General features: G+C 69.1%; 46 protein-coding genes (2 of these 46 cut by a window edge). 31 read left to right on the plus strand and 15 right to left on the minus strand.

What is annotated here, in order from left to right:
- On the minus strand, nt 1-550 hold the 5' portion of the coding sequence (locus tag RCO27_RS10095; RefSeq protein ID WP_309002551.1) for a neutral zinc metallopeptidase. It extends 377 nt beyond the left edge of the window; only the first 550 of its 927 coding nucleotides appear in the window; it begins with the start codon at nt 548-550; its stop codon lies off the left edge, out of view.
- A gap of 101 nt (nt 551-651) precedes the next feature.
- On the opposite strand from RCO27_RS10095, the gene RCO27_RS10100 reads away from it, so the two are divergent.
- Nucleotides 652-1,791 carry a patatin-like phospholipase family protein gene (locus RCO27_RS10100; protein ID WP_309002552.1) on the plus strand — a complete coding sequence of 380 codons (1,140 nt, stop codon included), beginning with the start codon at nt 652-654 and terminating at the stop codon, nt 1,789-1,791.
- A gap of 17 nt (nt 1,792-1,808) precedes the next feature.
- Nucleotides 1,809-2,594 carry a 3-hydroxybutyrate dehydrogenase gene (locus RCO27_RS10105; protein WP_309002553.1) on the plus strand — a complete coding sequence of 262 codons (786 nt, stop codon included), beginning with the start codon at nt 1,809-1,811 and terminating at the stop codon, nt 2,592-2,594.
- 3 nt (nt 2,595-2,597) lie between these two features.
- On the opposite strand, the gene RCO27_RS10110 is transcribed toward RCO27_RS10105, so the two are convergent.
- Both RCO27_RS10110 and RCO27_RS10115 read right to left on the minus strand, forming a co-directional pair.
- Nucleotides 2,598-4,115 (minus strand): hypothetical protein, encoded by a 1,518-nt coding sequence (locus RCO27_RS10110; protein ID WP_309002554.1) that lies wholly within the window; start codon nt 4,113-4,115, stop codon nt 2,598-2,600.
- Nucleotides 4,116-4,170: 55 nt separating this feature from the next.
- Nucleotides 4,171-4,638 carry a hypothetical protein gene (locus tag RCO27_RS10115; RefSeq protein WP_309002555.1) on the minus strand — a complete coding sequence of 156 codons (468 nt, stop codon included), beginning with the start codon at nt 4,636-4,638 and terminating at the stop codon, nt 4,171-4,173.
- A gap of 129 nt (nt 4,639-4,767) precedes the next feature.
- Between RCO27_RS10115 and RCO27_RS10120 the strand changes: the two genes are divergently transcribed.
- Nucleotides 4,768-5,385: a DUF4893 domain-containing protein gene (locus RCO27_RS10120; RefSeq protein ID WP_309002556.1), complete on the plus strand. Its 618-nt coding sequence runs from the start codon at nt 4,768-4,770 to the stop codon at nt 5,383-5,385.
- A gap of 56 nt (nt 5,386-5,441) precedes the next feature.
- Complete coding sequence (locus tag RCO27_RS10125) at nt 5,442-6,719, plus strand: amidohydrolase (RefSeq protein WP_309002557.1); 1,278 nt, start codon at nt 5,442-5,444, stop codon at nt 6,717-6,719.
- A 23-nt stretch (nt 6,720-6,742) separates the two neighbouring features.
- On the opposite strand, the gene msrA is transcribed toward RCO27_RS10125, so the two are convergent.
- The 6 genes from msrA to RCO27_RS10155 all read right to left on the minus strand — a co-directional run bounded on the left by msrA (nt 6,743) and on the right by RCO27_RS10155 (nt 14,443).
- The gene (gene msrA / locus RCO27_RS10130; RefSeq protein WP_309002558.1) at nt 6,743-7,369 is read right to left on the minus strand and encodes a peptide-methionine (S)-S-oxide reductase MsrA; all 627 of its coding nucleotides are present in this window, start codon (nt 7,367-7,369) and stop codon (nt 6,743-6,745) included.
- A gap of 77 nt (nt 7,370-7,446) precedes the next feature.
- The gene (locus RCO27_RS10135; RefSeq protein ID WP_309002559.1) at nt 7,447-8,112 is read right to left on the minus strand and encodes an EF-hand domain-containing protein; all 666 of its coding nucleotides are present in this window, start codon (nt 8,110-8,112) and stop codon (nt 7,447-7,449) included.
- A 62-nt stretch (nt 8,113-8,174) separates the two neighbouring features.
- The gene (locus tag RCO27_RS10140) at nt 8,175-9,107 is read right to left on the minus strand and encodes an aldo/keto reductase (RefSeq protein WP_309002560.1); all 933 of its coding nucleotides are present in this window, start codon (nt 9,105-9,107) and stop codon (nt 8,175-8,177) included.
- 97 nt (nt 9,108-9,204) lie between these two features.
- The gene (locus RCO27_RS10145; protein ID WP_309002561.1) at nt 9,205-12,135 is read right to left on the minus strand and encodes a type 2 lanthipeptide synthetase LanM family protein; all 2,931 of its coding nucleotides are present in this window, start codon (nt 12,133-12,135) and stop codon (nt 9,205-9,207) included.
- 1 nt (nt 12,136) lies between these two features.
- Nucleotides 12,137-12,319: a DUF6229 family protein gene (locus tag RCO27_RS10150; RefSeq protein WP_309002562.1), complete on the minus strand. Its 183-nt coding sequence runs from the start codon at nt 12,317-12,319 to the stop codon at nt 12,137-12,139.
- Nucleotides 12,320-12,544: 225 nt separating this feature from the next.
- Nucleotides 12,545-14,443, minus strand: coding sequence for a calcium-binding protein (locus RCO27_RS10155; RefSeq protein ID WP_309002563.1), 1,899 nt, complete (start codon nt 14,441-14,443; stop codon nt 12,545-12,547).
- A 246-nt stretch (nt 14,444-14,689) separates the two neighbouring features.
- Here RCO27_RS10155 and yghU point away from each other — a divergent pair, with 246 nt between their 5' ends.
- The 4 genes from yghU (at nt 14,690) to RCO27_RS10175 (ending at nt 19,357) form a co-directional block, all read left to right on the plus strand.
- Nucleotides 14,690-15,598 (plus strand): glutathione-dependent disulfide-bond oxidoreductase, encoded by a 909-nt coding sequence (gene yghU, locus RCO27_RS10160; RefSeq protein ID WP_309002564.1) that lies wholly within the window; start codon nt 14,690-14,692, stop codon nt 15,596-15,598.
- Between the two features lie 54 nt (nt 15,599-15,652).
- Nucleotides 15,653-17,047 (plus strand): MATE family efflux transporter, encoded by a 1,395-nt coding sequence (locus tag RCO27_RS10165; protein ID WP_309002565.1) that lies wholly within the window; start codon nt 15,653-15,655, stop codon nt 17,045-17,047.
- Between the two features lie 82 nt (nt 17,048-17,129).
- Complete coding sequence (locus RCO27_RS10170; RefSeq protein WP_309002566.1) at nt 17,130-19,175, plus strand: carbon starvation CstA family protein; 2,046 nt, start codon at nt 17,130-17,132, stop codon at nt 19,173-19,175.
- Nucleotides 19,172-19,357, plus strand: a complete 186-nt coding sequence (locus tag RCO27_RS10175) for a YbdD/YjiX family protein (RefSeq protein WP_309002567.1) — start codon at nt 19,172-19,174, stop codon at nt 19,355-19,357. Before RCO27_RS10170 ends, RCO27_RS10175 begins: the two co-directional genes overlap by 4 nt.
- Nucleotides 19,358-19,379: 22 nt before the next feature.
- Here the strand turns inward: RCO27_RS10175 and RCO27_RS10180 are convergent, their stop codons facing one another.
- Complete coding sequence (locus RCO27_RS10180; RefSeq protein WP_309002568.1) at nt 19,380-20,033, minus strand: XRE family transcriptional regulator; 654 nt, start codon at nt 20,031-20,033, stop codon at nt 19,380-19,382.
- 136 nt (nt 20,034-20,169) lie between these two features.
- Here RCO27_RS10180 and RCO27_RS10185 point away from each other — a divergent pair, with 136 nt between their 5' ends.
- The 8 genes from RCO27_RS10185 to RCO27_RS10220 all read left to right on the plus strand — a co-directional run bounded on the left by RCO27_RS10185 (nt 20,170) and on the right by RCO27_RS10220 (nt 31,903).
- Nucleotides 20,170-22,161: a serine hydrolase domain-containing protein gene (locus tag RCO27_RS10185; RefSeq protein WP_309002569.1), complete on the plus strand. Its 1,992-nt coding sequence runs from the start codon at nt 20,170-20,172 to the stop codon at nt 22,159-22,161.
- The gene (locus tag RCO27_RS10190; RefSeq protein ID WP_309002570.1) at nt 22,161-23,171 is read left to right on the plus strand and encodes a dipeptide epimerase; all 1,011 of its coding nucleotides are present in this window, start codon (nt 22,161-22,163) and stop codon (nt 23,169-23,171) included. The genes RCO27_RS10185 and RCO27_RS10190 overlap by 1 nt, the downstream gene beginning before the upstream one ends.
- The gene (locus RCO27_RS10195; RefSeq protein WP_309002571.1) at nt 23,168-24,502 is read left to right on the plus strand and encodes a peptide MFS transporter; all 1,335 of its coding nucleotides are present in this window, start codon (nt 23,168-23,170) and stop codon (nt 24,500-24,502) included. Before RCO27_RS10190 ends, RCO27_RS10195 begins: the two co-directional genes overlap by 4 nt.
- Before the next feature lie 61 nt (nt 24,503-24,563).
- Nucleotides 24,564-25,712 carry a membrane dipeptidase gene (locus RCO27_RS10200; RefSeq protein ID WP_309002572.1) on the plus strand — a complete coding sequence of 383 codons (1,149 nt, stop codon included), beginning with the start codon at nt 24,564-24,566 and terminating at the stop codon, nt 25,710-25,712.
- 20 nt (nt 25,713-25,732) lie between these two features.
- The gene (locus RCO27_RS10205) at nt 25,733-28,075 is read left to right on the plus strand and encodes a TonB-dependent receptor (protein WP_309002573.1); all 2,343 of its coding nucleotides are present in this window, start codon (nt 25,733-25,735) and stop codon (nt 28,073-28,075) included.
- Between the two features lie 117 nt (nt 28,076-28,192).
- Nucleotides 28,193-29,194, plus strand: coding sequence for a DUF1611 domain-containing protein (locus RCO27_RS10210; protein WP_309003196.1), 1,002 nt, complete (start codon nt 28,193-28,195; stop codon nt 29,192-29,194).
- On the plus strand, nt 29,194-30,324 hold the full coding sequence (locus tag RCO27_RS10215) for a hypothetical protein (RefSeq protein WP_309002574.1): 1,131 nt from the start codon (nt 29,194-29,196) through the stop codon (nt 30,322-30,324). Before RCO27_RS10210 ends, RCO27_RS10215 begins: the two co-directional genes overlap by 1 nt.
- Nucleotides 30,311-31,903: a serine hydrolase gene (locus RCO27_RS10220; RefSeq protein ID WP_309002575.1), complete on the plus strand. Its 1,593-nt coding sequence runs from the start codon at nt 30,311-30,313 to the stop codon at nt 31,901-31,903. The genes RCO27_RS10215 and RCO27_RS10220 overlap by 14 nt, the downstream gene beginning before the upstream one ends.
- 10 nt (nt 31,904-31,913) lie before the next feature.
- Here RCO27_RS10220 and RCO27_RS10225 read toward each other — a convergent pair whose 3' ends face one another.
- Nucleotides 31,914-34,352 (minus strand): CehA/McbA family metallohydrolase, encoded by a 2,439-nt coding sequence (locus RCO27_RS10225; protein WP_309002576.1) that lies wholly within the window; start codon nt 34,350-34,352, stop codon nt 31,914-31,916.
- Between RCO27_RS10225 and RCO27_RS10230 the strand changes: the two genes are divergently transcribed.
- The 5 genes from RCO27_RS10230 to RCO27_RS10250 all read left to right on the plus strand — a co-directional run bounded on the left by RCO27_RS10230 (nt 34,351) and on the right by RCO27_RS10250 (nt 41,716).
- Complete coding sequence (locus tag RCO27_RS10230) at nt 34,351-34,863, plus strand: DUF2147 domain-containing protein (RefSeq protein ID WP_309002577.1); 513 nt, start codon at nt 34,351-34,353, stop codon at nt 34,861-34,863. The genes RCO27_RS10225 and RCO27_RS10230 overlap by 2 nt on opposite strands.
- 103 nt (nt 34,864-34,966) lie before the next feature.
- A complete protein-coding gene (locus RCO27_RS10235) occupies nt 34,967-36,355 on the plus strand; it encodes a TIGR03013 family XrtA/PEP-CTERM system glycosyltransferase (protein ID WP_309002578.1) in 1,389 nt (462 codons plus the stop codon).
- On the plus strand, nt 36,355-38,454 hold the full coding sequence (gene prsK, locus RCO27_RS10240) for an XrtA/PEP-CTERM system histidine kinase PrsK (RefSeq protein ID WP_309002579.1): 2,100 nt from the start codon (nt 36,355-36,357) through the stop codon (nt 38,452-38,454). Before RCO27_RS10235 ends, prsK begins: the two co-directional genes overlap by 1 nt.
- A complete protein-coding gene (gene prsR, locus RCO27_RS10245; RefSeq protein WP_309002580.1) occupies nt 38,451-39,815 on the plus strand; it encodes a PEP-CTERM-box response regulator transcription factor in 1,365 nt (454 codons plus the stop codon). Before prsK ends, prsR begins: the two co-directional genes overlap by 4 nt.
- Entirely contained in the window at nt 39,812-41,716 is a 1,905-nt protein-coding gene (locus RCO27_RS10250; protein WP_309002581.1) for a tetratricopeptide repeat protein, read from the plus strand. The genes prsR and RCO27_RS10250 overlap by 4 nt, the downstream gene beginning before the upstream one ends.
- 135 nt (nt 41,717-41,851) lie before the next feature.
- On the opposite strand, the gene RCO27_RS10255 is transcribed toward RCO27_RS10250, so the two are convergent.
- Together RCO27_RS10255 and RCO27_RS10260 are read right to left on the minus strand one after the other, a co-directional pair.
- Nucleotides 41,852-44,689: a pitrilysin family protein gene (locus RCO27_RS10255; RefSeq protein ID WP_309002582.1), complete on the minus strand. Its 2,838-nt coding sequence runs from the start codon at nt 44,687-44,689 to the stop codon at nt 41,852-41,854.
- Between the two features lie 59 nt (nt 44,690-44,748).
- Nucleotides 44,749-46,551, minus strand: a complete 1,803-nt coding sequence (locus RCO27_RS10260) for an ATP-binding cassette domain-containing protein (protein WP_309002583.1) — start codon at nt 46,549-46,551, stop codon at nt 44,749-44,751.
- Nucleotides 46,552-46,677: 126 nt separating this feature from the next.
- On the opposite strand from RCO27_RS10260, the gene RCO27_RS10265 reads away from it, so the two are divergent.
- From RCO27_RS10265 to RCO27_RS10275, 3 genes are all read left to right on the plus strand, one after another.
- Nucleotides 46,678-48,867 (plus strand): TonB-dependent hemoglobin/transferrin/lactoferrin family receptor, encoded by a 2,190-nt coding sequence (locus RCO27_RS10265; protein WP_309002584.1) that lies wholly within the window; start codon nt 46,678-46,680, stop codon nt 48,865-48,867.
- A gap of 12 nt (nt 48,868-48,879) precedes the next feature.
- Nucleotides 48,880-49,803: a hypothetical protein gene (locus RCO27_RS10270; RefSeq protein WP_309002585.1), complete on the plus strand. Its 924-nt coding sequence runs from the start codon at nt 48,880-48,882 to the stop codon at nt 49,801-49,803.
- Nucleotides 49,804-49,921: 118 nt separating this feature from the next.
- Complete coding sequence (locus tag RCO27_RS10275; RefSeq protein ID WP_309002586.1) at nt 49,922-50,890, plus strand: DUF6607 family protein; 969 nt, start codon at nt 49,922-49,924, stop codon at nt 50,888-50,890.
- Between the two features lie 2 nt (nt 50,891-50,892).
- On the opposite strand, the gene RCO27_RS10280 is transcribed toward RCO27_RS10275, so the two are convergent.
- Entirely contained in the window at nt 50,893-51,507 is a 615-nt protein-coding gene (locus RCO27_RS10280; protein WP_309002587.1) for a DedA family protein, read from the minus strand.
- Nucleotides 51,508-51,639: 132 nt separating this feature from the next.
- Between RCO27_RS10280 and RCO27_RS10285 the strand changes: the two genes are divergently transcribed.
- The 7 genes from RCO27_RS10285 to RCO27_RS10315 all read left to right on the plus strand — a co-directional run bounded on the left by RCO27_RS10285 (nt 51,640) and on the right by RCO27_RS10315 (nt 57,449).
- A complete protein-coding gene (locus RCO27_RS10285) occupies nt 51,640-53,517 on the plus strand; it encodes an ABC-F family ATP-binding cassette domain-containing protein (protein WP_309002588.1) in 1,878 nt (625 codons plus the stop codon).
- Between the two features lie 54 nt (nt 53,518-53,571).
- Entirely contained in the window at nt 53,572-53,973 is a 402-nt protein-coding gene (locus RCO27_RS10290) for a helix-turn-helix transcriptional regulator (RefSeq protein WP_309002589.1), read from the plus strand.
- A 145-nt stretch (nt 53,974-54,118) separates the two neighbouring features.
- Nucleotides 54,119-54,931 carry a methyltransferase domain-containing protein gene (locus RCO27_RS10295; protein ID WP_309002590.1) on the plus strand — a complete coding sequence of 271 codons (813 nt, stop codon included), beginning with the start codon at nt 54,119-54,121 and terminating at the stop codon, nt 54,929-54,931.
- A gap of 84 nt (nt 54,932-55,015) precedes the next feature.
- The gene (locus RCO27_RS10300; RefSeq protein WP_309002591.1) at nt 55,016-55,609 is read left to right on the plus strand and encodes a hypothetical protein; all 594 of its coding nucleotides are present in this window, start codon (nt 55,016-55,018) and stop codon (nt 55,607-55,609) included.
- A 98-nt stretch (nt 55,610-55,707) separates the two neighbouring features.
- Nucleotides 55,708-56,088: a VOC family protein gene (locus RCO27_RS10305; protein WP_309002592.1), complete on the plus strand. Its 381-nt coding sequence runs from the start codon at nt 55,708-55,710 to the stop codon at nt 56,086-56,088.
- 14 nt (nt 56,089-56,102) lie between these two features.
- Nucleotides 56,103-56,510, plus strand: coding sequence for a VOC family protein (locus RCO27_RS10310; RefSeq protein WP_309002593.1), 408 nt, complete (start codon nt 56,103-56,105; stop codon nt 56,508-56,510).
- A 78-nt stretch (nt 56,511-56,588) separates the two neighbouring features.
- Nucleotides 56,589-57,449, plus strand: a complete 861-nt coding sequence (locus RCO27_RS10315; protein WP_309002594.1) for an NmrA family NAD(P)-binding protein — start codon at nt 56,589-56,591, stop codon at nt 57,447-57,449.
- 58 nt (nt 57,450-57,507) lie between these two features.
- Here RCO27_RS10315 and RCO27_RS10320 read toward each other — a convergent pair whose 3' ends face one another.
- On the minus strand, nt 57,508-57,671 hold the 3' portion of the coding sequence (locus RCO27_RS10320) for a hypothetical protein (RefSeq protein WP_309002595.1). The gene runs 22 nt beyond the window's last position; only the last 164 of its 186 coding nucleotides appear in the window; its start codon lies off the right edge, out of view; it ends in the stop codon at nt 57,508-57,510.

Genomic DNA, 57,671 nt, shown 5'->3' on the forward strand with positions numbered 1-57,671 from the left:
GGGCGAAGTCGCCGGGGGCGCGGAAGCGCTGGGCGAGCTCGCGGAAGAATTCGGTGTCGAGATAGATGCCCTGGTCGGCCGGACAGTAGAACGGCCCCATCGCCGAGTCGGCCGCGCCGCAGCCCGAGCGTCCGGCGCGTGAATAGACCACCATCTTGGGCGGCTGATATTGCCGGCCGTTCTCCCGGAAAATCTCGGTCCAGCGGTCCTCGGTCGAGCCGAGCACCTGACAGGCGAAGCGGGTCGCCGGATCGGACTGGCAGACATTGCCGCCGGCCTGCGCGCCCTGCTGCTGTTGCTGGGTCGGCTGCGGACCGACCGCGCGCTGGCCGCCGGTGCCGAAGATGTCGCCAAGGCCGCCGCCGAAGATCAGGAAGATCGCGACGAGGACGATGATGCCGCCGATGCCGAACCGGCTCGCCACGAGGCTGATCAGCATTCCGGCGCCGGCGCCCAGACCGCCGCCGCCACCGCCGAACCCGCCGCCGCCGAAATTCTGGCCGCGCTGGCTTTCCACATTGTCGCTGGTCCTGCGGTCCCCGAAACGCATGGCACCCTCCTCATCCGGCGGACCGTGAAATCTGCGCACCCGGCCGGCGCAAGTCCGATACGGCTTGCATAACCCTTTGCGCCGGGCAAGGGAACGCCGCGATGGCCGATGTCGAGTCCCGTCGCCGCGCCAAGACGCCCGAGCGGCTGCCGCTCCCGGACACGGTGGCGCTCGTCCTGCAGGGTGGCGGGGCGCTCGGCGCCTATCAGGGCGGCGTGTTCGAAGGCCTCCAGGACAAGGGCATCGAGATCGACTGGATCGCCGGCATCTCGATCGGCGCGGTCAATGCCGCGATCATCGCCGGCAACCCGCCCCGCAACCGCCTCGTCAGGCTCCGCGCCTTCTGGGAGGAGGTGACCGCCGCCCTGCCGACGCTGCCACTCGCCGGCGGCGAGGAATGGCGGGAGCTCGTCCACATCCTCTCGGCCGGCTACGTCGCCGCGCAGGGCGTGCCGGGCTTCTTCACGCCCCGACTGCTCAACCCGATGTTCGCGCCGTCGAAGAGCACCGGCGCGCTGAGCTTCTACGACAGCGCGCCGCTGGCGAGGACGCTCGATTCCTACGTCGACTGGGAGCTCTTGAACGAAGGACCGATCCGGCTCTCGGTCGGCGCGGTCAATGTCGAGACCGGCAATTTCCGCTATTTCGACACCCGCCGGGAGCGGCTCGACGCGCGCCACATCATGGCGTCGGGCGCTTTGCCGCCCGGCCTGCCGCCGATCGAGATCGACGGCGCCTGGTGGTGGGACGGCGGCATCGTCTCGAACACTCCGCTCGCCCATGTCCTCGACAACCAGCGCGAGGACCTGCTCGTCTTCCAGGTCGATCTCTTCCCGGCCCGCGGCGCACTGCCGGCGACGATCATGGACGTCTATTCCCGCGAGAAGGACATCCGCTATTCAAGCCGCACCCGCCAGGTCACCGACCAGCGCATCCGCCTGCGCAAGGAGCGCGAGGCGATCCGCAAGGTGCTCGCCAAGCTGCCGCCCGAACTCGCCAGCGATCCCGACGTCGCCCACCTGACGAAGCTCGCCGCCGAGCATGCGGTCAACGTCGTCCACCTCATCTACCGCCGCCACGGCTGGGAGGGGTCGGCGAGCGACTTCGAATTCTCCCGCGCCACCATGGACCATCACTGGCAGGAGGGCGTTGCCGCCATCGCCGAGACGATGCGCCACGACAGCCTCCTTGCCCGCAACATCGTCAGCGGCCACACCGCCGCCTTCGACCTCGCCCAATAGAAAGGACCCCCGCTCCGATGTTCCTCAAGGGAAAGACCGCGCTGGTCACCGGCTCGACCTCCGGCATCGGCCTCGCTTACGCGAAGGCGCTGGCCGGCGAAGGCGCCAATGTGATGATCAACGGCTTCGGCGATACCGCGGCGATCGAGGCGGAGCGCAGCGGTATCGAAAGCCAGTACGGCGTCAAGGCCGCCTATAGTGGCGCCGATCTCACCAAGGTCAGCGAAATCGAAACGATGATGAAACAGGCGGCCGACACGTTCGGCACGGTCGACATCCTCATCAACAATGCCGGCATGCAGCATGTCGCCCCGGTCGACCAGTTCCCGGTCGACAAATGGGACCTGATCCTCGCCCTCAACCTTTCCGCCGCCTTTCACGCGACCCGGCTCGCGGTGCCCGGGATGCGCGCGAAGAAATGGGGCCGCATCATCTCGACCGCCTCGGCGCACAGCCTTGTCGCCAGCCCCAACAAGTCCGCCTATGTTGCCGCCAAGCACGGCATTGCCGGCTTCACCAAGACGGTGGCGCTGGAGACCGCGACCGACGGCATCACCGTCAACTGCATCAGCCCCGGCTATGTCTGGACGCCGCTCGTCGAGAACCAGATCCCGGACACGATGAAGGCGCGGAACATGACCCGCGAGCAGGTGATGAACGATGTCCTGCTCGCCGCCCAGCCGACCAAGCAGTTCGTCCAGCCCGACCAGGTCGCCGCGCTCGCCGTCTTCCTGTGCCGCGACGAGGCCGCGTCCATCACCGGCGCGAACCTCTCGATGGACGGCGGCTGGACGGCGGGATAGGCTTCAAAACGTGCTCCAGGAAGTTCGGGCGAGCGGAAGCTGCAGAATCCGGCCGACCCGTTCAAGCTCGATGGCGACTGCGGGCCGCGACCGCAGCACCCGCAATTGCGCAAGCAGCCAAGCCTCTTTCGGAGGCCCGCTTCCCGGCAACCAGTCCTGAAGGACCCGTACCGCCTGCGACGGATCGCTGGAGCGCAGTCGACGCAGCAGCACGGCCTCGGCAGCTGCCATATCGCCCAGGCAAAGATGAGCCAGCATCATTGCGCCTTCATTGGCGGTTGCAATATCGCGCATCCGCTCGATCCAGGGCCGCGCGTCGGCCGCACGATCGAGACCGGTGAGTGCGCAGACCACATGGCTCCAGACCCGCATCTTGCCGTAGTTGTTCACGAATTGCAGCATTTCCCCGTCGATCCGCTGCGCTTGGGCGAGCGCCTCTTCGACCCGATCTGCCTCCCATAGCATCTCGGCCAAACTGACGTTCGGACCAACAAGTTGGATCCGTTCCGCCACCGGAAGAGCGGCCAGCTGCGCCATCAGCCCGAAGGCAACATCGGAACGCCCGAGATCAATCAGGGCCCGGGCCGCCTCGGTCACCAACCACATCCCGTCCTCACTCGCGGCGATCGTTTCGGCGACGTCGGAGAGATAAGGCTGGAGCAGGGCGAGCGCTTCCGCATCGCGATCGAGATCGCGCAAATGCTGCACGCGATCCAGGACCACGCGGTGATTCTGCGGCGCAGCAGCAACAGCTTCGGCGGTTTCATCTTCCCGATGTCCAATTGCACGGCGCAACAGGGCAAGGCGATCCTCGCCGGGCGAAAGGATATCATCATATCGCTTGAGGAGAATCATCGATAAAACGCTCGATGGGGTCGAGAGGCCGGCAGCGAATTCGGTGGCGCTGGCGTGGTCAGCTCGATTCAACCGGTCCTCGACGAGGATCGAGCGCAGGGAGTCTGCCATGCGCGTATCGCTGTTGCCGGGCCAGCCGATCCTGAACAGCGCTTCGGCGAGGCGCGCGCGGGAGCGCATGTCCCCTCGCTCCCACATATCCTGAAGCAAGGAGCGCCAACCGTCGCGCGGCATCAGCTCGCGCAACGTTGACCATTCGCTGGCCCGCACATTCCGGCTGGCGTGATCCATGATTTCCGCAAGCAGCGGATGATTGTTGAACCGGCCCGCGGCCGCCAGGACGGCGAGATATTCCACGGCAGTCCGCGGCCGTGCGGCCAGAGTACGGTCGATGATTTGGTGAATCTCGGCGTTCCGTCCCAGCGTGCCCAGCGCGGCGAGACGTATGCTGTCGACGGCCACCCGCAACTCGGCATTCTCTGGAACTTCGGTTACCGTCCGCGAGAAATAATCAAGTGTTTCCTGTGCATAGGCTCGATCCGTGAGCAGGCGGTGCATGTCGACGGCGCGACGGGTGCCAGTGGAAAGCTCGACATCTGACTCCGCCCGCTCCAGGACTTGAGTCGCCAAAGCCGCTGCGGGTGTGAAAAAGACGGCGCTTGCCACCAAGGCTGCGAACCATGCCGAACGTATCATGCAGGAGCCTCCAGGCTCGAAATGGCTACTGGCTGTACAGCTCGGAAATGTGGAGCTGCGCTTCCTGGTAGCTCGAATTGCCGTAGGTGCCGATCCAGATCTCGTAGCGGCCCGACGACGGCTTGTCGAAGCGCAGCGACGGGTTCAGCCCCTCGTTGCCGCCGTCGTCGTCGCAATACCATTGGCCGTCCGGGCCGTTGACGACGAGCGTGGTGTCGGCGCTCGAGTTGACCGACAGGATCAGCGGCAGGTTCCCCGCCTCGAAATTGAGTCGCACGTCGGGCGCGTTCGAGATGAAGCCGCGGCAATTGCTGCTGAGGTTCTGGACGTCGAGCGCGCCGCCCGAGCGCACTGCGATGACCTGCGGATCGGGCGTGAAGCCGGTCCTCAGGTTCACCGTCCCGAAGTTCGGCTGTGCATTGAAATCCTGCGCTGCGGCCGGCAGTGCCGCGAGCGCCAGCGCAGCGCCCACGAAACATCGTGCAAAAGACATCGAGCCCCCTTCCCCCGGCCGATTTCCCGTCCGGCCGCCACCCCGACACGTGCCTGAAATCGCGACACCGTGCAATGCGAGCGCGAAGCGGCTTGCCGCCGCCGGATGGATGGCCCAAGATTCGACCCGATGTTCCTGCCCCTCATCGCGACGGCCGCGCTGGCGGCACTCCAGGCGGCCGAATGCCCCGATCCGGCGAGCGCCCCGGGCGCGACCTGGCGCGGGCGCGCGACCGAGGAGGACCGGCACCGCCTGCACGACTGGCGCGACGCCTGGACCGACGGGCTTGCCGCCGCCCGCGCCCAAGGCCATCAGGCGGAGATCGCCGCCGAGGGCGCCCTGCTCGATCCCGACGCGGCGCAGACCGAGCCGGCGCCGCCGCCCGGCGACTATGCCTGCCGCACCTTCAAGCTCGGCAGCCGCGCGCCCGGCGGCCTCGCCTATGTCGCCTATCCCGCCTACACCTGCCGGATCACCGCCGATGCGAGCGGCAATGCGCTGGGCTTCACCAAGATCGACGGATCGCAGCGGCCGATCGGCCTCATCTATCCCGACAACGACCTGCGCCTCGTCTTCCTCGGCACGATGCAGCTTGGCGACGAGGCGCGCGCCTACCAATATGGCATCGACGGGGAGCGCGACATGATCGGCTTCGTCGAGCGCGTCGGCGCCAATCGCTGGCGCCTTGTCCTGCCTCGCCCGAACTACGAATCCCAGATCGACGTGATCGAGCTCACGCCCCGCTGAGAGGACCTTCTACAATGCGACGCAAATTCCTCGCGGCCATGCTATTGGCCACGGCCATGGCCAGCCCCGCACCTGCCCAGGACCTCCGCCAGGCGATCCGCCAGGACATGCCGCAGCTGCTCGAACTCTATCGCGATCTCCACGCCAATCCCGAGCTCTCGATGCAGGAGACGCGCTCGGCCGGCCTGATGGCCGATGCGGCGCGCGAGCTGGGATTCACCGTCACCACCGGCGTCGGCGGCACCGGCGTCGTCGCGGTGCTGGAGAACGGCCCCGGCCCGGTGCTGATGCTGCGCGCCGACATGGACGCGCTGCCGGTCGAGGAGCAGACCGGCCTGCCCTTCGCGAGCCGCGCCCGCGGCACGACCCGCGAGGGCCTCGCCACCGCGATCATGCACGCCTGCGGCCACGACACCCACATGGCCGCGTGGGTCGGCACCGCGCGCCGCCTCGTCGCGCTCAGGAGCCAGTGGTCCGGCACGCTGGTGATGATCGCCCAGCCCGGCGAGGAGACCAGCCAGGGCGCCAAGGCGATGCTGGAGGACGGCCTCTTCACCCGCTTCCCCAAGCCGACCCACGCCATCGCCTTCCACGATTCGGCGACGCTTCCCGCGGGCATGATCGGCTATTCGGACGGGCCCGCGCTCGCCAATGTCGATTCGGTCGACATGACCGTCTTCGGTGTCGGCGGCCACGGCGCCGCGCCGCACACGACGCGCGACCCGATCGTGCTCGCCAGCCGCATCGTCACGTCGCTCCAGACCCTGGTCAGCCGCGAGCTCGATCCGCTCGACAGCGCGGTCGTCACCGTCGGCAGCTTCCAGGCCGGGACCAAGCACAACATCATTTCGGACGAGGCGCGGCTGCTGATCACCGTGCGCAGCTACACGCCCGAGATCCGTCGACAGCTGCTCGACGGCATCGCCCGCATCGCGCGCGGCGAAGCGATCGCGGCCGGCGTACCGGAAGACCGGATGCCGCGCGTCACCGTCCGCGAGGCGGAAGCCACGCCGGCGACGGTCAATTCGGACGACCTCACCCGTGCCACGGCCGAGCGGTTCCGGACCCATTTCGGCGCCGAGCGCGTCCGCCAGGTTCGCCCGGTCATGGCCGGCGAGGATTTCGGCCGCTACCGCATCGCCGAGCCCGGCCTGCAAAGCCTGATGTTCTGGGTCGGCGGCGTGCCGCAGGCGCGCTGGGATGCGGCGCAGCGCGACGGCACCGTCCTGCCCTCGCTGCACAGCCCCTTCTGGGCGCCAGAGCCAGATCCCACCATCTCGACCGCGGTCGAGGCGATGACCGTCGCGGCGCTTGGCGTGCTGGGCCGGCAGTAGCTTACGTCATCCCGGCGGTGAAATCAGTGTCCGGCCGCCTGGTCGCCCCAGACTTCGCGCAGCCGTGCGTCCTTGCGGCAGCCGGTGCGATAGCGATCGTAGCGCTCGGAATTGCGCCGTGCATAATCCTGATGCTCGGGTCCCGCCGGATAGAAGCGACCCGAATTGATCACCGGCGTCACCACCCGTCCGCCGAGCGCGCGGTTGGCCTCGGTGATCGCGGCCATGGCCTCGCGCCGCTGGATCGGGTTCATCGCGAACACGGCGGTGCGATAGCCTGGGCCCCGGTCGCAGAACTGCCCCTCCGCATCGGTCGGATCGATCGTCCTCAGGAAACGGCGGACGAGCTCGGCATAGGAGATTCGCGCCGGATCGTAGGTGACCAGCACCGCCTCGCGATGGCCGGTATCGGTGCGGAGCGACTGCTCGTAGGTCGGATTCGCGGTCCGCCCCCCGGTCAGTCCCGACACCGCCGAGATCACGCCCGGCACCGCCTCCATGTCGCGCTCGGTCGACCAGAAGCAGCCGCCGGCGAAAATGGCGCGTTCGGTTCGCGCGGGCTGGCCTTGTGCGGCCGCATCCGCCGTCCCGGCGCTGCTCTGGCCGCAGGCGGCGAGCAGCAGGAAGGCAAGAAGAAGCCGGCGAGTCATTGCGCCAATCTAGCCCGGGCCTCGCGTGCCTGCCCAGTCTCGTTCGACGAACGCACCATTGGCGCCGCCCGACGCACTCAACTTTCGCCCCGCCGATTCGGCATGAGGCCGCGCAGCGCCTCCCGGCGCGCCGCGATCATGTCGGCGAGGACGAGGCGGCCGTCGCGCGCGGCATCGAGCATCGCGAAGCGGCGATCGGCCGCCGCCGCGAATTCGGCACGGCTGACACCCCGGTTGAAGTCCGCATCCGCGTCCATGACCGGATGGGCGATCGACAACAGGCTGAAGCGGGCCGCGCCCTGCAGCATGGCCCGTGCCGCCTGCGCCCGTTCGCCATTGCCGCGGCGCTGGGCCAGCCGCCGGCCGAGCCGGCCGCCGCCCCGCCCCTGCATCGCGCGACCCGGGCTGGTCGCCATCTCCGGCAGGGTCACCTGCTCGTAGTGCTGGACATCCTCCGGGTCGATCTCGCCATCGCCGTCCCGGTCGAGTTCGGCAAAAGCCCGTTCGAAATCGGCGCCGAACTCGGCGAGATCGAGCACGCCGTCGCCATTCGCGTCCGCCGCGGCGAACCAGCGCTCGGCCGGCCGGGCGCTCTCGCCGTCAGGCCGGAACACCTGCCCCGCCGGACTCACGAACGGCCGCGTCGCCGCCGCCTCGGCGATCCGCTCGGATCGGTCCTGACCAGGGGCCGGCGTGCCGGCGACGAACAGGACCGACAGGGAGATCAAAAGGGGGATGCGCATACGGGTTCTCCGGAGCGAGGGTGTCGCACTCCTAACGCCGGTCCGCGTTCGATCCTTCGCGTTCAGGCCGAGGCCGCGTTCAGCCTCTCGACCTGGCTGTCGTCCAGCTCGAGCGTCATGACGCCCAGCAGCTCCTCGAGCTGCGCGATGCTCGTCGCGCTTGCAATCGGGGCGGTGACACCGGGCTGGGCGGCGAGCCAGGCCAGCGCCACTTGCGCCGGCGTCACGTCCGTCTCGGCCGCAACGTCATCGAGCGCGGCCAGCACCGTACGGCCCTTGTCGTTCAGATAGCGCGCCATGCCCTGTCCGCGCGGGCTCTTCGTGAAATCGGCTTCCGAGCGATATTTGCCGGTGAGAAAGCCGGAGGCGAGGCCGAAATAGGGCAGCACGCCGAGGCCCCGCTCGACGCAGAGTGCCTGCAGCGCTCCTTCGAAGCCGGCGCGCGCGATCAGATTGTATTCCGGCTGCAGCACGGTGAAGGGGGCGAAGCCCTCGCGCTCCGACACCGCCAGCGCCTCGGCCAGTCGCTCGGCCGAATAATTGGAGGCGCCGAGCGCCTTGACCTTGCCGCCCTTCACCAGCCGGTCGAACGCCGCGAGCGACTCCTCGAGCGGGGTCTCGGGATCGTCCTTGTGCGCATAATAGAGGTCGATCGCCTCGATCCCCAGCCGCCGCAGCGAGCCTTCCACCGCGGTCTCGATCTGCTGCGCGGAGAGACCCGCATCCCACCCGACCTTGGTGGCGACGGCGAGCTTGCCGGCGCCGCCATGGCGCGTGATCCATTCGCCGAGCACGGTCTCGGATTCCCCGCCGACATGACCCGGCACCCATTTCGAATAGACGTCGGCGGTGTCGACCATCGTTCCGCCGCCTGCGGCAAACCGGTCCAGAACCGCGAACGCCTCCGCTCCCTTCAGCGTGTAGCCGAACACATTGCCGCCAAGCACGAGGGACGGAGTCGCCAAGCCACTCTTGCCCAACTTCCATGTTTCCATCGTCGGCCTCCTTGTCCGCACCCACGCGCCGAAATGCGATTACGGCGTCGTCGCCCCGGACGGAAGGGCGGGTCGCCATTGTGCTCCGAAGCGCGGTTCAGGCGTGCATTGCAGCAGAAACGACGGATCTTTCAAACCGGCTCCCGACCCGTGCGAGGCCGTCGCCGGGCACGAGGAAGGAGGGGAGATCGCATTCGGCGTGGAAGCGCAGCAGCTGGTAGGCGATTCCCCCGAGGCCGCCGAGCAGGCCCGGCACGAACGCGTCGCGCAGCATGCCGCAGCTCGGGCCGTGATCCTCGAGCCCGGTCACGATCGCGGCCTCGAGGCCTGCACGCGACATGCCTGGCGGCCCTTCGCCGAGTCGAATGGCATGATCGAGCAATTCCCACGCGCCGACGTCGCCATGGCAGGCGCAATGGTTCCAGCCCAGCCCCATCCGAAGGGTCGCTGCGGCGGCCCGCCGCAGCGCCAGCCGTGTCCCCGGATCCGCCAGGTCCGGATCGAGATCGAGCCGGGCAAGGCCGATGCCGACCGCGCCATGACACCACGCGGCAGCGGACCTGGGGCCGAGCCCGCGCAGGTCGATCCAGTTCTGCTCCTCCTGATCGAACAGCGAGTCCTCGAAGGCCAGCGCGGCGGCCGCGGTCCGGCGATGGCGCTCGTCCCCGGTCACATGGGCGAGCCGCGCGAGCGCCCAGCCGACGCCGCTCACGCCATGCGCGAATCCGCCCAGCCCTTCCGGCCAGTCGCGATGCGTCCATCGCACGGTCGCGCCCCGCAGATCCGCCTGCCGGCACAGACGATCGCCCAGTTCGGCGGCGATCGCCACGAAGTCTGCATCGCCGGTCCGCTCGGCCAGCAGAAGCAGCGGCGGGATCGCCCCCGCCGGCCCGGAGAGGACGTCCGGTGCGTCGTCGTTGGTTAGTGTCTGGGGTATCCGGCGCGCCATCGCGGCGGCGCGCGAAACCTGGCCGTCCACACCGAGGCAGTCGAGCACGAGCCGCACCCAGACCTGACCGGCAAGCCCCATATAGGCGCCAGGTGCGGGCGGCCGCATTTCCGGGCCGCGGCCCGTCAGCTCCGCCTGCTTCGCCTCGGCGAGATCGAGCGTGCGAAGCAGGGCATCACGCAGCGGCGCGATGCCGGCGACGGGATCGGCCCGGCCCGCGTCCGTTTCCCGGCAATAGGCGGCGGCGAGAAGGGCGACGCCCGAAATACCGCCATAAAGGTCGGGATCGAGCGGTTGGACCGACCAGCCGGCCGGCGTCAGCATAGGGGCGATCCAGGTCACGGTGCCGTCATGCCCGCGGATCGCGGTCTCCACGAAGCGCCCGGCGATCGCCGCCGCCTGCGCGCGCCGGCGGGCATCGAGATCGCTGCTGCGCACCACGTCCGGCCAGCGCCGCTCGCCGGCAGAACTCCAGCCGTCGCTGACATAGGCGCAGACCAGGGCCGACCGCACATAGTTGCGCTCCAGCGTGAGGTCGGCACCGCGCCAGTCCTGCCATGCGGCATCGACGAGATTTGCCGACTCGCCCCACGTCGTTCCGCCCGGCCCGTCGAACCGGCCTTCGTCGGCAATGGCAGAGAAATAGGGCACGTCGCCGGCGAGCATGTCCTCGATCTCCGCAGCGATCACGGCCGGATCGCCCGGCGCGGTGGAGACGTTGCCGGCCATGCGGGCAAGCAGATCGTGGGCCGTTTCCCGAGCTTTCGTTTCATCGTTCAGCGATACCGGATGCCAGAGCATGCGCAGGATCTGGGCATAGACTTCGGTGTTGCGCAGCACGGCGCGGACGCGGCAGGATTCGAATCGGCCGAGGGCGCTCCGCAGCACGCCGCGCCCGTCGAGCCGCCGCAGCAGGGCCGACATCTCGTCGAAACCGGCCAGCACGTCCGGCCAATGGTCGGCCAGGACCGGTCGGGGCGCCGGATGGTTCTGCGCGGCCGGAGCCTCGACCTGGCGCTCGCCCAGCCGGGCCTCATCGGTGCCGGCGCCGATGATCGTGGGGATCGTCATCATCGGCTGCTGGCCGGGCAGAGCGCCGATTCCCGACGCATCGACCCCGCGCCACACCAGCCCCTGACCGCGGCTCGGCAGCAGCCCGATGGCGAGCACGGTCCCGCGCACGAACTGGATGGCGATGTCGGTGGCGTCGCCGTAACCGGACGGAAACGGATCGATCCGGGGCGTGAACAAGGTTTCGCAATCGATGACCGATGGCCGCGCGCCATGGGCGATCAGATTTTCGGCGTGGAGATCGCTGCCGCCGAGCAGCCGCATCAGCGCCAGCCACTGCCCGATGCCGACATAGAAGCGCGCAAGCTCAGCCGCATCGGCGGCATGGACATGGGGCACGAATTCGGCCCAGCCATAGCCGTCGCCGGGGGTCACACGCGGCACATGGATCGGCAGCGTCCGGCCGACGTCCTGCCGCAGCCAATCGATGAAGCCGGCGAGCGCCACATCGATCGCGACCGAGCGCGGCTTGTAGACGATCCGGCCCCGCGCGCAGTGGGCGATCGCGACGGTATGCCCGCCACCATGCGTGTCGCCGGCACCGAAGCGAAGCTCCGTCAGCGTGCCCGGATCACCGCCGCACAGTGGCGCGAGCCGATCGCGATCCGCGGTCCAGCGGCGCGCGAAATCCAGCGCCGCGCCCGCATGATTGTCCATGACCCGCGCGATTCGTCGCGAGAGAGCTGGATAATGTCTTCCAAGGTCCGACCAAAAGGCCGGCCGGGCCGTGAGATCGAGAAAATGCCGCCAGCGGGCTTCGGGGCTGTCACCCTGTAGCCGCCCCTCGACCCGTGCCGCATTGAGTTCGACCAGCAGCAGCCGGGTGAGCTTGCGGAGCAGCGATCGATCGAGCGCGACGCTCCAGCCGGCCAGGACGGCATCGGCTTCGCCCGCCCCGAGATTGGGAAGGCGCGAAAGCTGGGCTGCCAGCCGCGCCTTGGCCGGCGCGGTCAGGCAACCCAGCGAGGCTTGAAAGCTTTCTGCGTCTGCGTCTGACGCTTCGGTCAAATCAGCAGCAATCGCAGCAAGCCGAGCCCGTGCAGATCGTGCCGCACTGGACCGTCAGCGCGCGGGCATCGTTGACGATGTCGCCCATCGTCAGTGCGCCGCCGGCGAACAGCGGACCGGCCGGGCTGGTTTCGTCCGCCTGTGAACGCCACTGGGTGGTGAGGTCGGTAGCTTGCTTCGTCATGAGATTTACTCCCTAGGCTTTGCTACAGTCACGCCGAGATCACTGGTATTTGTTTTGATCGACCAATGACTCGACGCGACCTTTCTAGGGACAGGCTATTCTGAGTCAATTCGATTGCGGTTATTACCGTATCTTACTTTGTCTATTTAAATGATCATATATAATTTGTTATTTCATTAGGACTTTTATGTAAAATCAACTTACTCAATCCACCAAACAGCTCGCTCAGATCAGATAGTCCGAAGGTGCAAGAAAGGTGACGCCGATCAATGTGACCTGGCCGCTGCCGAAATCGACGATGCAGTCGTCGCCTACGTAGCGGATGTCGAGATTGCCCTGGAACGCCGCCTCGGTCTGGCGAAGGTCGAGCAGGTCGTTGTCACCCTCTTCCTGGCCGAAATCGTGGATCACGTCCGCATAGGTGAGCCCCTTGAACACGAAGCGGTCGTTGCCGCCGCCCCCCCAGAGCTCGTCGAAGCCGAGGCCGCCGTCGATCGTGTCGTTGCCGCCGCGCCCCGCGCCGACCGCCCCATCGCCATATATCCGGTCGTCGCCGTCGCCGCCGGTCAGGACGTCGTTGCCGCCGGTCCCGCCCGCCAGGATCATCTCCGCGTCGCCGTAGAGGATATCGTCGCCCTCGCCACCGAACAGCCGGTCGTTCGCGCCGCGGCTGCCGGCGGCGATCGCAGTCAGGTCGCCATACAGGATGTCGTTGCCGAGCTCGCCCCACAGGCTGTCGCCCTGCCAGCCGCCGATCAGCCGGTCGTCGCCGACGCCGCCGTAAAGCGCATCCTCCCCCTTGTCGCCCCAGAGGCGATCGTCGCCGAACCCCCCATAGACGGTATCGGCGCCTGCACCGGCGCGGATCAGGTCATCGCCGAACCCGCCGGTGAGCGTCTCGCTCGCGCCGGTGCCGTTGATCGTCTGGCCTTCCGGCATCTCGTCGACCGCGAAGAGCTGGACCTTGATGCCGCCGTCGAGGCCGTCCTGGCCCTCGTCGGCGTTCCAGGCGATGGCGAACCGGTCGCCGCCGAGGCTCGCGACGCTGGGATCGATCGAGAAATAGGGCGAATCGGCATGGACCTGGAATTCCTCGCCGATCCGGCCGCCGGCCGCGTCGAACACCTGGGCGCGGATCGTGATCAGCGGCTGCAGCCCCTCCGGATCCTCGGCGCCGTTCTGCCAGACCACGACGAAGCGGCCGTCCGACAAGGCGGCGATGTCGGCATTGTGTTGATCGGCGGCGATCTGGTCGTGGACGGTGAAGGCTTCGCCGAGCGCGGCGCCGTCCGGCGCGAAGAGGCGCGCCTTCACGTCGGCGCCGGGATCGTTGAATGCATCCTCGCCGAACGCGCCTTCCGTCCAGACCACGACGAAATTGCCGTTGGAGAGGCGGGTGATGGTGGGATCGGGCCGCCCGCCCGCGCCCTCGCCGATCTCGAAGATCGTGCCGCCGAGGCCGTTCTTCTGCATGATCTGGCCGTAGAAGGCCGCCTCCGCGCCCCCGAACGCCTCCTCCTCGCTGCGATAGCCGTGCCAGGCGACGACGAAGCTGGTGTCGGAGAGGACAGCGAGGCCCTTGGCGCCGGGCATGCCTTCATAGCCGAAGTCGAAGGCCGCGCGGACCGAGCTGCCGTCAGGCGAGCGGACCTCGCCCTCGCCGACATATTCGCCGCTCCACACCGTGACCACGCTGCCGTCGGCGAAGGAGGCGCTTTCCGGGTTCCAGTGATAATAGTCGTAATCGGTGAGATGTTCGGGGCCGGTCCGGACGCCGTTCGCATCGAGATACTGGGTGTTCACCGACGTACCGGGGAGCTGATTCTCCTCGCCGCTTGAATAGGAGATGGCGAAGCTGCCGTCCGGGCGCGCGGCAACGGTCGGGCTCCACTGCTGATCCTGGGTGATCGTGTTCACCGTGAATTCGTCGGCGAGCGCCTGGCCGGGGAGGATGGCGCGCGCCTGGATCTCGATGCCGAACCCGGTTTCCTCGTTCGGGCGGAACTGACTGCGCCAGGCGACGACGAAGCCGCCTTCGGGCGTGCCGGCAATGTCGGGCTGGGTCTGGGGCCCGACGAGGTTGCCGGTGTTGATGACGAATTCGGGGCCGATCCGGACGGGCATGAACGTTCCTCCGCTCGCCGCCCGCCCTTCCGGCAGCGCGGCCGTTGGTCCCCGCCCACGGCGACGCTAGGCCGATTCGTGTGACAGACGGCATCGGACCACTACGGTAGCCGAGCCGTCCCGCCCCGTTTTCGCGACCAGTTCGAAGGCCCGGCAGACACCCGGTGAAAAGCCGCGACTCCCCCCGGGGTCTGGCGAATGCGCCGAGCGATTCCTACGTCGCTGTCCCCCGACCGGAGACCTGCCATGGCCGACACCGAAGACGCCCCCGCCAACCAGCCGCCGGGCTATGTTCCGCCAAGGGTGTGGACTTGGGACAGCCCGAGCGGCGGCCAGTTCGCCAACATCAACCGGCCCGTCTCCGGCGCCACCCACGAGAAGGCTCTCCCGGTCGGCACGCACCCGCTCCAGCTCTACTCGATGGGCACGCCGAACGGCGTCAAGGTCACGATCCTGCTCGAGGACCTGCTCGCGCTCGGCCATTCGGGCGCCGAATATGACGCCTGGCTGATCGAGATCGGCGAGGGCGACCAGTTCGCCAGCGGCTTCGTCGAGATCAATCCCAATTCCAGGATCCCGGCCCTGCTCGACCGCTCGACCGACCCGCCGACGCGCCTGTTCGAGAGCGGCTCGATCCTCTTCTATCTCGCCGAGAAGTTCGGCGCCTTCCTGCCGACCGAGCATTACAAGCGCGCCGAGACGATGAACTGGCTGATGTGGCAGATGGGCTCGGCGCCGTTCGTCGGCGGCGGCTTCGGCCACTTCTTCACTTATGCCCCGTTCAAGATGGAATATCCGATCAGCCGCTACGCGATGGAGACGAAGCGGCAGCTTCACGTGCTCGACACCCATCTGGCGAAGAACCAGTTCATGGTCGGCGATGACTATACCATCGCCGACATGGCGATCTGGCCCTGGTATGGCGGCCTGATGCGCGACGCCTATGGCGCGCAGGAATTCCTCTCGGTGCAGGACTATCCGAACCTGCGGCGCTGGACCGCGCAGCTCTGGAGCCGCCCGGCGGTCCAGCGCGGTCGCATGGTGAACCGCACGTCGGGCACGCCCGACACCCAGTTGCGCGAACGCCACGACGCCGGCGACTTCGAGTCCAACCGGCAGGACATGGTCGAGGCACGGGGCCGCGTGCGCGTCTAGCCGGGGTTCGCGACACCCCTTACGCCCGCCTCCGGGTTCGCCTATGCGCGGGCCATGCATCAGCCGCGCACCCCTGCCGCCGGGCTCTGGCGCGCCGAAGCGCGCGCGACGCTGCTGCTCGCCTATCCGCTGGTGCTCACCAACCTCGCCCAGTCGCTGATCCACGCGACCGACGTCATGCTGCTCGGCCATGTCGGCCCGGAGACGCTCGCGGCGGCGGCTTTGGGGGTCAACCTCTACGTCTTCTGCCTGGTCTTCGGCATGGGCCTGATGACCGCGGCCGCGCCGATGATCGCGCGCGAGCGGGGGCGCCGCTTCAACAGCGTGCGCGACGTGCGGCGCACCGTCCGCCAGGCGATGTGGTCGGCGGTGCTGCTCGTCCTGCCGATGTGGGCGTTCCTCTGGAACGCGAAGGCCATCCTCATGTTCATCGGCCAGGACCCTGTGCTGGCCGGGGAGGCGCAGGTCTTCGTGCGCCACCTGATGTGGGCGCTGCTGCCGGCCTTCCTCTACCTCGTCCTGCGCAACTTCCTCGCCGCGCTGGAGCGGCCGCTCTGGTCGCTCGCCGTCGCCGCCGGCGCGGTGGCGGTGAACGCGGTGATCAACACCTGCCTGATCTACGGCGTGCCTTCGATCGGCCTACCCGCCTACGGCCTCGCCGGAGCGGGCACCGGCAGCTCGATCACGGTAACGCTCGAGTTCCTCGCCCTCGCCTTCATCATCGGCCGCCACAAGCGCTTTCGCCGCTATCACCTGTTCGGCCGCTTCTGGCGGCCGGACTGGCCGCGCTTCCGCGCGTTCTGGCGGCTCGGCACGCCGATCGCGATGACGCTGGCGCTGGAGGTCGGCGTGTTCAACTCGGCGGTCTTCCTGATGGGCCTGATCGGCGCCGCGAGCCTCGCCGCCCACCAGATCGCGATCCAGATCGCCAGCCTCTCCTTCATGGTGCCGATGGGCCTCGCCCAGGCGGTGACCGTCCGGGTGAGCCACCAGCTCGGCCGCGGCGATCCGGCCGGCATCGCCCGCGCCGGCTGGACGAGCTTCGTGCTCGCCACCGGCTTCATGGCGATGATGGCGGTGGTCATGTGGATCGCGCCCCACCAGCTCGTCGCGGTCTTCGCGGACATGAGCGATCCCCGCAACGCCCCGGTCATCCCGCTCGCCGTTTCCTTCCTCGCCGTCGCGGCGCTGTTCCAGATCTTCGACGGCGCCCAAGCGGTCGGCGCGGGCATGCTGCGCGGGCTGCACGACACCAAGGTGCCGATGGCCTTCGCGCTGGTCGGCTACTGGGTCGGCGGCTTCGGCACCGCGGTCGCCTTCGGCTTCGGGCTGGGCTGGCAGGGGGTCGGCATCTGGGCCGGCCTCGCGACGGGCCTCGCGATCGTCTCGGTGCTGATGCTCGCGCGCTGGCTGCGGCGCGTGCCGCTCGGCCTCGTCCCGGGCCAGTAGCGGAACCTGGCCTCCGGCCGATCTCCAGTCATTGATGTCGGTCGCGGCGTGAGGCTATGTCCGGCGGAGGAGAGCGCACCCGATGAAACATGTTCCGTGGATCGCGATGGCCATCGTCGGCGGCCTGGCCCTGTCGGTGGTCGCGGTCTCGCGCGGGGAGCCGATCAACGCATTGTGGATCGTGGTCGCGGCGGCATGCAGCTTCCTCGTCGCCTACCGCTATTATGCGCTCTACATCGCCCGCAACGTGATGCACCTCGATCCGGCGCGGCCGACGCCGGCGATCTACCGCGCCGACGGGCTCGACTATGTCGCGACCGACAAGCGGGTCCTGTTCGGCCACCATTTCGCGGCGATCGCCGGAGCGGGGCCGCTGGTGGGGCCCGTGCTCGCCGCTCAGATGGGCTATCTGCCCGGCACCTTGTGGATCATCGCCGGCGTCGTGATCGCCGGCGCCGTACAGGACTTCATGGTCCTGTTCATCTCGATGCGGCGCGACGGCCGGTCCCTGGGCGAGCTCGTGCGCATGGAGATGGGCGCCGTCGCGGGCACGATCGCGCTGATCGGCGCCTTCATGATCATGGTGATCATCCTCGCCGTTCTCGCCTTGATCGTCGTGCGCGCCCTGGCCGAGAGCCCCTGGGGCATGTTCACCGTGGCAGCGACGGTGCCGCTCGCGATGGCGATGGGCGCCTATACCCGCTGGATCCGCCCCGGCCGGATCGGCGAGGTCTCGCTGCTCGGCTTCGTCGGCCTCATCCTCGCCATCGTCTACGGCCAGCAGGTCGCCGCCTCGCCCTTCTGGGGGCCGCTCTTCACCTTCACGCCGCTGCAGCTGTGCTGGATCCTCGTCGCCTATGGCGCGGTCGCTTCCGTGCTGCCGGTCTGGCTGCTGCTCGCGCCGCGCGACTATCTCTCGACCTTCCTCAAGATCGGCGCGATCGTCGCGCTGGCGATCGGCATCGTCATCATGGCGCCGCCGCTCCGGATGCCGGCGCTCACCCAGTTCGTCGACGGCGGCGGGCCGGTCTGGTCGGGCGCGCTCTTCCCCTTCCTGTTCATCACCATCGCCTGCGGCGCGGTGTCCGGCTTCCACTCGCTGATCGCGAGCGGGACGACGCCCAAGCTGATCGCCAACGAGATGGACGCGCCGGTGATCGGCTATGGCGGCATGCTGATGGAGGCGTTCGTCGCGATCATGGCGCTGGTCGGCGCCTCGATCCTCGATCCCGGCCTCTACTTCGCGATGAACAGCCCCGCCGCGCTGACCGGCGGCGATCCGGTGACCGCGGCCGCCGCCGTGACCGCGATGGGCTTCCCGGTCTCGCCCGAATTCCTCGCGCAGACCGCGCGGGACGTCGGCGAATCCACGATCATCTCGCGCACCGGCGGCGCCCCGACGCTCGCCGTCGCGATGGCCGAGATCTTCAGCCATGTCGTCGGCGGCCCGGCCTGGAAGGCGTTCTGGTACCATTTCGCGATCCTGTTCGAGGCCCTGTTCATCCTGACCGCGGTCGACGCCGGCACACGCGCGGGCCGCTTCATGCTGCAGGACCTGATCGGCCTCGCCGTCCCGGCCTTCCGCGCGACCAACTCGCATGTCGCCGGCGCGATCGCGACCGCCCTGTGCGTCGGCGCCTGGGGCTTCTTCCTCTACCAGGGGGTCACCGACCCGCTCGGCGGGGTCAACACGCTCTGGCCGGTGTTCGGCATCTCCAACCAGATGCTCGCGGCCGTCGCGCTGATGCTCGCGACCGCCGTACTGTTCCGCATGAAGCAGGACCGCTTCGCCTGGGTGACGATCGTCCCCACCGCCTGGCTGCTCGTCTGCACCGTGACCGCCGGCGCGCTGAAGCTGGTCTCGGCCGATCCCGCGGTCAGCTTCGTCGCCCATGCCCGCAGATTCTCCGAGGCCGCGGCGCGCGGCGAGGTGCTCGCGCCCGCCACCTCGATGGCCCAGATGGAGCGGATCATCTTCAACGACTGGGTCGATGCGGGCCTGTGCGCGCTGTTCCTCGCCGTCGTCCTCTCGATCCTCGCCTTCACCATCCGCACCTGCCTCGCCGCCCGTCGCGCGGAGAAGGTCACCACGCGCGAGATCGCGCCCGAAATGGTGCCGGCCGAATGAAGGCCCTGCTCGACAGGCTGCGCGCGACCGCCCGGCTGATGGTCGGCCAGCCGGACTATGGGGCCTATCTCGCGCACATGGCCGCGCATCATCCGGAGCGCGCGCCGATGACCAGGGTCGAATTCTTCCGGGACCGGGAGCAGGCCCGCTACGGCGCCAGGGGCGGAGGACGCTGCTGCTGATCGGCCCCGATCGACCCCCGAATCATCCCTTGTCGGGTTCGGGGCCGTGCAGGTTCAGCAGCGAATCCATCAGGCCTTCGTCCGCGCTCGAGCAGACACCCAGCACGGTCGCCTCCTCGCAGCCCTCGGCGACGACATAGGCGTGGCCCATCTGGGAATCGATGTAGATCGATTCCCCGGCGTCGAGCACGACCGGATCGTAGAACTCGGTGTGAACCGCGATCCGCCCTTCCAGCACGTAGATATATTCCTCGCCCGTGTGGCGGACGAGATCGCCGAACTCCTCGACGGTCTTGGCGCGGATGCTGGTGAGCACCGGGATCATGCGCTTGCGGCGCAGCTCCGGGCAGAGATAGTGATAGTCGTAATTGGGCGTCGTGACCTGGATCGCCTTGTCGAGGCGGCCGATGCTGCGGCGCGCCGTGACCGGCGCCTGGCCGCTGTCCTCGTCCTCAGCGAACAACTCCGACATGCGCATGCCGAGCCGCTGGCTCAGTTGCTGGAGCTTATCGTAGGTCAGGGTCAGCCGGTCGTGCTCGACCTTGGACAGGGTCGAGACCGGTATGCCACTGCGGTCGCTCATCTCCTTCAGCGTCCAGCCATTGTGTGCCCTCAGGCTCCTCAGCAGCTGGCCCAGCGTCGGCTGACCGCCTTTGTCCAGATCGGAACGTGCCACAAATCCCCGCGTTGACAATTTTCCAATTAGGACATTATGTCCTGTTTGGGATCAAACAAGATCGCCATAGCAACTTTAGCCGGTCACGTCGCGAGAGGCAAACGCCCGCGCCGGCTCGAAGCCAAGGGGAAGAGGCATGCATTACCTCAAGGGACTGGCCGCCGGGGTGCTGGCGCTGGCGGGACTCGCCGCCGTCGCGCAGCAACCGAATCCGCTCGCGCCGGCGCCGACTCGGCCGACAGCGGAGACGCCGGCCACCTCCGCGCCGACTCCGGCAGCTGCCGGCCAGCCGCAACTCACACCGCAGGACGTGAATGCCTGGCTCGACGGCTTCATCCCCTATGCGCTGGCGAGCGGCGACATTGCCGGCGGCGTCGTGGTGATCGTGCACAACGGCCAGGTGATCGCCCAGCGCGGCTACGGTTTCGCCGACGTCGCACGGCGCACGCCGGTCGATCCGGCGCGGACCCTGTTCCGCCCGGGCTCGGTCTCCAAGCTCTTCACCTGGACCGCGGTCATGCAGCAGGTCGAGCAGGGCCGGCTCGATCTCGACGCGGACGTGAACCGCTATCTCGATTTCGAGATCCCGCCCTACGAGGGCCGGCCGATCACCCTGCGCAACATCATGACCCACACGGCGGGCTTCGAGGAGGCGATCAAGGGCCTGATCTCGACCCGCGACTCCGGCGCGTCTCCCTATGAGGACCTGCTCAAGGAGTGGATCCCGCACCGCGTCTTCGCGTCGGGCACGACGCCCGCTTATTCGAACTACGCGACGAGCCTCGCCGGCTATATCGTCCAGCGGGTCTCGGGCGAACCGTTCGACACCTATGTCGAGCGCCACATCTTCGCGCCGCTCGGCATGGCGAACTCGACCTTCCGCCAGCCGTTGCCGCCGCGCCTCAGGCCGATGATGGCGACCGGCTATCAGCTGGCCTCGGGCGAGCCGGTCGGCTTCGAACATGTCGGGGCGCGCCCCGCCGGCTCGCTGTCGGCCACCGGTGCCGACATGGCGCGCTTCATGATCGCGCATCTCAATGGCGGGCAACCGCTGCTGCGGCCGGAAACGGCGCGGCTGATGCACACGACCGCGGCGCGCGGCGTCGGGCCGCTCAACCGGATGATGCTCGGCTTCTACGAGACCGACATCAACGGCCATCAGGGGATCGGCCACGGCGGCGACACGATCGGCTTCCACTCCGATCTCCAGCTCTTCCCCGACGACGATGTCGGCATCTTCGTGTCGTTCAATTCGGGCGGCCGCGAGGGCGCCGTCCACGGTCTCAGGAGCGCGATCGTCGAGGAGTTCGCCGATCGCTATTTCCCCGCGCCGGCCGACACGCGCCGCGTCGACGCGGCGACCGCGCGCCAGCACGCCGAGCTGCTCGCCGGCACCTGGACCAACTCGCGCGGCGCCTTCACCAGCTTCATGAACATCCTCGACCTGTTCGGCCAAGTGAAGACGAGCGTCGATGCGGAGGGGCGGCCGGTCGTGCCCTTCCTGAACGGCCTCAACGGCCAGCCGCGCACCTGGGTCGAGGTCCAGCCGTTCGTCTGGCGCGACCTCAACAGCCATGAACGGCTCGCGGCCCAGGTGGAGAATGGCCGGGTCGTCCGCTTCAGCGTCGATACGATCGCCCCCTTCATGGTGTTCGATCGGACCCCCTGGTACCTGTCCTCGGCCTGGCTGGTGCCGGCGCTGCTGGTCAGCCTCGCCATCCTCTTCCTGACCGCATTGTTCTGGCCGGTCCGTGCGCTGGTCCGCCGCAGGTTCGGGGCGACGCTGGCGCTCGAGAAGCGCGACCTCACGAGCTACCGGCTGGTCCGCGGCGCGGCTTGGCTGATCCTGCTGGTGCTGATCGGATGGGCGGTCACGCTCATCACGATGATGGGCGACTTCAACAATCTCAGCCCCGGCTTCGATCCGATCATCTACGTCCTGCAGAGCCTGAGCTTCGTCGCTTTCCTGGGCGGCCTCGCGGTGATGCTGTGGGATGCCTGGCTGATCTGGCGCGGCAATCGCGGCTGGAAGGCGAAGGTCTGGAGCCTCGCGCTGGTCTTCGCCGCCTTCATCATCGTCTGGATCGGCTTCGCCTTCAACCTCTTGAGCCTGGGCGCGAACTACTGATGACCACACGCACCCTGACGGTGAGGACGGAGCAGCTCCGCCTCACCGTCCCCTTCCGCATCTCCGGCTATGTCTTCGAGCATTCCGATGTCGTCGTCGTCACCATCCGCGACGGCCCTCGTTCGGGCCGCGGCGAGGCCTCCGGCGTCTATTATGTCAGCGATGACGCGCCGCACATGCTGGCCGGGATCGAGTCCTGCCGAACGGCGATCGAGGGTGGCGCAAGCCGCCATGACCTTCAGGCCCTGCTGCCGCCGGGCGGCGCCCGCAACGCGCTCGATTGCGCGCTCTGGGAGCTGGAGGCGGCCCAGCGCGGGGTGCCAGTCTGGGCACTGGCCGGCCTCGAGGCGCCGAAGCCGCTCGTCACCACCTTCACGCTCGGCGCCGACGATCCCGAGACGGTCGCGGCCGGCGCCCGGCGCTATGCCGATGCGCGGGCGATCAAGCTGAAGCTCACCGGCGAGATCGAGGCGGACCTCGGGCGGATCGAGGCGGTGCGCACCGCCCGTACGGACGTCTGGCTCGGGGTCGACGCCAACCAGGGGTTCGCACGGCGCGATCTCGACCGGCTGGTCGAGGCGCTCGTCGAGCACCGCGTCGCGCTGCTCGAGCAGCCGCTGGCGCGCGGACGCGAGGCCGATCTGGAGGGCTATGCCTCGCCGGTCCCGATCGCCGCCGACGAAAGCGCGCTCAGCCTCGCCGACGTGCCCGGGCTGGTCGGCCGCTTCGACGTGGTCAACATCAAGCTCGACAAGTGCGGCGGCCTGACCGAGGGCCTCGCCATGGCGGCCGAGGCGCGCCGGCTGGGCCTTCAGGTGATGGTCGGCAACATGGTCGGCACCAGCCTTGCCATGGCCCCGGCCTATCTGCTCGGGCAGCTCTGCGACTATGTCGATCTCGACGGGCCGACCTTCCTGACCGAGGACCGGCAGCCGGCCGTCGTCTATCGCGACGGCTTCATCACGTGCGGCGAAGGCGTGTGGGGCGGCGGCGGGAGGCTCGTCGCGTGAGCACGGCCCCGGCGCCGACCTGGTTCGGGCAGCCCAAGGGCCTCACCATCCTGTTCCTCACGAACATGTGGGAGCAATTCTCCTATTTCGGCATGCGGGCGTTGCTCGTCTACTACATGACCCGCGAGCTCCTGATCGCGCAGGAGACGTCGTCGTTCATCTACGGCCTCTACACGGCCTTCGCCTATTTCACCCCGATCGTCGGCGGCACGATCGCCGATCGCTGGCTGGGCAAGAAGCGCGCCGTGATCATCGGCGCGAGCGTCATGGCGGCCGGCCATTTCCTCATGGCGTTCGAGCCGGCCTTCTACCTCGCGCTGGCGACGATCGCGCTCGGCAACGGCCTGTTCCTGCCCACCCTGCCGAGCCAGATCAACGACCTCTACCGGGCCGGCGATCCGCGCCGGCCCTGGGCCTACAACGTCTATTATGTCGGCGTGAACATCGGCGGCTTCCTCGCGCCCCTGATCTGCGGGATCCTGGGCGAGTTCTATGGCTGGCACTGGGGCTTCGGCGCGGCCGGCATCGGCATGCTCGCCGGGCTCGCCATCTATCTCGCCGGCGCGAAATATCTGCCGCCCGAGCCGCCGCGCGCCGAGCCGGAGGTCGTGCGGGCGAGCCGCGGCAGCGGCCGCCGCGACGTGATCCTGCTGCTGCTCGCGATCGGCCTCGCCGTCACCGTGTTCCGCGGCGCCTATGAGCAGATCGGCAACACCGTCGCCTTCTGGGCGGGAAGCGGCGTCGACCGGGCGGTGGCGGGGCTCACCATCCCGATGACATGGTTCATGTCGCTCAATCCGCTGCTCGTCATGCTGATGACCCCCTTCCTGCTCGCCCGCTGGAAGCGCAAGGCTGAGGCGGAGCGCGAGCATTCGCCGCTGCAGAAGATGGCGATCGGCGCGCTCATCGTCGCAGCCGCCTATCTGCTGCTCGCCCTCGCCGCTGCGCTGGCGGGCGACGGCCAGGCGAGCTGGCTGTGGCTCGCTGCCTTCTTTGTCGTCTTCACCCTGGGCGAGCTCTACATCCTGCCCAACGGGCTCGGCCTGTTCGCCCGCCTGGCCCCGCCGCGCTTCGGCGCGACGACGGTGGCCGCCTGGTATCTCGCCATCTTCACCGGCAGCCTCACCGCGGGCCTGGTCGGCACCTTATGGAGCGGGATGGGGCCCGCGCCCTTCTTCACCATGCTGGCCGTCATCGCGACGGCCGCGGCCGGGTTCCTGATCCTGCTCGACCGGCCGGCGCGCCGCATCGTTGCCGGCGCGGACGACGCCAATTCCGCCCGGCCGTCGGCTGACGGCCCGAAAGAGGGCGACTTGGCCCAATCGATTTGACAAATCTCCAAATAGGACATTAGTGTCCCGATCAGAAAATATAGGCCGGAAGGGGATGAGGGTGAGTCGCACGGGCCTCAGCCGTCGCAACATGCTGAAAAGCGCGGCCGCCCTGGGTGCCTGCGCCTTCCCGATGATCAACATCGGCCGCTATGCGATGGCGGGGGCTGAGGAGCGGACCTATTCCGCCCGCGCGATGGGCCTCGTCGAGCGCTCGCTCGTCATCGACATGCTGGCGATCCCCAGGCTCGACTTCCGCCCCGAAGCCTATAGCCGGCCGCTGTCCGAAGCGGCGGTGGCCGAGTTCCGCGCCTCGGGCATCAATGCGATCCACAATGCTGTCGGGCTTATCGGCCGCGACGACGCCCTGACCTTCCTCGCTGCCCAGCAGGGCTTCGCCGGCCGCCAGCCCGGGCTGTTCCAGCTGGTCGATACCGCCGAGGATCTCGACCGGGCCAAGCGCGACCGCCGCGTCGCGATGATCATGGGCTTCCAGAACGCGCCGTTCGATGCGGTCGAGGACGTCGCCTTCTTCCACGGCCTCGGCCTGCGCTGCGCCCAGCTCACCTACAACAACCAGAACCTGATCGGCTCCGGCAGCACCGACCGCGTCGACGGCGGCGTCAGCACCTTCGGCACCGAGATCGTCCGGGCGATGAACCAGGCCGGCATGCTGGTCGACGTCTCGCATAGTGGCGACCGCACAACGCTGGACGCGATCGAACTTTCGACCGGGCCGATCGCCTTCACCCATTCCAACTGCCGTGCGCTATGCAACCACCCGCGCAATAAGACCGATGATGCAATCCGCGCACTCGCCGCCAAGGGCGGGGTAATGGGGATCACCGGCGTGCGCATGTTCATCCGCGACCGCGACCCCACCAATGTCGGCCATATGGTGGATCATATCGAGCATGTGATCCGGCTGGCCGGCATCGAGCATGTCGGCATCGGCTCCGACGCCGATCTCAACGGCTATGACGACATGCCGCCCGATCAGTACCGGCAGCTCAAGGCCTCCTACGATCGGTCCTACGCCTTCCGCGAGAAGATCGACATCGATGGCTTCGATCACCCGCGCAAAATCTACGATCTCACCGAGGAGCTGATCCGGCGCGGCCACAGCGACGCGCACATCGCGCTCATCCTCGGCGGCAATTTCAGGCGCCTGCTGGGCGCCGTCTGGACGCGACCGCAAAGCGGCGCGTGATGAGGGGAAGGACGAAGGAAATGACCAGGACCACGGGCGCGCGGCGCGCCACCTTGGCAGCATCGGCAGGCTTGCTGGCGCTCGGCGTCGCCATGCCCGCCGCGGCGCAGGACACCCAGCTGGCGGCGGCCGATACCGACCAGAACGAGATCATCGTCACCGCGCAGCGACGCACCCAGACCCTGCTCGAAGTGCCCCAGTCGGTCTCCGTGGTCGGCGGCGAGACGCTGGAGCGGCAGCAGGCGACGAGCTTCCTCGATTATGCCCAGCTCGTCCCCGGCCTCAGCATCACCCAGGACAATCCCGGTGAATCGCGCGTCATCCTGCGCGGCATCAACACCGGATCGGTCGCCTCGACCGTGTCGATCTACGTCGACGATGTGCCGTTCGGATCGAGCGGCAGCCTCTCCAATGCCGGCGAGCTCGCCGGCGACTTCGACACGTTCGACGTCGCGCGGATCGAGGTGCTGCGCGGGCCGCAGGGGACGCTCTACGGCGCCAACTCGCTCGGCGGCACGCTCAAGTTCGTGACCGCCGCGCCCGCCTTCGACCGGTTCGAGGCGCGCGGGCAGGCCGGGGTCGAGTTCGTCGACGACGGCGGCACCGGCTGGTCAGGCAACGCGCTGGTCAACCTGCCGGTCACCGACATGCTCGCGATCCGGGCGAGCGGCTTCTATCGGCGCAATGCCGGCTATGTCGACACGGTCGGCCGGTCGGGCGAGGACGTCAACCGGTCCGACAGCTATGGCGGCCGCGTCTCGGTGCTGTTCGAGCCGACCGACAATTTCTCGGTCCGGCTGTTCGCGATGGCGCAGAATATCCGCACCGATTCGCCCTCCACCTACGAGGTCGATCCTGCGACGCTCGAGCCGGTCAATGCGCTGACCGGTCTCGCCAGCGACGAGCGGACGCGCTTCGAGCGGATCGCCGAGTTCAACGATTTCGACTACCGGCTCTACAGCGGCACGCTCGACTGGGATCTCGGCTTCGCGACGCTGACCTCGGTCACCAGCTATGCCACGCTCGACCAGCGGTCGATCACCGATTTCAGCAACACCGCCGAACGGGATCTGGTCAACGCGTTCGTCGCACCGACGGCACCGGGGACGGTCGGCCTCGCCTTCCAGGCCGACATCGACACCGACAAGTTCACCCAGGAGGTGCGTCTCGCCTCGCCCGATTCCGGCACGATCGAATGGCTGGTCGGCGCCTATTACACCCGCGAGAACGCGCTGCTGTTCCAGCGCTTCCAGCCCTTCGATCTGGCGACGCAGGCACTGCTCCCGACCGAAGTCACGCTTGCGCCCGGCGTGACGGTGCCCGAGATCGTCTTCGTCACTCTCGATTCCAACTATGAGGAGGTTGCCGGCTTCGCGAGCGCGACCTGGCACATCTCGCCGCGCTTCGAGGTTACGGCGGGCGGCCGCTACAGCCACAACAGCCAGGATTCGGTGCAGTTCACCTCGATCTTCGGCGGGGACGAGACGATCACCGGCGACTCGTCCGAAAGCGTCTTCACCTGGTCGGTCGCGCCGCGCTTCGAGATCAACGAGCGCACCTCGCTCTATGCGCGCGTCGCCAAGGGCTATCGCCCCGGCGGGCCGAATGCGGTGCCGCCCGGCGCGCCGGCCGATTTTCCGGCCACATTCCGGGCCGACACCCTGGTCAGCTACGAGATCGGCCTGCGCGGCGAGACGGAGGACCGGACCTTCGCCTTCGACGCATCGCTCTTCTACCTCGACTGGAAGAATATCCTGATCAACACGGTGTTCATCGATCCGGACACCGGCACCGCCTTCGGCACCAACGGCAACGGCCGGCGGGCGCGCAGCCTCGGCGCCGAGGCGACCGCGACGCTGCGCCCGATGCGCGGCCTCACCGCGGTCCTCAACCTCGCCTATACCGACGCCGAGCTGCGGGACGACACCACGCCGGAGGACGGCGCGCTCAATCTGGTCGGCGGCCTCAGGGGCGACAAGCTGCCCTACACGCCCGAATTCTCGATGAGCCTCTCCACGGACTATGAATGGACGCTCTCGGGCTCGACCCGCGCCTTCGTCGGCGGCAATGTCCGGCTGGTGAGCGATCAGACCGGCGGCTTCGATCCCGACTACCGCGCCGTGTTCGGACGGCGCCCGGAGCTCGACGGCTATACGACCGTCGACCTGCGCGCCGGCGTCGATTTCGAGCATTTCTCGGTCACCGCCTATGTCCGCAACCTCACCAATTCGCGCGGGCTGGTCAGCACGAGCGGCTATCCGCGGCAGATTCCGCCAGTGGTGGGCGGCAACGACGTGCCGCTGGCCTTCGCCTCGTCGATCCGGCCGCGCACCATCGGCTTCACGCTCGGCGCGCGCTTCTAACGCGCGCCTGTCGGCTTAACCCCGTGTCCGGAAAGTAAGGCGTTGCATAACTCAGCCCACAAGAGACCGGCCCAGCCAGCGCAAGGCAGGCACTCCGGCTCGGTCGGCCAGCTCGACCTGCCGACGCCTTACCTGCTGTTCCTCGGCGACGTCACCGAGGCGGGATATGCCAAGACCGCCTTCGGTCTGCGGGACTGGGCACCGGACAAATGCGTGGGCGAGTATGCGCTGCCGGGCGCGACCGTCTCGGCGGACCTGCCCCGTCTGTCGCCCACGGACGCGGCGGCGCAAGGGGCGAAGGCGCTCGTCATCGGCATCGCCAACACCGGCGGGGTGCTCGCCCCGAGCTGGATTCCGGCGCTGCTCGAGGCGCTGGACGTCGGGCTCGACGTCATCAGCGGCATGCACAGCCGGCTCGGCGATCATCCGCTGCTGCGCGAGCGGGCCGAGCGGCTCGGCCGGCGCCTGATCGACGTCCGCCGCCCGCCCGCCGGCATTCCGATCGCGACCGGCCTCAAGCGCAGCGGCATGCGGCTGCTCACCGTCGGCACCGATTGCGCGCTCGGCAAGAAATATACAGCGCTGGCGATCGCCCGCGGCTTCTCGGAACGCGGGCTGACGGCCGAGTTCCGCGCGACCGGCCAGACCGGCATCATGATCGCCGGCAGCGGCATGCCGATGGACGCGGTGGTCGCCGATTTCGCCGCCGGCGCCGCCGAGCTGCTGAGCCCCGATACGGACCCGGGCCACTGGGATGTGATCGAAGGCCAGGGCTCGATCCTCCATCCCGCCTATTCGGGCGTGTCGCTGGCGCTGTTGCACGGCAGCCAGCCGGACGTCATCGTCGTCTGCCATGACACGTCGCGCGCCATGCTGCTCGGCCACGAGCCCTTTCCAGTGCCCGGGGTGGGGGAGGTGATCGACCTCACCATCCGGCTTGGGCAGCGCGTCAATCCGGCGATCCGCTGCGGCGGCGTGACGATCAACACCTCGGCGCTCGATCCGGATGCGGCGGCAGTGCTTCTGGACCGCGAGGCCAGCCGGCTCGGGCTCCCGGTCGCCGATCCGATGCGCGGCGGCGATCGGTTCGCGCGCCTGCTCGACGCCTGCCTCGCCTGATGTCCGCCGCGACGGGATCGAGATCGAGCTTCTTCCAGCGCTTCCTGCTGCCCGGCCTCGCCTTCAAGGCGGTGGTGATCGGCGGCGGCTATGCCACGGGGCGCGAGCTGGTCGAGTTCTTCCTGCCGAGCGGCCCCTGGGGCGGTATCGCCGCGATCGCGCTCGCCACTTGCGTGTGGAGCCTGGTCTGCGCCGCCACCTTCCTGTTCGCCCGTGCGACCGGGGCGCTGGACTATCGCACCTTCTTCCAGCACCTGCTCGGGCCGGCCTGGGTGCTGTTCGAGGTCGCCTATTTCCTGTTCATCATCCTCGTCCTCGCCGTGTTCGGCGCCGCGGCCGGCGCGCTCGGCGCGGCCGCGCTCGGCTGGCCGGAGATCGCCGGCACGCTCGTCCTGATGGCCGGCATCGTCTCCTTCGCCGCCTTCGGCAACAGCTCGGTCGAGCGCCTGTTCAAGTGGGTTTCGGTGCTGCTCTACGGCGTCTACGCCGCCTTCCTCGTGCTCGCGCTGCTCAGCTTCGGCGACCGGATCGCGGCCAATTTCTCGCTGCCCGCGCAAAGCAGCGGCTGGGCGCTGGGCGGCCTCACCTATGCCGGCTACAATGTCGTCGGCGCCGTCGTCATCCTGCCCGTGGTCCGGCACATGACCAGCAACCGCGACGCGATCGCCGCCGGGCTGATCGCCGGGCCGCTGGCAATGCTACCCGCCCTGCTCTTCTTCGTCTGCATGATCGCCTATTACCCTGCGATCGGTGCCGAGACGCTGCCGTCCGATTTCCTGCTCGCCCAGCTCGATCTGCCTGCCTTCCGGCTGCTCTTCCAGCTGATGATTTTCTCGGCCCTGCTGGAGAGCGGGACCGGACTCGTCCACGCCATCAACGAGCGGATCGACAAGACCTGGCGGGCGCGGCGCGGGACGGCGCTCTCCGCCACTGCCCGGCTCGTGGTCGCAGGGCTGATCCTGATCGGCTCGATCTTCCTCGCCACCCGCTTCGGCCTCGTGGCACTCATCGCCGAAGGCTATGGCGTCTTCGGCTACGTCATCCTGGCGATCTTCGTCCTGCCGCTCGCGACAATCGGCGTCGCGCGGATCCTCAAGTCATCTCCCGGAGGCGCTCATGCTGCGACTTAAGAGCCTTGCCCTTTGCCTGCTGCTGATCCTGCCCGCGCCGGCACTGGCCGATCCGCCGGCGGGCTTCGCCGAGCGGGTCGAGCGGCTGCGCGAGAGCCTCGGCGTGCCCGGCGCGACGATCGCGATCGTCGAGAACGGCCGCGTCACCATGACCCAGGGCTTCGGCATCCGGCAGATCGGGCGGACGCAGCGGGTCGATGCCGACACGATCTTCGCCACCGGATCGACCGGCAAGGCCTTCACCGTCGCCGCGCTCGCCCTCCTCGTCGACCAAGGCCGGATCCGCTGGGACGACAAGGTCATCGATCACATGCCCGATTTCCGCATGTGGGATCCCTGGGTGACGCGCGAGATGACCATCCGCGACCTCCTCGTCCACAGAAGCGGCCTCGGCCTCGGCGCCGGCGACCTGCTGTTCGTGCCAAGGAGCGATCTCTCCCGCGCCGAGACGGTGCGGCGTCTGCGCCACATCCGCCCGGCGACGAGCTTCCGCAGCGGCTATGCGTATGACAACGTCCTCTACATGGTCGCCGGCCAACTGATCGAGGAGGTCACCGGCCAGACCTGGGAGGCGTTCGTCCGCCGCAACATCTTCCGCCCGCTCGGCATGACCAATTCGACCGTCGACGACGCAGGTCGCCTCGCCAGCCGCAACTATGCCCGGCCCCATGCCCGGCTCAACGGGCCGATCCGCGGCACCGGCGACCAGGAGATGCTCGGCCCGGAAACCGACATTGCGGCCAATGCCGCGCCCGCCGGAGGCTTGGCGATCAGCGCCAACGACATGGTCCACTGGCTCAATGCCCAGCTTGCCCGCGGCGCGCTGCCGGACGGCGGTCGCCTGTTCAGCGAGGCGCAGGCGCGGGAGATGTGGCAGCCGGTGGTGATCCAGCCGATCGGCGAAGTGCCGGAGAATTTGCGCGCGACCCAGCCGATGTTCGACACCTATGCGCTCGGCTGGGACGTGCGCGACTATCGCGGCGCCCGGATCATCTGGCATGGCGGCGCCGTGTTCGGCTCGCTCGCCGCGGTCGTGCTGATCCCCGAGCGCCATGTCGGCTTCTACATCGCGGTCAACAGCGAGGAAGGCGAGATGGTCCGCGGCTTCATGTACGAGCTCATCGACCATTATCTCGGCCTGCCGCGGGACAGCTGGCCGGAGAAGCTCCACGACTTCGTCACCCAGCGCCGCCAGGCGGCGGTCGCCAGCCTGCAGGCGCCGCAGGCGCAGCCCGCCGACATCGGTCCCTCGCTGCCGCTCGCCCGCTATGCCGGCGACTATAGCGATCCCTGGTACGGGACGATCAACATCCGCGAGGAGAACGGCGCCCTCACCGTCGCCTTCCCGCACACGCCGGGCCTCACCGCCACGCTGGAGCACTGGCAGTACGAGACGTTCCGCACCCGCTTCAACGACCGGAACATGGAGCCGGCCTACGTCACCTTCCAGCTCGACGCGGAGGGCAAGGTCGATCGCATCACGATGCGCGCCATCTCGCCGCTCGCCGATTTCAGCTTCGACTATCACGACCTGCTGTTCACGCCGGTCGCCGCAGCGGGCGCGGCGCCGTCGCCCTGACGTCGCGCCCTTACTGCCCGCCGCGCGCCTCGAGCAGGCGACGGGCCTCGGCGAAACGGGCGCGGATGCGCGGAATCTCCGCGTCGCGATAGCCCGTGTCGAGCCGGGCCTCGGCGACGGCCATCCAGCGCAGCAGATCGGCGGCCGCCCGGCGCGCGGCGGCGGGGTCGCTGCTGCCGACCGCGCCGAACCAGATCGGCGCGGTATGGGCGAAGGGATAGCTGTCCTGCACCGGCCACCGCGTGGCGCCGCCATGGACGCGCGCCGCCACCCAGCCGCCCGGCGGGACGTCGATCCGGCCTAAATAGCGGCGATGTCCGGCGTCGCCGAGGCCCTCGCCGCGCCATACGACCTCGCCATTGACCAGGATCTCGACCTCCTCGACCGGCGTCGGCGACCAGGCATCGAGCTGCCACTCGACGCTGGCGGGGCCGGCCGCGACCACGCCGCCGGGCCCGCTGCCGGCCACGTGGAAATCGAGCTGCGGCCCGGTCGAGACGAAGCTGCGGCCGCGGCGGACGGCGTCCAGGAAGCTCGCCAGGCTGAGCGGCCCTTCGGGCCTGGCGTAGATCCGGGTCGATCCGACCGCCATCGTGCGGTGGAAATTGTGCATGGCGTCGCTGCCGGCCGACGGCATGACCGGCAGGCCGAGATTGAGCAGCCGGTACCAGGCGGCGCTCGATCCCAGTTCGTCGCTCCACAGGCAGACGATGTCGATCAGGTCGACGTCGCCGAGCAGGGCATCGGGGACGAGCTCGAGCGGCAAGCCAGTCGGCGGGCCCCCGGCCGGGAAGGGATCGCGCTCGTTGACCGGATGGACATAGGCGTTCACCCCGCCATGGGCGCGGGCGAAGCCGAGCGCGTCGGCATTGGGCCGGTCCAGCGCGCCGTAGACCGGATAGCCGGGCCCGGAGAACCAGGGCGCATAGAGCGCGTCGGCGCCGATCACCGCGACATGACCGAGGAAATGGGAACGCACTTCCTGCGCGAAGGCGATGAGCGGCGGCTCGGTGCGCCGCCAGCCCCACCAATGCTGGTCCATCAGCTGGGTGTGGAGATTGGCGAGTTGCGGCGTCGCGACGTCGAGCCCCTCGCCCCGCATGTCGAGGACGAGATCCTCCGGGGTCAGCTGATAGGGGCCGCCGTAGTTGAGATGGGTGTGGAGGTCGGCCGAATACCAGCCGCGGCGCGCCCCGTCGAAGCCGGTGAACGGAATGTCGAGGTCGACGGTCGCGGTCTCGCCCGCCCGCAACGTGCGCGAGACGGTGGCGGCACCGTCGAAACCGTGGCTCGCCGCAACGCGCACCGGGCCCGCCGGCACCTCCAGCGTGACGATCCCGGGGCTGTAGAAATAGACCATCCCGTTCTGGCCGTCGAAGCGCGCCATGCCGTCGGTCGGAACGAGCGGATGGCCGCCCGCGCCGGTCACCGACAGGCGGGCCGCGACATGGGCGCCGCTGTCCCCACGACGCGTGCGGATCGACAGGTGCGCCGTCGCCGCGCCCCATTGCCACGACAGCGGCGAGACGTCCTCCGGCGCGCCGCCGACGGCCGGGACGCGATAGAGCCGGAAGCGCTCGTCCTGTCCGGCCTCGACGAAATAGACGAAAGTCCCGTCGCGGCTCCAGCTCGGGGTGAGTGGATAACGTGCCGACGGCGCGAGACGGATCGTCGATCCACCGTCGGCGTCGGCGAGCAGCAGCTGCCAGCCTTCGCCGTCCGGCACGGTGGCGGCATAGCTTCGGACGGCCGCGGAGGTGCGCAGGTGCGGCGCGATACCGTCCTGGCGCAGCGCCCGTCGCGATCCGTCGCCGAGGTTGAGGAGCACGAGGCCCTCGGCCGACCCTCGCTTGTCGACGATCAGCAGCTCCGCGCCATTGGCGAGCGGCTGGGGCTGGAGCTCGGGTTGCTCGGCGGTAGTGAGGCGGGTCCGTTCGCCGCTCGCCAGATCGATCCGCCAGATGTCGAGGCCGCCGGCTTCCGCCGAACTGTAGAACAGGCTGCGGCCGTCCGGTGCGAAGGCCGGGTCGAGATCGAGGCCGGGGCTGTCGACCAGCACCCGCTCGCGCCCTGATCCGGCATCGATCAGCATGATCGAGGTGTCGCGGCTGTCGTCGCGCACGAAGGCGATCTGCCGGCCGTCGGGCGACCAGGCGGGCCGCGAATCCACGCCGGCACCGCGCGTCAGCCGGCGCGCCTCGCGCGTCTCGGCGTCCATCAGCCAGAGCCAGCCGCGTGCCGCCAGCGCGATCGTGCGGCCGTCGGGCGACGGCGCCGGATCGGTCGGCCCCGCCGCCAGCGTCGGCAGGTTGTAGCCCTCCAGATAGACATGATGCCGGACGCCCGCGACCTTGGGATAGCGATTCGTCCACTGTCCGTCGGCCGGGGCGGCGAGGAGAAAGGCCGGCAGCAACGCCGCGATCAGCCGAGACCTGGTCGAGCCGGACATGCGCACCCCTCTTGGCTGGCGGGAAGACGAGGCGGTCATGCCCAATCGTGGCGCGCCTGTCCAATCGCCGATCAATCGCTCGTCCAATCGCTGGCAAGGGCGGCGCAGCCATGCGATGATCCCACGCATGTTGTTGCTCGCGCTCGCCCTTTTCGCTGCACCGCCCGGCATGGCCGGGGACTGGCGGACGGAGGACGGGTCGGCGATCGTCCGGATCGGCGACTGCGGCAACAGGGTGTGCGGGCGGATCGTGCGGGTGCTGAATCCGGCTGCGCCACCCAATGATGCCAACAATCCCGATCGCGCGCAGCGCAACCGCCCGTTGGCGGGTCTCGCCGTGCTGAGCGGCTTTTCGCGCAACGGCGCGGGCGACCTTCAGGGCACCGCCTACGATCCCAAATCGGGCCGCAGCTATCGCGCCTATCTCGCCGTCGGCGCCGATGGCACGCTGCGCGTCACCGGCTGCATCGCCTTCCTCTGCCGCTCCCAGACCTGGCGCCGGGTGCGCTGAAGCCCAAAAACGGCGCCTTCATCCTTTCTTTGTCAATTTCTCCGACACTGCGCCAGGTGTCGGACGGGCTTACACCTGACGCGACGGCCGGGGCGGCGACGCCATGATCCGGCTGTTCAAGCATTATATCCCCTATGCGGTGCTGCTGCTGGGGGCGATCGACTTCGCCCTGCTGCTGCTCGCCGCCGAGGCCGGCTGGGCGCTCAGGGTCTGGCAGATTTCCGGCACCTTCGATCCGGGCGGCGAGCGGCTGCCCAACATGCTCGCTTTCGCGCTGACGCTGCAGGGCGCGATGGTCGCCGTCGGCGTCTATGGCGTCGAGGCATTGCAGTCGGCGCGCTTCGCCATCGCCCGGCTCGTCGTCGCGGCGATGCTCGGCTTCCTGCTTCTCAGCCTCGTCTTCTTCGTCGTGCCGCCGGTCAGCTTCTGGCGCTCCAGCCTGCTCTACGCGATGTGGTTCGGCCTGGCCGGCCTGGCGATCGTCCGCACCCTCCTGCGGGACGTGCTCGGCGGCGAGCGCTTCAAGCGGCGTCTGCTCGTGCTCGGGGCCGGCGGGCGCGCCGGCCGCATCGAGGCGCTGGCGAAGCGCCCGGGCGCCGGTTTCGCGGTGGTCGGCTTCGTCGGCATGAACGACGGACCGACGCAGGTGACCAGGGCGGTGAACCGCGCCGACATCGCCAGCCTGCCCGTTCACCTGCTGAGACTCGGCGCCAGCGAGGTGGTGCTGGCGCTCGAGGAACGGCGCAACGCCTTGCCCTTGAACGACCTGCTCAGGATCAAGACCACGGGCGTCGAGGTCCACGACTTCTCCAGCTTCCTCGAACGCGAGACCGGGCGTGTCGACCTCGACAGCCTCAATCCCTCATGGCTGATCTTCTCGGATGGCTTCTCCGCCGGGCGACGGCTGTCGAGCTGGGGCAAGCGGCTGTTCGACGTCGCGGCGAGCCTGCTGCTCCTGCTCGTCACCTGGCCGGTGATCCTCCTGACCGCGATCGCGGTGAAGCTGGAGAGCCGCGGCCCCGCCTTCTATCGCCAGCGCCGCGTCGGCCTCTACGGCGAGACGTTCGAGGTCATCAAGCTGCGCTCGATGCGCACCGATGCCGAGGTCGGCGGCAAGGCGGTCTGGGCACAGAAGGACGATCCGCGCGTCACCCGGATCGGCCGCTTCATCCGCAAGGTCCGGATCGACGAGCTGCCGCAGGCATGGAGCGTGCTCAAGGGCGAGATGAGCTTCGTCGGCCCGCGTCCCGAGCGCCCCCAGTTCGTCGCCGATCTGGAGGCGCGCCTGCCTTATTATGCCGAGCGCCACGTCGTGAAGCCGGGCATCACCGGCTGGGCGCAGATCAATTATCCCTATGGCGCCAGCATCGAGGACGCGCGCGAGAAGCTCGAATACGATCTCTACTATGCCAAGAACTACACGCCCTTCCTGGACATCCTCATCCTGCTCCAGACCTTCCGGGTGATCATTTGGCCGGAGGGCGCGCGCTGATGTTGCAGCTGCTGTCCCTGTGGAGCCATGTGCTGGCCGCCGCCCTGTTTGGCGCGCTGGCGCTGGCGCAGCTTCAGCACTGGAATGGCGCCCCGCATAACCGGCCGCTCGCCATGGCCTTCGCCGTGGTTGCCGTCTGGTCCGCCGTCATCGCGATCGCGGGCGGCGAGACGGTGTTCGCTCAGGTTGCGGAAGGCGGGCGCAACCTTGCCTTCCTCGCTTTCATGTACGGACTGATGCGCGAGGCCGACGACGACGGCAGCCAGCGCGGGGTCAAGGCGGTCTATGCGGCGCTGGCCGCCGCGATCGGCTGCCAGACGATAGCGGGCGGCCTCATGGCCTTCGCCGGAAGCCTCCCGGGCACGCTGGACGCGCTCGTCTCGACCGGCCGGCTGCTTGGCCTGCTCGTCGCCGCCGGATCGCTGATCCTGGTGCACAATCTCTACGGGCAGGCCGCGCCCGGCTCGCGCAGCGCCCTGCGTTTCCCGATGCTCGCGCTGGCGGCGATGTGGGCCTACGATCTCCATCTCTACACATTGGCCTATTTCACCCACGGCCTCGCCGCCGACCTGTTCGCGACGCGCGGCCTCGTGCTGGCGCTGCTCGCACCCCTGTTCGCGCTCGGCCTGCGGCGCCACGCCGCCTGGCAGTTCCAGCTCTCGCGCGCGGCAACCTTCCAGTCGGTCTCGGTCATCGCGATCCTCGCCTATCTGCTGGTGATGGTCTCGGCGGCGCGGACCGCGGAGGCCGTCGGCGGCAATCTCGGCCTCGTCGCCCAGTTCGGCGTCCTCTTCGTCACCACCCTCGCCGTGCTGGCCCTGCTGCCGTCGGGCCGGGCGCGGGCCTGGCTCAAGGTGTTCCTCGCCAAGCATGTCTTCGAGCATCGCTACGATTATCGCCGCGAATGGCTGCGCTTCGTCGCGACGCTCGATCGGGAGGGCGCCGACGGCGCGCCGCTCGAGCAGCGCGTCGTGAAGGCGCTTGCCGACATCGGCGATTCCCCGGCCGGCCTGCTGCTCACCGTCGACGACCAGTATCGCCTGACCCTCTGTGCCCGCTGGAATTCGGACGCGAAGCTGCCGTCGACGGGCCTCGGCGCGGAACGGCTGCTGCGCTTCATCGAGGCCGGAACCCATGTGCTCGACTTCGCGGCGATCGGCGGCGGCAGGTTGAGCGCGAGCGGCGAGGCCTTCCCGGTTCCCGGCTGGCTGAGTGAGCTGGAAAATGCCTGGGCAGGCATTCCGCTGATTCACTCGAGGCGGCTGGTCGGGCTCGTCCTGCTGGAGCATCCGGCCCAGCGCCGGCCGCTGGACTGGGAGGATTTCGACCTGTTCCGCACCGCGGGCGTCCAGGCGGCGAGCTACATCGCCGAGGCGCGGGGGCAGCAGGCGCTGGCCGACGCGAGCCGCTTCGAGGAGTTTAACCGGCGCTTCGCCTTCATCCTTCACGACATCAAGAATCTGGTGAGCCAGCTCAGCCTCGTCGCGCGCAATGCGGAGCGTCACGCCGACAATCCTGAATTCCGCGCCGACATGGTCGCCACCCTGCAAAGCTCGGTGAAGAAGATGAACGACCTGCTCGTCCGCCTGTCGCCGGGCGCCGCGCGCGAGCTCGAGGCGCCGCGCGCCGTGCCGATCGAGCCGATCCTCGGCCGGCTTGCCGGCGCGAAGGGGCGCCGCCACCCGGTCGGTTTCGCCTGCGACGACGGCCTGGCGGCGACTGCCAATCCGGACGGCCTCGAACAGGCGCTCGCCCACCTTCTCCAGAATGCGATCGACGCCAGCGCGCCCGATCGGCCGGTCGAGCTGCGCGCCTATGAAAGCGGCGGCGACGTCGCGATCGAGGTCGTCGATCGGGGGCGCGGGATGTCGGGCGAGTTCGTCCGCACCCGCCTGTTCCAGCCGTTCGTCTCCACCAAGGATTCGGGGTTCGGCATCGGCGCCTATGAGGCGCGCGCCCTGATCCATGGCATGGGCGGCCGGCTGGAGGTGGAAAGCGCCGAAGGCGAAGGCACCTGCTTCACCATCTTCCTGGCCGGCGTCCAGCGCCAGCCGAACCCCTTCCATGACCGCCTGACCCGCGAACGGATGCGCGCATGAACATGCATGTGAAACCCAAGCTGCTGATCGTCGAGGACGATGAAGGGCTCCAGCGCCAGCTGCGCTGGGCCTATGACGATTACGAGGTGCTCGTCGCCTCGGACCGGGGCGCCGCGATCGACATGGTCCGCGCCGCCGAGCCCGCCGTAGTCACGCTCGACCTCGGCCTGCCCCCCGATCCGGACGGCGTCTCGGAAGGCTTCGCGGCGCTGGAGACGATCCTGTCGCTGAAGCCCGAGACCAAGGTGATCGTCGCCTCCGGCCATGGCGCGCGGGAGAGCGCGCTGCGCGCCATCGCGTCCGGCGCCTATGATTTCTACCAGAAGCCGGTCGATATCGACCAGCTCGGCCTCATCGTCCGCCGCGCCTTCCAGCTCCACGGCATCGAGGTCGAGAACCGGCGGCTGGAAAACCAGGTCGGCGACGAGCGCACCGTGCTCGGCACGATGGTGACGGCGGCGCCGGAGATGGCCAAGGTCGCCCGCACGATCGAGCGCGTCGCCAACACCAACGTCTCGGTCATGCTGCTTGGCGCCTCGGGCACCGGCAAGGAGCTGCTCGCCCGCGGCCTGCATCAGGCGAGCGCGCGGCGGAGCGGCGGCTTCGTCGCGATCAACTGCGCGGCGATCCCCGAGAACCTGCTCGAGGCCGAATTGTTCGGCTACGAGAAGGGCGCCTTCACCGGCGCGATCAAGACGACCGAGGGCAAGATCGAGCTCGCCCATGGCGGCACCCTGTTCCTCGACGAGATCGGCGACGTGCCATTGGCGCTCCAGGTCAAGCTGCTGCGCTTCCTGCAGGAGCGGGTGATCGAGCGGATCGGCAGCCGCAAGCCGATCCCGGTCGATACCCGCATCGTCTGCGCGACCCACCAGGACCTGGAGGCGATGATCGCGGCCGGCACGTTCCGCGAGGATCTCTACTACCGCCTCGCCGAGATCGTGGTGCGCATCCCGGCGCTGGCCGAACGGCACGGCGATCCGGCGCTGCTCGCCAAGCATTTCCTCGCCCGCTTCGCCCGCGAGATGAACCCGCAGGTCAAGGGGTTCGCGCCGGGGGCGCTCGCCGCGATCGAGACCTGGCCCTGGCCCGGCAACATCCGCGAGCTGGAGAACCGGATGAAGCGCGCGGTGATCATGGCCGAAGGCCGGTTCATCTCGGCCGAGGATCTCGACCTGGCCGCGCCCGACGAGACGGCGCTGCCGGTCAACCTCAAGTCGGTGCGCGAGGAGGCGGACCGGCGCGCGATCCGCAAGGCGCTCGCGCAGACCGAAAACAACATCTCCGGCGCGGCCAAGCTGCTCGGCATCAGCCGGCCCACCCTCTACGACCTTTTGAAGCAATACGGGCTCCAGCCGTGAGGATTTGGGCGCCGCTCATTGCCGTGGCCCTGATCGCTGCCTGCTCGGGCGGACCCGGAGCGGCGTACCAGCGCGGCGTCGCCGCGTTCGAGGCGGGCGACGTGCGCACCGCGCGGGTCGAGTTCATGAACGCGCTGCAGGCCGATCCCGACAACCGCCCCGCTCGGGTGATGCAGGCGCGGGTCCTGCTGGCGCTCGGCGACGGCGCCGCCGCCCAGGCCGAGATCGAGCGCGCTCGCCAGTCCGGGGTCGCGCCCGCCCAGACGCATCACCTCCTCGCCCATGCCCGGCTGCTGCAGGGCGATGCGCAGGGCGCGCTCGCCGAACTGGCCGACGTGCCCCCCACCCACGCCGCCTATGCCGCGCGCATCCGCGGCCGCGCCGCGATGGCGCTAGGCGACATTGCAACTGCCGCCCAGGCGTTCGACGAGGCGCTCAGGCTGTCCCCGAACGACAGCGCGCTCTGGACCGACATCGCGCGCTTCCGCCGCGGTGGAAACGAGATCGGCGGCGCGATCCAGGCCGCCGACCGGGCGGTGGCGGCCAATCCGCGCAACACCGATGCCCTGCTGCTGCGCGGCGAACTCACCCGCACCCAATATGGCCTCGCCGCCGCCTTGCCCTGGTTCAGCCGCGTGCTCGAGGTCGACGGCAATCATGTCAACGCGCTGCTCGAGCGCGCGATCACCTATGGCGACATGGGCCGGATGCGCGAGATGCTGGCGGACGTGCGCACCGTCCACCGGCTGACCGGCGGCCATCCGATGGCCTACTACCTTCAGGCCATGCTCGCCGCCCGCGCCCGCAACTACACGCTGGCGCGCAGCCTGCTCGATCGCACGCGCGGCGCCTTCGCCGACATGCCAGCCGCGATGCTGCTCGCCGGCGCGATCGATTTCGGATCGGGCAACCTGCCGGAGGCCGCCGAGCGCCTCGGCCGGCTGGTGCAGCTCCAGCCCGGCAACCGCAAGGCGCGCCGCCTGCTCGCCGCGACCCAGTCGCGGATGGGCAATGCCGCGGCCGCGGTCGAGACGCTGATCCCGATCGCCAACCGGCCGGACGCCGACAGCTACAGCCTGACTTTGATGGGTCGCGCCCTCGCCGCCCAGGGCGATGCGGGACATGCCTCCTTCTATCTCGCCCGCGCCGCCCAGCCGCGGCCGCCGGTGCTGGCCGCGATCGAGCAGGTCGACGACCGCGCCTTCGCCGATCTGCGCACCGCCGCGTCCGAGCGGCCGGGGGAGGTGCTGCTCCAGGTCCGTTTCGTCTCCGCCTTGCTCGCCCGCGGGCTTGGCGGCGAGGCGCTGGCACGGGCCCGACAACTGCAGGCCGCCAATCCGGGCGCGCCGGAAGTCCATATGCTGGCCGGCGATGCGCTCGGTATGCGCGGCGATTTCCGGGGCGCCGCCGAGCAATATCGCCGCGCCGCCAACATCGCCTTCTCCGAGCCGGTGGCGCTGCGGCTGATCGAGGCGCTGCAGCGCTCCGGCCAGATCGAGGCGGCGGACGGCGTCCTCCGGCTGTTCCTCCAGCAGAATCCGCGCAACGTCCCCGCGCTCGTCCTCTACGCCGCCCGCGCGATGCAGGCGGAGGACTGGCCGCACGCGATCCGTGTCTACGAGAGCCTGCAGCGCCGCCTCGGCAGCAACGACGCCACCATCCTCAACAATCTCGCCTGGGCCTATTCCGAGGAGGGCGACTATGACCGCGCCATCCCGCTCGCCCGCCGCGCCTGGTCGCTCGACCGCGACAATCCCGCGACCGCCGACACCTATGGCTGGATCCTGTTCAAGAGCGGCACCGACCGCGCCCAGGGCCTCGTCCTGCTCGAGCAGGCAGCGCGCGGCGCCCCGAGCGACGCCGAGATCCGGCGCCGCCTGGAACAGGCCCGGCGCAGCTAGGGTTGTCCATTCTACATTGGACCAGGATCGTCATTGCGAGGAGCGTAAGCGACGAAACAATCCAGACTGACTCGACGGCCGCACTGGGTTGCTTCGTTACGCTCGCAATGACGATTCTTTGAACTCGGAAAGACTCTAGCGCAAGGTCGGCGTGTCGAGGTTGAGCGCGCTGAGCGGGATCACGATCAGGTTCGGGTAGCGCTGACGCAGCCGGTCGGCGAACTGCGAAGCCTCGCCGACGATGACGATCGTCGACCCGTCACCCGGCAGCAGCTCCGCCGCGACAGACTGCACGTCGGCCGGCGTCACTGCGAGCACCGACGGCAGATAGGTGTCGAGCGTTTCCGGCCCGATGCCGCGCAGGACATAGCCGGCGATCAGCCCGGCCACGCCGGACGTGGTCTCGATGCTGCGCCCGAACCCGCCGGTCAGCGAGGCGCGCCGCGCGGCGAGATCGGCTGCCGTGGGAGCCTCGCTGCCGAGCCGCTGCATCTCGCTCAAGGTCAGCGCCAGCACTTGATCGGCGGCGGCGTTGCGGGTCTGCGTCACTGCGAGGAACGGTCCGGCCTCGCGCCGCGCGTCGATGCTGCTGCCCGAGCCGTAGGAGAGGCCGCGGCGGATGCGGATCTCCTGGTTGAGCCGCGCCGAATAGCCGCCGCCCAGGATCGCGTTGGCGACCAGCGCCCGATAGAAGCGCGGATCGCGCCGCGACAGGCCCTCGCGCGCCACTGCGACCGCCGCCTGGCCGGAGCCCGGCATGTCGACCACCACCACATTACCGCGCGCCGGGGCGCTGGCGTTCGACGCTGCTGCCGTAGCCGCGGAGGCTTGAGCGTTCCAGTTGCCGAAATGCCGTTCGGCCAGTGCGCGCGCCTGTGCCGGATCGATGTCGCCACTGAGGATCAGGGTTGCATTGGCCGGCGCCCAGGCCGACCGGTAGGCGCCCTCGATGTCGGCGCGGGTGATCGCGCGCAGCGAGGCGACCGTGCCGCCCGACGGATGCCCGTAGGCCCCGGCGCCGTAGAGCGCCCGCATCGCCGCCATCTGCGCGACCTCGCCGGGATCGCTCATCGAGACGGTGACGCCGTCGATCGCGGTCGTGCGCTGCCGCTCGATCTCCTCGTCCGGCAGCGAGGCGTGCCGGGCGACGTCGGCGACGATGCCGAGCGCCGCGTCGATCTCGCCGGTCTGGACGGTGAGGCCGAGCTGCGACCCGTCCCAGCCGGCGCCGCTGTCGAGCGACGTGCCGAGCGCCTCGACCGCGCGATCGATCTCGGTCGCGGATCGGGTCGCGGTGCCCTCGGTCATCACTGCGGCGGTGAGGCCCGCGGTGCCGGCCCGTCCCGCGGTGTCGGCGGCCGATCCGCCCCGCGTGACCAGGCTGGCGGTGACCAGCGGCAGCATGTGGTTCTCGACCGTGATGACGGTGAGGCCGTTGGCGAGCCGCTGCGTGTTCGGGCGCGGCACCGTCGGCACGATCTCGGGTCCCGGCGCCGGCGGCGCGACGCGCTCGGCCTCGCTTGCTGGCTGGATGATCGGGATGTCGGCCGGCGCGGTCAGCGCGGCGGTCTGCACCGTATCCGCGGTCGCGATCGTATCCTCGCCCGCGCCTTCCTGCGCCGTGTCGGGCAGGTAGCGGACCCCGGCGCTGGCATCCTCGCGCAGCCAGGTGAGCGCGACCCTCTGAATGTCGGCCGGAGTCACCGCGGCGATGCGCGCCAGCCGCTCATCGGCCGCGCGCGGATCGCCGTCGACGATCACCGCCTGGGCGAGCGCCGAGGCCTGCCCGTCGACCGTCTCGCGCTCGCCCAGTGCGCTGGTCAGCAGCTCGTTCTTCGCCTCCTCCAGCTCGGCCGGGGTGACCAGGCCGTCGCGGAACCGCGCGATCTCGCGACGCAGCCCCGTCTCGCCGGCCTCCGCCGTCTGGCCGGCCGAGAGGATCGCATAGACGCCGAGATTACCCCGCCCCTGCCTGGTCTCGAGGAACGAGCTCGCCTGCGCGGCGATACGGTCGCTGTAGACCAGGCTCTGGTGAAGCCGCGAGCTCTCACCGGTCGAGAGGACGCCGTCGAGCACCTCCATCGCCGCCGCATCATCGCTGCGCGCCGGCGGCGCCGGGTAGGAGATCAGCACTGCGGGCAGCGGCGTGTTGGGCTCGTAGACCGTATAATTTCGCGCCTGCCGCCGCGCGGGTTCCTCGACCGTCACCCGCGGGATCGCCGTCGCCGGGCGGGTGAGCGGCGCGAAATACTGGTCGACCCAGCGATCGAGCTCGGCCTGGTCGAAATTGCCGGCGACGACGAGCACCGCATTGTCGGGCCGGTAGTAGGTGGCGTGGAAGGCGCGCACGTCGTCGATGGTCGCTGCATCGAGGTCTTCGATGCTGCCGATGCCGGGGCGGGCATAAGGATGCACGTCGTAGGAGATCTGCGGCAGATAGAGGTAGAAGAGCCGGCCGTAGGGCGCCGCGAGCACCCGGCTCCTGAACTCCTCCTTCACCACGTCGCGCTCGGAGTTGAAGAAGCCCTCCTCCACCACGAGCGAGCCCATCCGCTCCGCTTCCGCCCAGAGCAGCCGCTGGAGATGGTTGGCCGGGACGACCTCGTAATAATTGGTGTAGTCGTCGTTGGTCGACGCGTTGTTGAAGCCGCCGACATCCTCGGTCAGGCGATCGAACTGCTCGGGCACCATGTTGCGCGTCGCCTTGAACATGATGTGCTCGAACAGATGCGCGAAGCCGGAGCGGCCGCGCGGGTCGTCCTTGGAACCGACGTCGTACCAGACCTGCACCGACACATTGGCGCTGTTGGCGTCGCGGATGGAATAGACGCGCAGGCCGTTGGCGAGCGTCCGCGTCTGATAATTGAGCGGCGCGATTGCCGGGGCGGGCGTCGATGCGCCCTGCGCCAGCGCACCGGCGGAAAAGGTGAAGGCCAGCGCGGCGAGCGCCACGCGCGAGATCGAACGCTTCATATCCGTTAACTCCCCAGCGACCCCGCTTGCTGCGCCCGCGCGCGGGGCCGCGTCAAGCGTCAGCCGGCCAGCGCCTCGGCCCGCTCGGCCAGCTCCAGCCAGCGCAGCTCGGCGGCATCGCGCGCGGCGCGCGTCTGCTCGACCGCCTCGGTGAGGGCGCGGAAGCGGGCATTGTCGGCCATGAACAGGTCGGGATCGGCGAGCGCCGCCTCGTCCCGCGCGATCTGCGCTTCGAGCTCCTCGATCCGCGTCGGGAGGAGATCGAGGTCGCGCTGGTCCTTGTAGGAGAGCTTCGGCCGCTTTGATGCATTGTTCTCCCGCGAAAGCGGGAGTCCAGACTGCTTGGCCGCCTGGGCTCCTGCTTTCGCAGGAGCGCGAGCCGGAGTCCGCTTCCTCTGCCAATCCTCGTAGCCGCCGGCGACGATGTCGACCCTGCCCGATCCGTCGAGGCCGAGGGTGATCGTCACCGTCCGGTCGAGGAAATCGCGATCGTGGCTGACGATCAGCACCGTGCCGTCATAATCGGCGATCACTTCCTGCAGCAGGTCGAGCGTCTCCATGTCGAGATCGTTGGTCGGCTCGTCGAACACCAGCAGGTTCGATCGCCGCGCGAATTCGCGCGCCAGCAGCAGCCGCGAACGCTCGCCGCCCGACAGGGAGCCGATCTTCGCGTCGACCAGCCCGGGCTCGAACAGGAATTCCTTGAGATAGCCCTGGATGTGCTTCTTGACGTCGCGCACTTCGATCCAGTCGCCGCCGTCGGCGAGCACGTCGCGCACGGTCTTGTCGGGGTCGAGCAGCCGGCGCTGCTGGTCGATCACCACGCCGGACAGGGTCTTCGCCTGGGCGATCGCCCCCTCGTCCGGCGCCAGCTCGCCGGTCAGCAGCCGCAGCAAGGTGGTCTTGCCCGTCCCGTTGGCGCCAACCACGCCGATCCGGTCGCCGCGCTGGATGCGCAGGAAAAAGTCCTTGATGATCGTCCTGTCGCCAAAGCGTTTGGAGACGTCCTTCGCTTCGATCACCATCTTGGTGCGGACGTCGTCGGTCGCCAATCCGAGCTTTGCGGTGCCCGCTGGCCCGAGCATCGCCGCCCTCGCCGCCCGCATCTGGTTGAGCTTTTCCAGCCGCCCCTGGTTGCGCCGCCGCCGCGCGGTTACGCCGCGCTGCAGCCAGTGCAGCTCCAGCTTCAGCCTGGCGTCGAGCCGCTCGGCGTTGCGCGCCTCCTCCTCATAGACCTTCTCGGTCCAAGCCTCGAACCCGCCATAACCCACTTCGGCGCGGCGGATCTGGCCGCGGTCGAGCCAGAAGGTCGACCGGGTCAGTCGGGTGAGGAAGGTGCGGTCATGGCTGATGGCGATGAAGGCGCCGGTGTAGCGGGAGAGCCAGTCCTCCAGCCATTCGATCCCGGCGAGATCGAGATGGTTGGTCGGCTCGTCGAGCAGCAGCACGTCCGGATCCATCGCGATCGCCCGCGCGATCGCGGCGCGGCGCCGTTCGCCGCCCGACGACGTCGAGGCCGGCCGGTCGAGGTCGAGCCCGATCTGGGTCGCGGCGGCCTCGACCTCGTGCGCCGCCGGCGCATCCGGACCCGACAGGGCGAAATCGCGCAGGGTCGCGAAGGCCGACAGGTCCGGATCCTGCTCCAGCAGCACGACCTTCGTGCCCGGCTGGATGGTGCGGCGCCCCTCGTCCGTCTCGATCAAGCCGGCGAGGCATTTGAGGAGGGTGGTCTTCCCTGCCCCGTTGCGGCCGATCAGTGCCAGCCGGTCCCGCGCGCCCACGAAGAGGTCGAGATTCCGGAACAGCCAGCCGGAGCCCTGGATCAGGCCGAGATTTTCATAAGCGAGCACGGGTGCGGACATGGTCGGCGATGTAGTCGGCCCCGCCGCCGATCTCCAGCCCAGCGCGCGAACAGTGTTGACCGAAACGATCTCTGCGCTATTAGCGAATGAGAATCATTCTCATTATCAGACGAAGCGGGGACATCGATGACACGCGCCACTCTCATGCTCGGCACCGCCATGGCGATGCTGCCTCACGCCGCCTGGGCGCAGGTGGAGCTTGCCTCGGCGGATGCGGCCGAGCAGGCGATCACCGTCACGGCGACGCGGACGCCGACGCCGGTCGATCGGGTGCCGGCGACCGTGACGGTGATCGACGAGGAACAGATCGCCGACCAGCTCGCGACCGACGCCAACGACCTCGTCCGGTTCGAGCCGGGGGTCAGCGTGCCGCGTTCGCCGGCGCGGTTCGGGGCAGCGCTGGGGTCGACCGGCCGCGACGGCAATTCGGGCTTCACGATCCGCGGCATCGGGGGGAACCGCGTCCTCATCCAGGTCGACGGCATCCGCATTCCGGACAGCTTCGGCTTCGGCGCGCAGCTCACCGGGCGCGGCGACTATGTCGATCTCGGCATCGTCCGCTCGGTCGAGATCCTGCGTGGACCCGCCTCGGCGCTCTACGGCTCGGACGGCCTCGCCGGCGCGGTGAGCTTCCAGACCTCCGATCCGTCCGACCTGCTCGGCGACGGCCGCGACGTCACCGGCATGGTCCGCGCCGGCTATACCAGCGACAGCGACGAATTTTCCGAAACCGCTTTGGTCGCCGCCCGCTCCGGGGCCTGGTCGGGCCTCGTCTCCTACACGCGCCGCGACGGGCACGAGCTCGAAAACCAGGGCGAGAATGATGCGGAGAACTCGACCCGCACCACGCCCAATCCGCAGAACACCCGCTCCAACGCGGTGCTCGGCAAAATCGTGTTCGCGCCCAACGACAACCACCGCTTCCGCGTCACCGCCGAATATGGCGACAGCTTCGTCTTCACCGACGTGCTGAGCGGACGCAGCGCGACCGTCGTCGACCTCTACGGGCGCGACACGAGCGAGCGCAAGCGGGTCAGCTTCGACTGGCGCTACACCGGCGACGGCGTGATCGATTTCGCCCAGCTCGCGCTCTACTGGCAGGACAGCGACAACCGCCAGTTCACCTTCGAGGACCGCCAGCCCGCGGTCGATCGGACCCGCATCAACACGTTCGACAACCGCATCGTCGGCGGCAGTGCCGAGGCCCGCTCGACCTTATCCACGGGGGCGATCCAGCACACGCTCGTCTTCGGCGGCGACCTTTCCGTCACCCGCCAGGAGGGGCTGCGCGACGGCACCGTGCCGCCGGCCGGCGAGACCTTCCCGACCCGCGCCTTCCCGGTCACCGATTTCACGCTGGCGGGCGTGTTCATCGGCGACGAGATCGGCTTCGCCGGCGGTGCCTTCACCCTCCATCCGGCCCTGCGCTTCGACTATTACGACCTCGATGCCAGCGACGATCCGCTGCTGCCGAGCTTCCAGGGCGCGGACCAGAACGGCTCGCGCGTCACGCCGCGGATCGGCGCGGTCTGGCGGTTCGCGCCGAACCTCAGCCTCTACGGAAATTACGCGATGGGCTTCAAGGCGCCCTCGCCGACCCAGGTGAACCAGTTCTTCGAGAATCTGACTTCGCCCTTCTTCTCCTACCGCACGATCCCGAACCCGGATTTGAGGCCCGAGACCAGCGAGACCTGGGAGGCCGGCATCCGCTATCGGGGGCCGATCGCCTCCGCCTCGATCACCGGCTTCATCGGCCGCTACGACGATTTCATCAGCCAGGAGCAGATCGGCGGCGCCGGGACGATCGCCAATCCGATCCTCTTCCAGTTCGTCAATCTCGACCGGGTCGAGATCGAAGGGGTCGAGGCGCGCGGTGGGCTCGACTTCCCGAACGGCTTCAACGCCGATTTCTCCTTCGCCTGGGCGACCGGCGACATCGTCGAGCCGGGCAACGTCACGCGGCCGCTCGCCAGCATCGATCCGATCAAGCTCGTCCTCGGCGCCGGCTATCGCGATCCGGGCGGGCGCTTCGGCGCGCAGCTCCATCTGACCGCGATCGCGCGCAAGCCACTCGAGCGGACGACGGGGGTGTGTACCGGCACTTGTTATCGCCCGGACGCCTCGACGGTGCTCGACGCGACCGCCTTCTGGCGGATCAACGACAATTTCACGCTGCGCGCCGGCCTCTTCAACATCACCGACGAGCGCTACGCCTATTGGAGCGACGTCGCCGGCCTCGCCGCCGCAACCGCGGTGGCCGATGCCTATACCCGGCCGGGACGCAACGTGCGCGTGTCGCTGACTGCGCGCTTCTAGGGGAGAGAGACGATGACCAGACTGGCCCAGACCTTGTTCGCCGCGCTTCTGGCCTTCGCGGCGCTGGTGTCGCCGGCGACGGCGCAGACGCAGGCCGGGGATGGCTTCGGCGTGCTGGTGATGGCCCATGGCGGCGGCCCGGCCTGGAACCGCGAGGTGGCGGCGATGCTGGAGCCGGTCGGCCGCGACCATCCGCTGGAGCTCGCCTTCGGCATGGCCGATCCGGCCACGCTGCAGGAGGCCATCGGCCGGCTGGAGGCGCGCGGGGTCAGCCGCATCGCGGTGGTCCGCCTGTTCATCAGCGGCGACAGCTTCCGCGAGCGCACCGAGCAGATCCTGGGCCTCAGGCCCGGCGCGCCGCCGCGACCCGCCGACGCCGCCCATGCCGGGCATGGCGGCGATCATGGCGGCCACAGCATGGCACTGTGGCGGATCACATCGAACGCCCGCTTTGCGCTCAGCGACGAAGGCCTAGCGAATGCGCCCGAAATGGGCGCGGTGCTGGTCGAGCGCGTCCGGGCGCTGAGCCGCGAGCCGGCGCGCGAGAGCGTGCTCGTCCTCGCGCACGGCCCCGGCGACGACGCGGAGAACGAGCGCTGGATCGCCGAGATCGGCCGCCGCGCCGAAGCGGTGCGCGGCTTCGCGCCGTTCCGCGAGGTTCGGGTGGACACGCTGCGCGAAGACTGGCCGGAAAAGCGTGAGGTGTCGCAGGCGCGCATCCGCGCCTTCGTCCAGGAGGCGAGCGCGTCGGGCGATCGCGTGATCGTCATCCCCTACCGGGTGCAGGGCTTCGGCCCCTATGGCCGGGTGCTCGAAGGTCTCACCTACGAGGCCGACCGGCGCGGGCTGATCCCGAGCGGTGAGGTCGAGCAATGGGTGCGCCGACAGATCGAGGCGCTGCGCCCGGCCCTCGCCGCGCAGCAGCCCGCATCCTGACACCCACAACACCGTTCGCCCTGAGCTTGTCGAAGGGCTGTCCTTTCTTTGGAAAGAAGAGAAGAACAGGGCTTCGACAGGCTCAGCCCGAACGGAATTTCAGATAGGAATTCTACACATGAAGCGCAGGAACATTTTCATCCTCCTCGCCGCACTGGCTCCGCCCCAGGTTCCTGCGCTCGCACAGGCGCCCAATCCCCCCGTCGTCCAGCAGGCGGATTTCGAGGCGGCGCGGCGGGCGATCCTCGCCATGGCGGGCAATTACCGCGTCCGCTTCGACATGCGCGAGACAACGCCGTGGCGCGAAGGCTACACGCCGCTGGAAGCGAAGACCTCGGGCGGCCACGAGGTCGTGCGGGTGATCGCCGACACCGGCCGCTTCATCAGCCTGCAGCACATGCTGGTGATCGCCCATGAAGGCCAGACCCACGTCATCAAGCACTGGCGGCAGGACTGGACCTACGAGCCCGAGAGCGTGCTCGTCTATGCCGGCCCGAACCGCTGGACGGTCGCGCCGGTCCCGGCGGCCGCCCGCCGTGGCGCCTGGTCTCAGACCGTCTGGCAGGTCGACGATTCGCCCCGCTACGGCGGGGTCGGCCACTGGACGATGACGGGAGGGGCGCCGCGCTGGCAAAGCGACTGGAGCTGGCGCCCGCTCGCCCGGCGTGACGCGATCCGTTCGCCCCTCTACGACCGCTATCTCGCCATCAACCGCCACTCGCCGACCCCGGACGGCGGCTGGATCCACTGGCAGGACAACACCAAGATGGGGACGGTCGACGGCGCGGTGGTGCCGTTCGTGCAGGAGATCGTGCTCAACACCTACCGCCCGGTCGCCGACGATCCCGCGCCCGCCGACCGCTACTGGGCCGCGACGCGCGACTATTGGGCGGCGGTGCGTGGCGAATGGGACCGCGTCCAGCGCGACCAGGGCGGCATCCCGATCCGCGAGGAGGCCGAGACCGGCACGGTGATCAGCGGCCGGCTGCTCGAAATGGGCGACCGGATCGAGGACGGGCAGATGCAGACCGCCGCCGCGATCGCCGAGGCGCAGCGGCTGATCCGCGAGGCGACGGCGCGGCGCTGAGGCTATTCCACGGCTGCGGCGGTCGCCTCCCGGCCCCGCCGCAGCAGCCACACCAGGCCGCCCTCGACGACCAGCAGCGCCAGAACGCTGCCGATTGTCGCGACGACCGGGTTCCAGCCGAGCACGTGCAGGCCGTAGCCCAGGGTGGTGAAGCCGCCGACCCAGAGCAGGCTGCCCGTCAGCACCGCCGGCGTGAAGGTCGCCAGGGGCAAGGACAGGATGCCGGCCGGCAGGGAGAGATAGACGCGCACGACCGGGATCGTCTGGCCGATGAAGGTCGCGATGAAGGCATTGCGGCTGTAGCGCTCGGCGAGCGACAGATAGACCTCCTCCCGCAGCCAGACATAGCGGCCGAACCGCTTGACGAGCTCATGGGTCCGCACCTCGCCCAGGGCGAAGCCGATCCCGTACCAGCCTATGGCTCCAAGGGTGGAGCCGAGCGTGGCGGCGGCGATCAGCGGCACCAGATCGGTCGGCGCCGCCACCATCGAGCTGCCGAGCAGGATGAACAGGCCGTAGGAGGGCACCACCGGCACGAGCCGCTCGATCAGCGCCAGCAAGGCGGCGCCGAACAGGCCGTAGGCGACGAAATCGGGAATCGGGACGATGTCGGGCATCAGGGAATCGCCGGGTGGAACGCTGCGTCTCGATAGGCGAAGCAGGCGTATTATGCAAATAGTACAGTCCTCGGGCGATCGCGAACCTGATCCCTCCTGACAGGGACGGATTCTCCCTGTAGAGCGCCGGCCATGCTGTCCCTGAACGCCATCACGGTCCGCCTCGGCGGGCGGACCATCCTCGACCGCGCCACCGCCGCGCTGCCGCCCGGTGCGCGCGTCGGGCTGATCGGCCGCAACGGCGCCGGCAAGTCGACCCTGATGAAGGTGATCGCCGGCCTGATGGAGGCCGACGAGGGCGCTGCCGACATCCCCCGCGCCGCCCGCATGGGCTATATCGCGCAGGAGGCCCCGGCCGGCGAGGCGACGCCGTTCGAGACGGTGCTCGCCGCCGACGTCGAGCGCGCCGCCCTCCTCCGCGAATCCGACACGACCGACGATCCGCACCGGCTTGGCGAGATCCACGAGCGCCTCAACGCCATCGCCGCCCATGCCGCTCCGGCCCGCGCCGCGCGCATCCTCGTCGGCCTCGGCTTCGACGAGGCGGCGCAGCAGCACCCGCTCGACAGCTTCTCGGGCGGCTGGCGGATGCGCGTCGCGCTCGCCGCCTTGCTCTTCTCCGCGCCGGACCTGCTCCTCCTCGACGAGCCCTCCAACCATCTCGATCTCGAAGCCACCCTCTGGCTGGAGAATTTCCTCAAGAGCTATCGCGCCACCATGCTGATCGTCAGCCACGAGCGCGACCTCCTGAACAACGTCGTCGACCACATCCTCCATCTGGAGGGCGGCAAGACCACGCTCTACGCCGGCGGCTACGATTCCTTCGAGCGCCAGCGCGCCGAGCGTCAGGCCCAGCAGAGCGCGATGCGCGCCAAGCAGCTCGCCGAGCGCGAGAAGCTGCAGGCGTTCGTCGACCGCTGGCGCGCCAAGGCGTCCAAGGCCAAGCAGGCGCAGAGCCGGGTCAAGGCCCTGCAGCGCATGCAGCCGATCGCAGAGGCCGCCAGTGATCCCAGCCTCACCTTCGACTTCCCGAGCCCGGCCGAACTCAAGCCACCCCTCGTCACGCTCGACATGGCCGCGGTCGGCTACGCGCCCGGCCAGCCCGTCCTTCAGCGCCTGAACCTCCGCCTCGACCCCGACGACCGCATCGCCCTGCTCGGCCGCAACGGCAACGGCAAGACCACGCTGGCCCGCCTGCTCGCCGCCCAGCTCCCCGCAATGGAGGGCGGCATGACCGCGTCGGGCAAGATGAAGGTCGGCTATTTCACCCAGTATCAGGTCGAGGAGCTGGACGCCGACGACAGCCCGCTCGAACATATGAGCCGCCTGATGCCCAGGGCGATGCCCTCGGCCGTCCGCGCCCAGCTCGGCCGTTTCGGCTTCTCCGGCGACAAGGCGACCATGCAGGTCAGGAAGATGTCGGGCGGCGAGCGTGCCCGCCTCGCGCTCGCCCTCATCACCCGCGACGCGCCCCACATGCTAATCCTCGACGAGCCGACCAACCACCTCGACGTCGACGCCCGCGAGGCGCTGGTCCAGGCGCTCAACGACTATACGGGCGCGGTCGTCGTGGTCAGCCACGACCGCCACATGCTGGAGCTGACCGCCGACCGCCTCGTCCTCGTCGATAACGGCACCGCCACAGAATTCGCCGGCAGCCTCGACGACTATACCGACCTGATCCTCAAGGGCGGCGACAACGGCGCGTCAAAGGACGCTCCCAAGGGCAATCGCAAGGACGAACGCCGCGCCGCCGCCGAAGCCCGCGAGCGCAGCCAGACCCTCCGCAAGGCCGCCCACACCGCCGAAAAGGAGATGGCGAAGCTGGAGGCCCGCAAGACCGAACTGGAGCGCGCCATGTTCGACCCCGCCTCCGCCGCGCCGGCCGACGCGGCGCATTCGATGACCACCCTGATGAAGCTCCACGCCGACACCCTCGCGGCCTTGGCGGAAGCCGAAGCCCGCTGGCTGGAGGCAAGCGAGGCGATCGAGGAAGCGCAGGCCGCCTGACCGGCACTGGTCCGCCGCGGCCTTTTCTGGCAGCGTCGGATCATGTGGCGGACGGTGATCCTCTATGCCCTCGCGCTGGGGCTGGGCGCCGCATTGCTTGAATGGCTGCACTATCGCCATGCGATGCGGTTCCTGCCGACAGAGGTCTACATCACCGTCATCGCCCTCGCCTTCACGGGTCTCGGCATCTGGGCCGGCCTCAGGCTCACGCCGCAGCCCGCCCCGGCGACATTCGAGCGCAACGCCGCGGCGATCGCCTCGCTCGGCCTCTCCCCGCGCGAATGCGAGATCCTGGAGCTGCTCGCCGCCGGCCAGTCGAACAAGGAGATGGCCCGCACGCTCGGCATCTCGCCCAACACGGTCAAGACCCACCTCGCCCGCGTCTACGAGAAGCTGGAGGTCCAGCGCCGCGTCCAGGCGATCGAGAAGGCGCGCTGGCTGGCCCTCATCCCCTGAATGCGCGCCCGAATAGGTCGAGCGCCGTTCGGGCCCGTTCGTCGCACGGTCTTCATCTTCGTCGCACCGGAGCGAGACTTTGTCGCGCCGTCATGTCCTTCCGCGCCGCCGGCGATAAGCGCCCCTCGCGAAGGAGACCCCTGCAATGAACCCGAACAAGGCCCTCTGGGAGAAGGGCGATTTCACGCAGATCGCCGAGACGATGCGCGAAAGCGGCGAGGAGCTGGTCGCGGCCCTCGGCGTCGCCGGCGGCATGGAGATGCTCGATCTCGGCTGCGGCGACGGCACGACCGCGCTGCCCGCCGCCCGGGCCGGGGCGAATGTGCTCGGCGTCGACATCGCCGCCAATCTGGTCGCCGCCGGCAATGCGCGAGCGACGGCGGCCGGCCTCGCCAATCTCGGCTTCCAAGAGGGCGACGCCTCGAACCTCGCCGGCCTCGCCGACGATCGCTTCGATCTTGTCCTCACCATGTTCGGCGCGATGTTCGCGCCGCGCCCGCACGACGTGGCGCGCGAGATGGTGCGCGTCGCGAAGCCGGGCGGCCGCATCGTCATGGGCAACTGGATTCCCGGCGATCCGACGCTGGTCGCGCAGATCCTGAAGATCAGCGCCGCCTACACGCCCCCGCCGCCCGAAGGATTCGTGAGCCCGGTCACCTGGGGGGTCGAGGACAATGTCCGCGGCCGCTTCGGCGGCGCCGGCGTGCCCGCCGACCGGATCGTCTGCGCGCCCGCGACCTGGGTGTTCCGCCATCCCGGCCCGCCGCGGCAGTTCCTCGACATCTTCCGCAATTATTACGGCCCGACCATGAACGCCTTCGAGGCGGCGGCGCGCGACGGCCATCAGGAACTGCTCTATGCCGAGCTCGCCGCCTTGTTCGAGAGCCAGAACCGCGCCGGCCCGGACTGCACCGAAATCCCCGCCACCTACCTCAAGGTAACGGTGACCAAGGACTGAGGCGGCGAGGATGGACCAGCGCGACCCTGACCGGCAGGCTGCCGACTAGCATGATCGGGGGCGGGATGGCCGACAGGAGGTTCCATGACGATCGCCGACCCCGCAGCCCAGCCGCCCGCTTTCGCCGCCCGCGGCGGCCGCCGCTTTCGCACCGTGGGGCTGAACGGCGCGCGGCTGATCGTCGGGGTGCGAGGTGACGTGCTCGAGATGCATGGCGAGGAGGGTGGCCAGGCCGATCTTCCCGCGGCCGTGGTCGAGCGGATCCGCGTCGGCGCATCGCACTACCAGGGCCGGACATTCTATCGCACCGCGATCTGGCGGCGCGGCGATCCCGCCCCGTTCGTGCTGCACGCGATCGAACCCTATCGCGATCCCTATGGCACGATCGTCCGCGAGTTTGCGGGCCATGTCGCCCGAAGCGGCGGATTGGGCAGGATCGAGACGGGCCTGTCGACGGGCAGGGTGATCGGCGGCCTCGTCGGCATCGGCCTGGTGATCGGCATCGCGGTGTTCCTCGCCGTCCTCCTCGGGGATGACCTGGCCGAGCCCTGGTGGGGCCTTCCGGTCGCGTCCGCCGTCCCGGCGTTGCTTCTCGGGCTCTGGTTCGCCGAAATCTGGCGCCGCGAGCGCCCGCGGCCGGTCGCGTGCCTCGCCGACCTCGATCGCTATCTGCCGTGAAGATGCTTGCACCCCCTGAATCACCCGTCCGGGCGATAGCTTTCGGACCGCCGCCTGAGGCAGGATCGCCGCCGTCGATACCAATCAGGAGATTCGCCATGCCGCTCGCCGATGCCCGCCCCGTCGCCATGATCACCACCGGCAACCGCAAGGTCGCCGAACCCTTCTACGCCGACACGCTGGGCCTCCGGCGCACGGGCGACGACGGTTTCGCCGCTTTGTTCGACCTCGCCGGCGTCACGCTGCGCCTCACCGAAGTGCCGGGCTATACGGCTCCGCCCCACCCCGTGCTCGGCTGGGAAGTCGCGGACATGGAGGCGACGGTCGCGGCGTTGACCGCCGGGGGCGTCGCCATGAACATCTACGAAGGCCTCGGCCAGGACGACCGCGGCATCTGGACCGCCCCCGACGGCAGCTGCAAGGTCGCCTTCTTCAACGATCCCGACGGCAACGGCCTCAGCCTCACGCAGATCCTGTAGAGCGGCCCGCGCTCATGCCGAATTCCATCGCCCACATCGCCCTCGTCGTCCGCAATTATGACGAGGCGATCGCCTGGTTCACCGGCAAGCTCGGCTTCACCCTGGCGGAAGACAGCTACCAGCCCGAACAGGACAAGCGCTGGGTCCTCATCCGCCCGCGCGGCGCACCCGCAGGCACGACCTCGATCCTCCTCGCCCGCGCGGCGACGCCCGAGCAGGAAGCCTTCATCGGCAACCAGTCGGGCGGGCGCGTCTTCCTGTTTCTCCAGACCGACGATTTCGACCGCGACCACGCCGCCTTCAGCGCCGCCGGCGTCGAATGGATTCGCCCGCCCGTGGTCCAGCCCTATGGCAAGGTCGCCGTCTTCGCCGATCTCTACGGCAACAAATGGGACCTGGTGGAATTCGCCGACGACCGCTGAACGCGCCATGTCCGATCGGCGGAACCGCGTCCTGCCCCGGCTGGTTCTCCCATCGGAACCCTGAATGGGAGGCCCCTCATGCACATCATTCTCGGCGGCACCGGTCATGTCGGATCGGCAGCGGCACGCGCGCTGCTTGATCGGGACGAGCCGGTCACGGTGGTCGGCCACGATCCGGCCAAGGCGGAGGAATGGACCAAGCGCGGCGCCGGCTTCGCCTGCGTCGATGTCCATGACGTCGGCGCGCTGCGCGCCGTCTTCCGCACCGGCCGGCGCGCCTTCCTGCTCAATCCACCCGCACCGCTGTCGACGGATACAGATGCCGAGGAACGGCGGACGATCGCGGCGATCCTCGCCGCACTCGACGGCTCGGGGCTGGAGAAGGTGGTCGCCGAATCCACCTATGGCGCGCAGCCCGGCGAGCGCCTGGGCGACCTCAGCACGCTCTACACGCTGGAAGAAGGCCTCGCCGCCCAGCCGATCCCGGCGACCGTCCAGCGCGCTGCCTATTATTACAGCAATTGGGACATGGCGATCGAGACGGCGCGGGAACGCGGCGTGATCGAAAGCTTCTTCCCGGAGGATTTCGCCCTGCCGATGGTCGCGCCCGAGGATCTCGGCCGGACCGCCGCCCGCTTCCTCACCGATCCCGCGAAGCAGACCGGTCTTCATTATGTCGAAGGGCCGCGGCATTACACTCCCGCGAACGTCGCTGCGGCCTTGGCTGAAGCACTCGACCGGCCGGTGCGAGTCGCGGTCGTCCCGCGCGAGAAATGGATCGAGACCTATCGCGCCGCCGGCTTCTCGGAGGCGGCAGCGTCATCCTACGCGCGCATGACCGGCATCACCCTCGACCGCGCCTATCGGGCCACCGATCCGATCCGCGGCACGATCGGCTTGCGCGACTATCTTGCCGCGCGCGTGCCCGCCGGCGCATGACGGATGGGACAGGGCCTCGCCAACGGACGGCCCGAGCCGCTGCAACCCGCGATCACATTCAGGCGTGCGGCACAGCGATCAGGGTCACCTCGGGCGGCATCTTTCCGCCGAGACGGTAGGCGGTGACCCGCGCCCGATAGAGATCCGCCATTTCGCGGTGGACCGCACGCGCTTCGTCCGAACCGGCAAGGTCGGCACGCATTCGCTCGACCTGCTCCCGAT

The sequence above is a fragment of the Sphingosinicella sp. LHD-64 genome (assembly GCF_031157375.1).
In the GTDB taxonomy this organism is placed as follows: domain Bacteria; phylum Pseudomonadota; class Alphaproteobacteria; order Sphingomonadales; family Sphingomonadaceae; genus Allosphingosinicella.

Coding starts and splice junctions, on each gene's coding strand:
- RCO27_RS10100 (WP_309002552.1), top strand. CDS start 652: ATGGCCGATGTCGAGTCCCGTCGCCGCGCCAAGACGCCCGAGCGGCTG.
- RCO27_RS10105 (WP_309002553.1), top strand. CDS start 1,809: ATGTTCCTCAAGGGAAAGACCGCGCTGGTCACCGGCTCGACCTCCGGC.
- RCO27_RS10115 (WP_309002555.1), bottom strand. CDS start 4,638: ATGTCTTTTGCACGATGTTTCGTGGGCGCTGCGCTGGCGCTCGCGGCA.
- RCO27_RS10120 (WP_309002556.1), top strand. CDS start 4,768: ATGTTCCTGCCCCTCATCGCGACGGCCGCGCTGGCGGCACTCCAGGCG.
- RCO27_RS10125 (WP_309002557.1), top strand. CDS start 5,442: ATGGCCAGCCCCGCACCTGCCCAGGACCTCCGCCAGGCGATCCGCCAG.
- msrA (WP_309002558.1), bottom strand. CDS start 7,369: ATGACTCGCCGGCTTCTTCTTGCCTTCCTGCTGCTCGCCGCCTGCGGC.
- RCO27_RS10135 (WP_309002559.1), bottom strand. CDS start 8,112: ATGCGCATCCCCCTTTTGATCTCCCTGTCGGTCCTGTTCGTCGCCGGC.
- RCO27_RS10140 (WP_309002560.1), bottom strand. CDS start 9,107: ATGGAAACATGGAAGTTGGGCAAGAGTGGCTTGGCGACTCCGTCCCTC.
- RCO27_RS10150 (WP_309002562.1), bottom strand. CDS start 12,319: ATGACGAAGCAAGCTACCGACCTCACCACCCAGTGGCGTTCACAGGCG.
- RCO27_RS10155 (WP_309002563.1), bottom strand. CDS start 14,443: ATGCCCGTCCGGATCGGCCCCGAATTCGTCATCAACACCGGCAACCTC.
- yghU (WP_309002564.1), top strand. CDS start 14,690: ATGGCCGACACCGAAGACGCCCCCGCCAACCAGCCGCCGGGCTATGTT.
- RCO27_RS10165 (WP_309002565.1), top strand. CDS start 15,653: ATGCATCAGCCGCGCACCCCTGCCGCCGGGCTCTGGCGCGCCGAAGCG.
- RCO27_RS10170 (WP_309002566.1), top strand. CDS start 17,130: ATGAAACATGTTCCGTGGATCGCGATGGCCATCGTCGGCGGCCTGGCC.
- RCO27_RS10175 (WP_309002567.1), top strand. CDS start 19,172: ATGAAGGCCCTGCTCGACAGGCTGCGCGCGACCGCCCGGCTGATGGTC.
- RCO27_RS10185 (WP_309002569.1), top strand. CDS start 20,170: ATGCATTACCTCAAGGGACTGGCCGCCGGGGTGCTGGCGCTGGCGGGA.
- RCO27_RS10190 (WP_309002570.1), top strand. CDS start 22,161: ATGACCACACGCACCCTGACGGTGAGGACGGAGCAGCTCCGCCTCACC.
- RCO27_RS10205 (WP_309002573.1), top strand. CDS start 25,733: ATGACCAGGACCACGGGCGCGCGGCGCGCCACCTTGGCAGCATCGGCA.
- RCO27_RS10215 (WP_309002574.1), top strand. CDS start 29,194: ATGTCCGCCGCGACGGGATCGAGATCGAGCTTCTTCCAGCGCTTCCTG.
- RCO27_RS10220 (WP_309002575.1), top strand. CDS start 30,311: ATGCTGCGACTTAAGAGCCTTGCCCTTTGCCTGCTGCTGATCCTGCCC.
- RCO27_RS10230 (WP_309002577.1), top strand. CDS start 34,351: ATGCGCACCCCTCTTGGCTGGCGGGAAGACGAGGCGGTCATGCCCAAT.
- RCO27_RS10225 (WP_309002576.1), bottom strand. CDS start 34,352: ATGTCCGGCTCGACCAGGTCTCGGCTGATCGCGGCGTTGCTGCCGGCC.
- RCO27_RS10235 (WP_309002578.1), top strand. CDS start 34,967: ATGATCCGGCTGTTCAAGCATTATATCCCCTATGCGGTGCTGCTGCTG.
- prsK (WP_309002579.1), top strand. CDS start 36,355: ATGTTGCAGCTGCTGTCCCTGTGGAGCCATGTGCTGGCCGCCGCCCTG.
- prsR (WP_309002580.1), top strand. CDS start 38,451: ATGAACATGCATGTGAAACCCAAGCTGCTGATCGTCGAGGACGATGAA.
- RCO27_RS10255 (WP_309002582.1), bottom strand. CDS start 44,689: ATGAAGCGTTCGATCTCGCGCGTGGCGCTCGCCGCGCTGGCCTTCACC.
- RCO27_RS10260 (WP_309002583.1), bottom strand. CDS start 46,551: ATGTCCGCACCCGTGCTCGCTTATGAAAATCTCGGCCTGATCCAGGGC.
- RCO27_RS10265 (WP_309002584.1), top strand. CDS start 46,678: ATGACACGCGCCACTCTCATGCTCGGCACCGCCATGGCGATGCTGCCT.
- RCO27_RS10270 (WP_309002585.1), top strand. CDS start 48,880: ATGACCAGACTGGCCCAGACCTTGTTCGCCGCGCTTCTGGCCTTCGCG.
- RCO27_RS10275 (WP_309002586.1), top strand. CDS start 49,922: ATGAAGCGCAGGAACATTTTCATCCTCCTCGCCGCACTGGCTCCGCCC.
- RCO27_RS10280 (WP_309002587.1), bottom strand. CDS start 51,507: ATGCCCGACATCGTCCCGATTCCCGATTTCGTCGCCTACGGCCTGTTC.
- RCO27_RS10285 (WP_309002588.1), top strand. CDS start 51,640: ATGCTGTCCCTGAACGCCATCACGGTCCGCCTCGGCGGGCGGACCATC.
- RCO27_RS10295 (WP_309002590.1), top strand. CDS start 54,119: ATGAACCCGAACAAGGCCCTCTGGGAGAAGGGCGATTTCACGCAGATC.
- RCO27_RS10300 (WP_309002591.1), top strand. CDS start 55,016: ATGACGATCGCCGACCCCGCAGCCCAGCCGCCCGCTTTCGCCGCCCGC.
- RCO27_RS10305 (WP_309002592.1), top strand. CDS start 55,708: ATGCCGCTCGCCGATGCCCGCCCCGTCGCCATGATCACCACCGGCAAC.
- RCO27_RS10310 (WP_309002593.1), top strand. CDS start 56,103: ATGCCGAATTCCATCGCCCACATCGCCCTCGTCGTCCGCAATTATGAC.
- RCO27_RS10315 (WP_309002594.1), top strand. CDS start 56,589: ATGCACATCATTCTCGGCGGCACCGGTCATGTCGGATCGGCAGCGGCA.